We start from the raw sequence: 55403 nt of genomic DNA on the forward strand, positions 1-55403 counted from the left end.
TCGACGATCTCCTGAAGGTCCTCCTTCGCCTCGTCGACGCCGGCGACGTCCTCGAACGTCACGCGGCCCTGCGTCTCGGTGAGAAGCTTCGCCTTGGACTTGCCGAAGCCGAGCGCGCGGCCGCCGGCGCCCTGCATCTGGCGTGACAGGAAGATCCACACGCCGAGGAAGGCGATGAGCGGCAGGCCGTTGATGAGCAGCGTCATCAGCCAGCTGTTGCCGTCGGCCGGCGGGCGGGCGCTGATGGCGACATTCTTCGCGGTCAGGCGCTGCACCAGCGACGGATCATTGGGCGCATAGGTCGAGAACGGCCGATTGTCGGAGAAGTGCCCGGTGATCTCATTGCCGGCGATGGTCACGTCATGGACCCGGCCGGAATCGATCTGCGTGAGCAATTCGCTGAAGCTGATATCGCGGATCGGAGTCCGCTGACCCGGCTGCTGGAACAGCATGACGAGCGCCACGACGAGCAGCCCGATGATCGCCCAGAGAGCGATGTTCCTGAAGTTTGCGTTCATGTCGAACCTTGCGAATGACGACTCCGATCCGGGCCATCCCGGAAAACAGAAGTCGTTTCCAGTAATCTAGGCGCGTCGGAAGCGATTGCCAAGAGATCGCCTCGCGCTATGGCTTCGTCCTGTTCCGATGCGCGGATCGCTTTGGTTTTGCGCGCGCGGGCCTCGGGTTTTGCGCGCGCGGGCCTCGGGCGCCGTTCGTCATACGATCGAAGCGTCGTGGCTTTTTTGCGGCTGTCATCCTTCCGGCTCGCGCGCGGCGCCGCGGCGGCGCGGCGGCTCGGGCGCGATGACGACGGCGCCGCCCCGGAAAAGGATCGTCGCTCCGCCGAGCGTTGTTTTGAAGCGCGCTTCCGTCGCGAGCGCTTCCGCGAGCGCGTCCCCGGCGCGCTCCAGACGCTCGAGCCGCGGCTCGCCGCCGCCGATGCGCGCGACCTCCGTGGCGAGAAGTCGCAGCAGCAGCTCGCGCGGCAGCGCGCGCAAAGACGCGGAGGCGGCGCGAAAGCTGCGCGCGCCGCGCTCCGCCGGCAGCGCCGCCGCGGCCTTTTCCGCGCTCCAGGCGAGCGCCTCCTCGGCGCGGGCGGCGCGGGCGGAGAGGCGCAGCAACGCCTGCGCATCGAGGCCCTGCGCCGCGAGCGTCGCGGCGAGCCGGCGCAGCCGCGCCCGGGCATAGGCCGGGTTCTCATTGGAGGGATCACGGAAATAGGGGTGGCCGGCCTCGGCGCAGACATGTTCGAGCGCCGCCTTGCGGAAGCCGAGCAGCGGCCGCAGCAGAGCGAGGCCGTCGATGCGGGACTCCGCGGCCATCGCCGCGAGACCAGCGACGCCGCTGCCGCGCGTCAGCCGGAAGAGAACGGTCTCCGCCTGGTCGTCGGCGTGATGCGCGGTGACGATCGCGCTCGCGCCGATCCCGCGCGCGAAGGCGCAGAGCAGACGATAGCGCGCCTCCCGCGCCCGCTCCTGTATGCGGGTCTGCGGCTTTTCGCCCTCCCATCGCAGAATATGATGCGCAAAGCCTAATGCGCGCGCCCATTCGCCGACTTGCTCCGCCTCCAGCGCGGATTCCGGGCGAAGCCCGTGGTCCACGGTGGCGATCTCGATGCGTTTTTTCGCCCGCAGCGGCCAGCGCGCGGCGAGCAGCGCCAAAGCGACGGAGTCCGGCCCGCCCGAGACCGCGAGCAGCAGCGCCTCATGGGCGGCGAGCGGCGCGAGCGCGCGGGAGGGGTCGGGCAGGGGCGGCTCAGCGGGCATGAGCGCCCATATGAGCGCCCGTCAGCATCGGACCTTCTTGCTCTCTTGCTGGGCGATCTCCTTCACCCGCGCCGGCGCCCCCGGATATTTCACCGGCAGCTCGCCGAAGGAGGCGCAGGCCTGCTCATTTGCGCCGATCTCATGCAGCGATTGGCCGAGCCTCAGCATGGCCTCGGGCCCCTGGGGCGCGCTCGGATGCTTGGCCGTGATCTCGAGATATTTCTCCGCCGCCTCGCGATAGCGCTTACGCAGAAAGTAGCTCTCGCCGAGGTTGAAGATCGCCTGCGGCGCCAGCCGGCTCTTCGGGTTGCGTGTGAGAAAGCCGGCGAAACCCGTTTCGGCGGCTTCATATTCGCCTTGACGCAATTTGGCGACGGCGAGGTCGAACTCGTCCTTCGGCGTCTGTGGCGGCGTGGCGGCGGGCGAGAGCGCGGCGGAGGGGCCGGGCGCAGGCTCGGCGGGCGGCGTCTCGCCGAGGCGTCCATGGGTCAGATCGAGCGGGGCGCCGGGCGAGCGCAGATCGGCGGCGCCGGCCGTCGCTCCGGCGGCGCCGGCGGCCGGCAGAGGCGCGCTCGGCGGCGTCGCGCCGAGAGGGCGGGGCGCGCCCGGCGCGTTCGGATTGGCGCCGGGATCGAAGGCGTCGCCGCGCCGCAGCCCGCCCGGAGAAATGGCCGCTGGACCGGGCAGGGGCGGCGCCTCGGGCGCGACACGCGGAGCCTGTTGCTGTTGAGCGGCGAGCGGGGGGAGAGCGGCGCTCTCCTGAGCGCGGCGCAGCTGATCCTCGAGCCGTCGCATGTTGTGCTGCAGCTCCTCGACGAGCCCGTTGAGAAGGCGGATCTGGTTCTCGAGCCGGTCGATGCGCACGCTCGCCGCGCTCGCCTCGCGCGCCGCCGCATCCTCCTCGGGGACGCGCTGGCCGAAGAGCTGCGTCACATCGAGCCGGCGGCCGATATTCTGGCCGATGTTCTGAATTCCCTGCCCGATCCTGTCGAGCCGCAGGCCTTCGGTGGATTCGGCGGCGAAGGCCGAGCCGGCGATCATGACGACGCCCAAAAGGGCGCCGGCGAAAATGGGGCGTGACGAAAGGATCATGTCGGAATCGTCTGTAAGATCGGTGCGGGACGAGGGGTAGCATAAGCCGCCTTTCGGCCAAAGTTTGACGAAGCCGCGGCGGGAGCTCCGCTGTTGTGGCGAGGCCGGGGTTTCACCGCTACTCTCCGCACGGGTGTTTCCTCAAGTCTTCGTCGCTCGCGCATGCGGTTGGGTTCCGTTTTCGTCCTTTCGGCGCTGCTCGCGGGCGGCGCATTCTGCATTCGCCTCGCGACGGCGCAGGAGACGGCGAGCCCTTGCGCGCTCGAAACCGCCGTCCCGGTCGAGATCGCGGCGGTCTCGCAAGAGCTCGATCTTACGACCATGGACGGCCGAGGTCTCGCGCTCGCCGGGGTCGAATTCCCTTCGGGCGCGGCGGCCAGCGAGACTGTGCGGCGATTTCTCGCCGAGCGCGTCGGCGCGGGCCGGCTCGTCTTTCTGGCGGCGGTCGCGACGGCGCCGGATCGCTGGGGGCGCATCCCTTCGGGCGTCTTCGTCGAAGGGCGGGGGAGCGAGGCGCCGCTCGTCTCGCTCGCAGAAGAGCTGATCGCCGCCGGACTCGCGCGCTTTCGCCCCGATCCGGCCGCATTCGCCTGTCGCAATGGGCTGCTCGCGGCGGAAGCGCAGGCGCGCGGACGAAAGCTTGGACTTTGGGCGTCGGGCGAGTATCACATCGTCGACGCCGGTCGGCCCGAAGCGCTCTTTGGACAGAAGGGCATGGTTCTCGCGGAGGGCGTCGTCGGCGCGATCGGCGAGGCCGGGGGCTCCCTCTATCTGAACTTCGGGCCGCGCCGTTGGACGGATTTCGCTGTCGTGATCTGGAAACGCAATCTCGAGACATTCGCGCGCGCCGGAACGCCGCCGCGACTGCTCACGGGGCGGCGAGTGCGCGTGCGAGGATTGATTGACACAGTTTCAGGACCGCGCATGGAACTCGTCTCGCCGGCGCAGATCGAGCTCGTCGACGAACCGCTCGGCGAGCCGCGCCGGCCGTGAGGCGCGGCGGAGCGGCGCGCTGCTCGCCGCGCTCGCGGTCCTCCTCGCTTTCGCCCTCGCCGGTTGCGCCCAGCTCGAGCGCCAGGGCGAGATGCTCAACGCCGGCGCCGCGCCGCATGGCCGACTGCCGACCACGGTTCCGCGGACGCTCGGCGGCGAGCAGCCGTCCTCGTCCGAGCACAAGGAGCTCGTCGCGCAATTCGGCGGCGAGTATCGTTTCCCCTCCGCGGAGCGATATCTCGACGAGATTCTGGTCAAGCTCGCGCAGGCGAGCGACACGCCGGGGCAGGCCGCCTATAAGGTGACGATCCTCAACACGCCGGTCGTCAACGCTTTCGCGCTGCCGAGCGGCAATCTCTACATCACGCGCGGCCTTCTCGCGCTCGCCGGCGACGCCTCGGAGGCGGCCGCGGTGATGGCGCATGAGATCTCCCATGTGACGGCGCGGCACAGCGCCCTGCGCGCCGAGCGCGAGCGCGAGGCGGAGGTCATCAGCCAGGCCGCCGCGGTCATTCAGAGCAAGCAGAAGGGCGACGACGTTCGCGCCTCGCAGCGTCTCTCCTTCGCGAGCTTCTCGCGCCAGCAGGAGCTGGAGGCGGATGCGATCGGCGTGCGCGTGGTGGCGCGCGCAGGATTCGATCCCTACGGCGCGTCGCGGTTTCTGGCCGCGCTCGGCAGATCGGCGGAACTGCGCGCCGTTCTCTACGGCAAGAAGAAATCGTCCGATCTCGACATATTGGCGACCCATCCCTCGACGCCCGATCGCGTCGCCAAGGCGGTGGCGGCGGCGCGGCAGATCAGCGCGCCGGGCGTCGGGACGCGCGACCGCGAGGGCTATCTCGCCGCGATCAACGGCCTCGCCTATGGCGACGATCCCAATGACGGCTTCGTGCGCGGCCGCAAATTCACCCATCCGCGGCTGCGCTTCACCTTCGTCGCGCCGGACGGCTTTCTGCTCGAGAATTCCAGCGAGGCCGTTTTCGGCGTGAAGGAGGGCGACGACGAGGCGTTGCGGCTCGACCGCGTGCGCGCGCCGACCGGCAAGACGCTCGAAGCCTATGTCGAATCAGGCTGGGTCGACGGACTGCTGCGCTCGTCGACGAGACGCATCGACGTCAATGGATTGCCCGCCGTCGTCGCCAGCGCGCGCGCCGGCGAATGGAACTTCAAGCTGGCCGTCATCCAGATCGACGACGAGCTCTACCGTCTCATCTATGCGGTGCGCGCGCTCGACGAGGCGACCGAGCGACGATTTGCCGCCTCCGTGGCGACATTCCGTCGCTTGCGCTGGGAAGAGACGCTCGACGTGCGTCCGCTGCGCCTCTCCGTCGTGACCGCAGGCGCGGAGGACACGGTGGAAACTATGGCGCAGCGCATGGTCGTTCCCAATCGCCCGCTCGAATACTTCCAATTGCTGAACGGGCTCGAGCAGGGAAGCCGCCTCACGCCCGGCGAGAGATACAAGCTCGTCGTCGAGTGAGAAACGCTCGCGGCGATGGAACCGTCGCGCTCCGAGAATGTTGTAAGCCTTAGAATTCCCGGGGGGCGGACGGGCAGGCGCCGGTTGCGCCGAGGCCGGTTGCGCCGAGGCTTGGGGATTCTCGTCAATCGAGGCATTGTCGTAGCGCCATTCGTCGATCGATCTTTTTCGATCGAAGCCTTTCGCGCGCTCGGCAGCAGCCACCCCGGAGAGCGAGAATGGCTTATTTGCCCGGAGTCGGACGCGAACTCGTGAAAGCGGCGATGGATGCGCCGTTTCTCGAGCGCGAAGAAGAAAAACGTCTGGCGATCGCGTGGAAGGACAATCGAGACGGAGAGGCGTTGAACAAGCTCGCCTCCGCGCATATGCGGCTGGTGATCGCGCTCGCGGTGCGTTTTCGCCATTACGGCCTTCCCGTGGCCGATCTCGTGCAAGAGGGGCATGTCGGCCTGTTGGAGGCCGCGGCGCGTTTCGCTCCGGAGCGCGACGTGCGCTTCTCCACCTATGCGACCTGGTGGATCCGCGCTTCGATCCAGGATTACGTGCTGCGCAATTGGTCGATCGTGCGCGGCGGCACCAGCTCCTCGCAAAAGGCGCTGTTCTTCAATCTTCGCCGGCTGCGCGCCAAGCTCGCGCATGCGCCGCAGTCGGAGTCGGGCGACGCTTTCCAGGCGATCGCCGGCGCCATCGGCGTCTCGCGCGCCGATGTCGAGCTGATGAATTCGCGCCTCGCCGGTTCGGACGTCTCGCTCAACAGCCAATTGGTCGAGGACGATTCCTCGACCTCGGCCGAGCGCATGGATTTTCTCGTCGACGATCGGCCGCTGCCCGACGAAATCGTCGAGGACAGAGTCGATTCCGATCGTCGCGCGCGCTGGCTCGCCGATGCGCTGAAGCTGCTCTCCGAGCGCGAGCTGCGCATCGTGCAGGAGCGGCGTCTCAGCGAGAGTCTCGTCACGCTGGAATCGCTCGGCGATCGTCTCGGCATCTCGAAGGAGCGCGTGCGGCAGATCGAAAACCGCGCGCTCTGCAAGCTGCGCAAGGCGCTGACCAAGGCGCAGGAGGCGCCGACTCCGGCCGAGTGACACAGTTTCCGCATGAATGCTTCGCATTCCGCAAGGTCGTCTTTGCGAGGAGCGGAGCGACGAAGCAATCCAGAGCCGTCCCACGGCTCTGGATTGCTTCGCTTCGCTCGCAATGACGGCCGTGGCGGTCATCGCTTCTAGTGAAGCAATCATACGGAAACGGTATGGCACGGTTCCGATGCGAGGACCCGGACCGCGAGCCTTCAGCTCGCTCTTATCGAGCGGGACAACGGATGGGAGCTAGCATGAAGGTCAAAAAACGCGGCCCACTGGGCCGCGTTTTTTCTTCGATCCGACAGGGCTCTGGGTCAGGCGGCGCGTTCTTCGACGTCGTCGTCCTCTTCGCCTTCTTCGCTCACATCGTCGCCGGCGTCCGCGTCGCCCTTCGGACCGCCGCGGCGCGGGCCCTTCTGCAGGAAGGACTCGATCAGCTTGAGCGATTCCGAATCGATGAGCTTGCGCACGGCCGCGACCTCGCGCGCCATGCGGTCGAGCGCCGCCTCATAGAGCTGGCGCTCCGAATAGGACTGCTCCGGCTGCGTGTCCGACCGATAGAGATCGCGCACCACCTCGGCGATGGTGACGAGATCGCCGGAATTGATCTTCGCCTCGTATTCCTGGGCGCGCCGCGACCACATGGTGCGCTTCACGCGCGCGCGGCCGCTCAATGTGGCGAGCGCCTTGTCGACGACCTCGGCCTCGGCGAGCTTGCGCATTCCGACGGCGGCGACCTTGCTGGTCGGCACCTTCAGCGTCATCTTGTCCTTGATGAAGCTGACGACGAACAGCTCGAGGCTGAAGCCGGCCACTTCCTGCGTCTCGATGGCGATGATCTGTCCGACGCCATGGGCCGGATAGACGATGAATTCGTTGGTCTTGAATCCGAGCTTCTGCGCCGATGTCTTCGCCTTCACGGCGGGCGTCGGCTTGGCGGGGGCCGCCGACGCGGTGCGCGCCGCGATCAGGGCCTTGGGCGAAAGGGCCGAGCTCGCCGCAGCGCTGGCGGGCGCGGGGGCGGGGGCTCTGGGCGCCGGCGAAGATTTGGCGTTGACCGCCTTTCCTTGTGTCGGTTTTGCCACTGGAATGGTTTCGCTCGAAGCTGGAGGTGAAACGGACGCCGTCGCGCTCGGTTCGCTCGCGCCGCCCGCGGTCGGGGCGACAGTCGGAGACGAGGCGACGTCGGAGTGCTCTATATCGGTGTGGGTGGCGCTCTCGCGCAAGGGCGTTCTGATTCTCGTCTCCCCGGTTACGCCGGCCGTAACGGCGGTTGAAGTCTCATGTCCGGCTCCATGCGAGGCCTCCCGGCGGGCGGCCTCGACTCGCGCCTTTTCGACGGCGCCCGCCGGCGCCGAGGTCGTCACGACCGGCCCGGCGCTCTTTGCGATCGGCTCGGCGATCGGCTGGGCGGCCGCCGACTCGATTCGCCGCTCCGTCGGCGCGCTGCGCTTCGCCGAGCTGGCGCTCGTCGGCGCCTTGGCGGCGGGCTTTGCGGCTGCGCTCTTGGCGGGCGCGGCGTTTCGCGCCGCCGCGGATTTCGACGCGCCGGAGCGGGCCGCGCTGGCCTTGGCCGCGGTCTTGGCGGCGGCGCGCGTCCTCGTGGCGGTCTTGGCCGCGGTCTTGGCGGCGGCGGTCTTGGCCGCGGCGGTCTTGGCGGAGGCGGTCTTGGCGATGGTCTTGGCGGAGCTCCTGGTCGAGGAGTTGGCCCCCGCCGCCCTGCTCGCGCTCGTCCGCACGGAGGATTTGGCGGCCGCCTTGCCCGCGGCGCCGCGCGTCGAGGCCGTTCGCCCGCCGCCGGACTTCGAGGCCCGGCCGGCCGTCGCGGTCTTCGCCGTGGCGGTCGCGGTCTTCGTCGCCGTCTTCGACGGCTTGGCGGCGGCGTTCGCGCTCGCGGCCTTTTTCGTCCGCGTCTCGGCGGAAGCCGTCTTGTCCCCCGCGCCCTTCGTCGCGCCGCGCCGCGTTGCGGCGGCGGACGCCTTGCGGTTCCTTGCGGTCTTCTTGCTGGACGAGGGCATACGCGGATACTCCTTCTATTGTCCCGCTGTGGAGACGGGACGGGAAGCCTCGTGACCGAAGGGGCTGATCGCGCCCCGGCCAGGATAGCGCCAATGACCGCGCATACTGTGGCTGGCGAAAGTCCGACGCTCTACAATATAGGGCCGACGCGACTGCGGGCCGCCATCCTCGCCCGTTCTCGACGTCGGCGGCTGCTCACTCTCTCCGCTGCGGAGAGAGTGACGCTTGCGCCCCTCGCGCCCGAACGCTAATTCTTAATGTTCCGTATATCATGTGGAACGGCAAAAATCAAAGGAAAGGCGCCTGCGCCTTTCCTCATGGTTACGATCGGCCGCGAACCAGCCTTTGAAACCATTTACGATTTCGCGGCCCGGCGGCTGTGGACGGCGGGCGGCGTCAGTCGCCCTGTCCGGGCTCCGGCGAGAAATGCGCCTCGAGCTTGCCGGGTTTTCCGTCCCATTCCTTGGCGTCGGCCGGGGGATCGCGCTTGACCGTGACATTGGGCCAGAGCTGGGCGTATTCGGCGTTCAGCGCCATCCATTTCTCGAGGTCCGGCTCCGTGTCGGGCTTGATCGCCTCGGCCGGACATTCGGGCTCGCACACGCCGCAGTCGATACACTCGTCCGGGTGGATCACCAGCATATTCGCGCCTTCGTAGAAGCAGTCCACGGGACAGACTTCCACGCAGTCCATATATTTGCACTTGATACAGTTTTCTGTGACCACGTAAGGCATGTGCGTCCTCGACCCTGCGCGGGATTGCTAGCGTCTTTGTAATTTTGGCGCAAGCGGCCTCCCGGCTCGCGCGCGCGGCATGATATCCTGCGAGGGCTGGGAAGGGAATCGGTCTATGGCGGAAATCGAATCGGCGCCCCAGGGCGTCGCGGCGCTGCCCGAGCCGCGCTGCGTCACGGCGCGGGCTTTGCTGCTCGGCGAGCGCATCGACACGGGCGGCCTCGAGCGCGCCGATCTCGTCTCGACCTCGCCGCTCGCCTTTCCGGCGGGTCAGTCGGGATTCGTGGTTCTCTACCGATTCGGCGTCGCCGTTCTGTTCGGCCTGTCGCCGCTCGAGGAGGACGAGATTCTGGCCAAGGTCGGCGCGCGCGTCGCCGGCGCCGCCGCGCGCCGCGACGACGAGACCCTGGTGCTGGAGATTTCCCCCGAGAGCGACGACAAGACGCTGGCCAATGGGCGGCTCTCGATCCGCGATTCCTCCGGCGAGCGGTTTCTGGTCGTCGCCGACGCGCTCGCCAAGAGCGTCGCGCTCGCCCGAGACGAGCGTCGCGTCAATGCGGTCTTCGACACGATCGAGCCTTTCGCCACCGAACTCGCGAGCAAGGGGCGCCCGCCTTTCCGCCGCCGCGCCATGCTCGAGCTCATCGGCCAGACGCTTTTGGTGCAGCACCGCGTCTCCGGCCGCGTGGCGGTGGAGGACAAGCCGGACGTGCTGTGGGATCGGCCCGACCTCGAGCGCCTCTATTCGCGGCTCGAGGACGAATATGAGCTCGAGGCGCGCGGCGAGACCTTGAAGGCCAAGGTCGATGTCATCGGCGAGACGGCGCGGGCGCTGACGGAGATCATCGACGTCGACCGCTCGGTGCGCCTCGAGGCGACCGTCGTCGTGCTGATTCTCGCGGAGATTCTGCTCACCCTGTTCCAGATCTTCGTCCAGCGGGCGCATTGATACCGTCTGGCGAAAGCGCGCGCTCGACCTTCTGCCAGCTCTCCATCCTGGCCGCGGCATTGTTTCTCGTCGGCTCGGCGGAGGTCGTCACCGGGCCGCTGATGACCGCCATGGCCCCGGATTTCGGCGTTCCGCCCGCTTCCATCGCCTATCTGCCGGCCGCCTATGGCCTCGCCTATGGCGGCTTCGCCATCATCGCCGGGCCCTTGTCGGACCGATTCGGACGCAAGCGCCCGCTTCAGGCGGGGCTGCTCGGTTTCGCTCTGCTCGGCGCCGCGCTGCCGAGCGCGCCCGATCTCTCCACGGCCATCGCGCTCAGCGCGCTGGCCGGCCTCTGCGGGGCCTTCGTCCAGCCCAATTCGCTGTCCTTCGTGGCCGACTCATCGTCGCCGCAGGAGGTCGACATTCGCACCGCGCGCGTCTTCGTCGGGCTGATGTCGGCCTTTGTCGTCACGCCGTCCATCGCCGGATGGGTCGCCGACCAATTCGGCTGGCGCTGTGCCTATTATCTTCTCTCGCTTTCGTCGGCGCTCGTCTTCCTGGCCGTTTCCGCGGGCTTTCGCGCCGGCCGCTCGCATGGCGGAGGCGTCGTCTCCTTCGTCGCGACCCATAAAGGCGCGCTGGCGACGCCGGGCGTCGTGCGGCGGCTCGCGGCGAGCTATTTCTGGCTCGGCTCGGTCGCGGGTTTCGGCGTGGTCGTCGCCGATGTCGCGGCGCGCAAGCTGTCGCTCTCGCCGACCGACGCAGGACTATTGGCCGGCTTCTTCGGCCTCGTCACCATCGCCGGCAATCTGGCGGGGCCGACGGCTCGCGGCCTTCTCTCGGACAAAGCGCTGCCGCTCGCCTGTTTCGCCGCCTCGATCGGCGTCGTCGCCTTCGCGATCCCGACCGGCTCGGCGCTGCAGCTCGCCCTCGTCGGGCTGCCCTGGGCCTTCGGCTATGGCTGCGGCGGGCCGCTCCATCATGCGCGGCTCAGCGGAATGTCCGCGGAATTTCGCGGCACGATCAATTCCTATCACGCGAGCCTGCTGAATCTCGGGATTTTCTCGACCTCCTATTTGTTCGGCGCGCTCGCGCCGACCGCGCTCGACCTCTTTTATGCGCTCATCGGCGGCCTTTCCCTGATCGGCGCTGTTCTGCTGGCGCTCGCCAATCTCGCGGAGCGGCGCGGCCGGCGGCGGGAGACGGCGACAGCGCCGGGCGCGTGACGGCGTCACTCGCGCCGTCTCGCGCTCGGCGCGCCTTGCCGCGGCGAGACTCGATTGAGCGCGGTGATCGAAAGAAAGCCGCCGATCCAGGCTCCGAGCGCGGCGAACAGGACATAGGCCCAATTCGACGTGTAGCTGATGACGGCGAAGGCGGAGAGCAGATACCAGACGCTGCTCCAGCTCGCCGCCGCCACGCGACGACGCGCGGAGACCGCGGCGTTGAAGAACACATAGACGGCGTCGGTCACGGCGGTCGACAGAGCGACTCCCGCCGCGATCGCCGGATCGAAAGGGGGGATGTCCATTGCTGCGGCTTTCGGTAGGTTGGTCTCGTCCGAAAGGCTCAGATGGCGCGACGAGCCGCCGAGAGCGATGCGCCGCATCCGCGGGCGGCTCCGGCTCGCTTCGCCCGGCCCGCTGCTGGCAATGGCGACCATGCGGAAATGCGAGGCATTCACGCGAAAACCATATCATTCGACCGAAATCATGTTCTGCAAGACGTATCAATTCCAGAATAAGATGGGATGAATCAATATGACTTACGAGGAATTCAACGCATTCTGTCGGTCGCTTCCCGCGACGACGCATGTCGTCCAGTGGGGCGGATCGCAGGTCTGGAAAGTCGGCGAAAAAGTCTTCGCGATCGGAGGTTGGCAGGACGACGAACCGAGTTTCACTTTCAAGGTGAGCGACATTGCGTATGATGTGCTCGTGGAGCAGCCGGGCTTGCGTCCGGCGCCATATCTCGCTTCGCGCGGCTTGAAATGGATCCAGCATTTTGCGAGGCCTGGACTATCGGACGGCGAGCTCCGGGACTACATTCGCCAATCTCACGACATCGTCTCGCAAGGCCTTTCGAAGAAGAAACGGATCGCGCTCGGGCTCGATAGCGGCGGCCCGACGCCCGCGCTCAATAAGCGCGAGCGATCAAAATCTCCTCCACCGCCGGCCGGCCGGTGAAGACGCAAACGCCTTTCGGCGCGCTCTGCTCCAGCGGAATATTGCGCAGCGTCAGCTTCAGCGCCTTCAGCCGCGTCTCCGCCTCCTCGAGCTCCGCGCCCGTCGGCCGCGCCCAGGGCGCGCGCACCCAGCCCTTGAAGGCCGAGGCCTCGTCGTCCTCCGCCGCCTTGCCGAAATAGTCGGCGATCTCGGCGAAGCTCGTGAGATCGGAGCGTATGTTCGCCTCGAGCCGCGCCTTGGCCTCGGCGAAGAGCGCCGCCTGGATTTCCGCGAGCAGGGCAGGGACGTTGGACACAAATTCCGCGCGCGGCGTCGCCGTCGAGACGATCTTGTCGCCCTCGCGCAGCCGATCGCGGCGGATCAGCGTCACGACGTCGTTCGCCGCGTCGCGCGGGCCGATCTCGAGGATGATCGGCGCGCCGCGGCGCACCCAGTCCCAGCGTTTATTGGCGGCGCGCGCCGGCTTCTTGTCGACGATGGCGCGCAGCGGCGCGCCGAGCGCGAAGAGGCCGTCCAGCTCGCCCTTCAGCCTGTCGCAATAGGCGAGCACTTCGGCGTCCTCGGGCTTCTCGCGCAGCATGGGCACGATCACCACTTGGCGCGGCGCGATGCGAGGGGGCAGGCGCAGTCCGTCGTCGTCGCCATGGGTCATGATGACGCCGCCGATGAGCCGCGTCGACACGCCCCAGCTCGTCGTATGGCAATATTCGAGCTCGCCGCTCGCGCCCTGGAAGCGGATATTCTGCGCCTGCGCGAAATTCGTTCCGAGATAATGCGAGGTGCCGGCCTGCAGCGCCTTGCCGTCCTGCATCATGGCTTCGATGGAATAGGTGTTCACGGCGCCGGGAAAACGCTCGTTCTCCGGCTTCTCGCCGGCGACGACCGGCACGGCGAGCACGTCCTCGACGATCTGCCGATAGACCTCGAGCATTTTGCGCGTTTCTTCCCGCGCTTCGGCCTCGTCGGCATGGGCCGTGTGGCCCTCCTGCCAGAGGAATTCGCTGGTGCGCAGAAAGAGCCGCGTGCGCATCTCCCAGCGCACGACATTGGCCCATTGATTGACCAGCACGGGCAGGTCGCGATGCGAGCTCACCCAGCGGCGGAAGGCGTCGCCGATGATCGTCTCCGAGGTCGGCCGCACGATGAGCGGCTCCTCGAGCTTGGAGTCGGGATCGACGACGAGCTTGCCGTCCACCGCCTTCAGGCGATGATGGGTGACGACCGCCATCTCCTTGGCGAAGCCTTCGACATGGCTCGCCTCCTGAGCGATGAAGCTCATCGGGATGAACAGCGGAAAATAGCAATTGTCGTGGCCGGTCTCCTTGATGCGCCGGTCGAGCGCCGCCTGGATCAGCTCCCACACGCCATAGCCCCAAGGCTTGACGATCATGCAGCCGCGCACCGGGCTCGTCTCGGCCATGTCGGCCTCGGCGACGACGGCCTGATACCATTGCGCGAAATTCTCTTCTCTCGTGACCGACAGGGCGCGTTTCATATTTGCCTTCGGGGATTCGAATCCAGTGTCCGAGCGGAGAGATAGCCCAACGCCGCCGTCATGGCGAGCGGGCGACGAATCGAGGCCGCGGCAGCTCGACGCTTTTCCCCGCTCCTACGGTTGTGCAGCGTCGGGCCAGAAATCGCCGGCGATCGCTTTTTCGAACGGCCATGGGCAAGTTGAAGGAAAGACCTCCTCGCCGAGGCCCGTTTCCCTCTGCGCGACGATGACGGCGAGCTCACAGCTTTCGCTCATGGCGGCGCCGAGCATAGCTTTCAAACTCGGATTATCTTCCAAATGGCGTTCGATTCTCAGCCTCTGCTCGCGAATACTGAGACGCCGGCTGTTTCCTCGCAGCGCCGGCTGAAACCGCCATTTCAACAGATGCGCCAGCAGAATGGACAGCCGGCTGATCAGTTCCCGCTTCTCGCTGCGGCCCATGCTGTCGATCTCCTCGGCGATGTTCTCTATGTCCGCGGCCGAGAGCTTGCCGGCGCGCAGCAGGGCGGCCTGTTCCTTCGCCCAGGCGTGGAAATCGGTCTCATAGAGTGGACTCTGCGGCATGGCGGGCTCCCTCGCTGCTGCGCCACGATATATGACATCCCCCATTCGTGCCCCATTCGTGCGATGAATTCGCTGGGCCGAGCCTTTAGGTATATAGTTCCACGAGCGTCCCATTCGGTCCCTCGAGGGCGCGAAGGGAGCCGAGCCTCAAGTGATCGACAAGCTGGAGTTCTTCATCACCGTCGCCAAGGAGCGCAGCTTCTCCCGCGCAGCCGAGCTGTGCGGGGTGACGCAGCCGACGCTCTCGGCCGGGATCAAGCAGCTCGAGGACAGTCTCGGCGTGCTGCTCGTCAATCGCTCCTCGCGCTTCCACAGCCTCACCGCCGAGGGCGAGCGCGTGCTGGAATGGGCCAAGCGCATCGTCGCCGACGCGCGGGCGATGCGCCAGGAGGTCCGCGCGCTGAAGGAGGGGCTCGGCGGGCCGCTCAAGATCGCCGCCATCCCGACGGCGCTGACCATGGTGCCGGCGCTGACGACGCCTTTTCGCGAGAAGCACCCCAATGTGCGCTTCACCATTCTGACGAGCTCGTCGACGGAAATCCTGTCGATGCTGGACAATCTCGAGATCGACGCCGGACTCACCTATCTCGACAACGAGCCCTTGGGGCGTGTGAGGACCGTGCCGCTGTTCTCCGAACGCTATCGGCTGCTCACCGCCGCCGAAAATCCGCTCGGCAACAGAGACAAGGTGACCTGGGCCGACGTCGGCCGCATTCCGCTCTGCCTGCTCACGCCCGACATGCAGAATCGCCGCATCGTCGAGCGGCTGATCCGCGACGCCGGCGGCGAGCCCGAGCCCGCGCTCGAATCCAATTCGGTCATCGTGCTCTTCGCCCATGTGAAGACCGGGCGCTGGGCCACGATCCTACCCGAAAAGCTGGTCGACTCGCTGCGCGTCGCCGCCCCCTTGCGCTCGATCCCGATCGTCGAGCCCGAGGCCGTTCACGAGATCGGCCTCGTGGTTCCGCACCGCGAGCCGACCATTCCGCAGGTCGCCGCGCTCGTCGCGGAGGCGAAGAAGTTCGCGCGAAATCAGGGGATTGGCGATCTATAGGATTCGCCTATGATCTAACCATTCCAGATTATTGATCCCGACGGTTTTTTGCTGCACTGTCCAAGCAATTACCTAAAATGGGCGGCTGTCGCTCAGGAAGGCCCGCTCTGTAAGAACGGGCCGGCTCGATAAGAACGGGGAAGAAATGTCTGGCGCTGTTCCGTGGAACGAGGCGCGGGCGCAGGAGATCATCGACGCCCATCTCGGGCTCGAGGGTCCTGCCCTGCCTATCTTGCATGCCATTCAGGAAGAATTCGGCTATGTGCCGGAGGCGGCGGTGCCGCAGATCGCGCAATCGCTGAACATCTCCCGGGCGGAGATGCACGGCGTCGTCAGCTTCTACCATGATTTCCGCCGCGCGCCGGCCGGGCGCCATGTGCTGAAATTGTGCCGCGCCGAGTCCTGTCAGTCGATGGGATCGGAGAAGATCGCCAGGGAGTTCCTCGAGCGCCTGAAGCTCGAATGGGGCGGGACGACCAATGACGGCTCGCTGACCGTCGAAGCGGTCTATTGCCTCGGTCTGTGCGCCCACAGCCCCGGCGCGCTCTTCGACGGCGAGCCGATCGGCCGCGTCGACGGCGATCTGCTGGACGAATTGGCGTCGGAGGCGCAAAAGGCATGACCAAAGTCTACGTTCCCCGCGACATGGCCGCGCTCGCGGTCGGCGCCAAGCGCGTCCTCGCCGCGATCGAGAAAGAGGCCGCGGCGCGCGGCGAGCAGATCGAGATCATTCGCAACGGCTCGCGCGGCCTGCTGTGGCTCGAGCCTCTGGTCGAGGTCGAGACGCCGGCAGGGCGCGTCGGCTATGGCAATGTGAAGCCCTCCGACGTTCCCTCGCTGTTCGACGCCGGCTTTCTGAAGGGCGGGGCGCATCCGCTCTCCATCGGCAAGGTCGAGGAGCATCCCTATTGGGCCAAGCAGACGCGCGTGACCTTCGAGCGCGTCGGAATCATCGATCCCGTGAACCTCGACGATTATGTCGCTCACGGCGGCGGGCAGGGGCTCGCCAAGGCCTTCGAGATCGGCCCGGCCAAGGTCATCGAGGAAGTGACGAAGTCCGGCCTGCGCGGCCGCGGCGGCGCGGGCTTTCCGGCCGGAATCAAATGGAAGACGGTCGCCGACGCGCCGGCCGACCGCCGCTATGTCGTCACCAACGCCGACGAGGGCGATAGCGGCACTTTCGCCGACCGCATGGTGATGGAGGGCGATCCCTTCGTCCTCATCGAGGGCATGACGATCTGCGGCTACGCCATCGGCGCGAGCAAGGGCTTCATCTATCTGCGCGCCGAATATCCGCAATGCGCCGAGGTGCTGACCGAGGCGCTCACGGCGGCGCGCGCGGCCGGCTGGCTCGGCGAGAATGTGCGCGGCTCCGGCTTTTACTTCGACATAGAGCTGCGCATCGGCGCGGGCGCCTATGTCTGCGGCGAGGAGACCTCGCTGCTGGAGAGCCTCGAGGGTCATCGCGGCATCGTGCGCGCCAAGCCGCCGCTGCCGGCGCATGTCGGCTTCATGGGCCGCCCGACCGTGGTCAACAATGTGCTGACGCTCGCCACCGCTCCGGCCATTCTCGCCAAGGGCGGCGAATATTACGCCTCCTTCGGCGTCGGCCGCTCGCGCGGCACCATGCCGCTGCAGATCGCCGGCAATGTGAAATTCGGCGGCCTCTATGAGACGCCCTTCGGCCTGACGCTCGGCGAGATCGTCAATGACATAGGCGGGGGCACGCTCTCCGGCCGTCCGGCGCGCGCCGTGCAATGCGGCGGCCCGCTCGGCGCCTATGTGCCGCCGTCGCTGTTCGACACGCCTTTCGACTATGAGGCGTTCCAGAAGCACGACAGCCTCATCGGCCATGGCGGCCTCGTCGTTTTCGACGATACGGTCGACATGGCGCAGATGGCGCGCTTCGGCATGGAGTTCTGCGCGATCGAGAGCTGCGGCAAATGCACGCCCTGCCGCATCGGCTCCACGCGCGGCGTCGAGACGATCGACAGAATCGTCGAAGGCGTCGATGTGGAGGCGAATATCGAGCTCCTGTCCGATCTCTGCCACACGATGAAATTCGGGTCCCTCTGCGCGCTCGGAGGTTTCGCCCCATATCCAGTCGAGAGCGCACTTCGTCATTATCCGGAAGATTTCCGCAAAGCGACGCTTCCCGCCGCCGCCGAGTGAGGAGCAAAGCCATGAGCCTCGTCAAAGAAACCGATTATGGCACGCCCGCGTCGAAGTCGGAGAACAAAGTCACTCTGACCATCGACGGCGTATCCGTCACCGTGCCGGAAGGCACGTCCATCATGCGCGCGGCGATGGAGGTCGGGACCGAAATCCCGAAGCTCTGCGCCACCGACAGCCTGAAAGCCTTCGGCTCCTGCCGTCTCTGCGTCGTCGAGATCGATGGCCGCTACGGCACGCCGGCCTCCTGCACGACGCCGGTTCTGCCCGGCATGACCGTCCACACGCAGACGCCGCGCCTCGCGGCGATCCGTCGCGGCGTGATGGAGCTCTATATCTCCGACCATCCGCTCGACTGCCTCACCTGCGCCGCCAATGGCGATTGCGAGCTGCAGACGATGGCGGGCGCGGTCGGCCTGCGCGACGTGCGCTACGGCTATGACGGCGCGAACCATGTGTTCGCCCGCAGCCGAGTCGACGGCAAAGCCAATTTCGAGTGGATGCCGAAGGACGAGTCGAATCCCTATTTCACCTACGACCCGTCGAAATGCATCGTCTGCAATCGTTGCGTTCGCGCCTGCGAGGAGACTCAAGGCACTTTCGCGCTGACGATCGACGGCCGCGGCTTCGACAGCCGCGTCTCCCCCGGCATGGCCGAGGCTTTCATGGAGTCGGAATGCGTCTCCTGCGGCGCCTGCGTGCAGGCCTGCCCGACGGCGACGCTCACCGAGAAGTCGGTCATCGCCATCGGCCAGCCGGAGCATTCGGAAGTCACCACCTGCGCCTATTGCGGCGTCGGCTGCACTTTCAAGGCGGAGATGCGCGGCGAGGAGATCGTCCGCATGGTCCCGTGGAAGGACGGCAAGGCCAATCACGGCCATAGCTGCATCAAGGGCCGCTTCGCCTATGGCTATGCGCTGCACAAGGAGCGCATCACCTCGCCGATGATCCGCGACAAGGCGACCGATCCCTGGCGCGTCGTTTCCTGGGACGAGGCGATCGCCTTCGCCGCCGATCGCTTCAAGACGATCATCGAGACGCACGGCAAGCGCTCGGTCGGCGTGATCACCTCCTCGCGTTGCTCGAACGAGGAGACCTATCTCGTCCAGAAGCTGACCCGCGCCGGCTTCGGCAACAACAACACCGACACTTGCGCGCGCGTCTGCCATTCGCCGACGGGCTATGGCCTCAACCAGGCCTTCGGCACCTCGGCCGGCACGCAGGACTTCGACTCGGTCGACGATTCCGACGTCATTCTCGTCATCGGCGCCAATCCGACCGACGCGCATCCTGTGTTCGGCTCGCGCATGAAGAAGCGCCTGCGGGAGGGCGCCAAGCTCATCGTCGTCGATCCGCGCCGCATCGATCTCGTGCGCTCGCCCCATATCGAGGCGAATTATCATCTGGCGTTGAAGCCCGGAACCAATGTCGCGATCGTCACGGCGCTGGCGCATGTGATCGTGAAGGAAGGCCTCGTGAACGAGGCCTTCGTCCGCGAGCGTTGCGATTGGGACGAGTTCCAGGATTGGGCGGCCTTCGTCTCCGACGAGCGCAACAGCCCCGAGGAGGTCGAGAAGCTCTCCGGCGTGCCGGCGGAAGACATTCGCGCCGCGGCGCGACTCTACGCCACCGGCGGGCGCGCGGCGATCTATTACGGCCTCGGCGTCACCGAGCACAGCCAGGGCTCGACGACGGTGATGGCGATCGCCAATCTCGCCATGGCGACCGGCAATCTCGGCCGTCGCGGCGTGGGCGTCAATCCGCTGCGCGGGCAGAACAATGTGCAGGGCTCCTGCGACATGGGCTCCTTCCCGCACGAGCTGCCGGGCTATCGCCACATCTCCAACGAGGCGGCGCGCAAGAGCTTCGAGGAGGCGTGGGGCGTCACGCTCGACAATGAGCCGGGCCTGCGCATCCCGAACATGTTCGACGCGGCCATCGCGGGCGAGTTCAAGGGCCTCTATTGCCAGGGCGAGGACATTCTCCAGTCCGATCCGGACACCAAGCATGTCAGCCGTGCGCTCGAGGCGATGGAATGCGTCATCGTGCAGGATCTCTTCCTGAACGAGACGGCGCATTACGCCCATGTGTTCCTGCCGGGCGCGAGCTTCCTCGAGAAGGACGGCACTTTCACCAACGCCGAGCGCCGCATCCAGCGCATCCGCAAGGTGATGAGCCCGAAGAACGGCTATGGCGATTGGGAGATCACCCAGATGCTCGCCAAGGCCTTCGGCCTCGACTGGAGCTATTCGCATCCGAGCGAGATCATGGACGAGATCGCGCGGCTGACGCCGACCTTCAAGAACGTCTCTTACGAGAAGCTCGACAAGGACGGCTCGGTGCAATGGCCGTGCAATGATGCGGCGCCGGAAGGCATGCCGATCATGCACATCGACGGCTTCACGCGCGGCAAGGGAAAATTCGTCATCACCGAATATGTCCCGACCGACGAGAAGACCGGACCGCGCTTCCCGCTGCTGCTGACCACCGGCCGCATATTGTCGCAATACAATGTCGGCGCGCAGACCAGGCGCACCGAGAACAGCCAGTGGCATCCGGAAGACGTGCTCGAGATCCATCCGCATGACGCCGAGCTGCGCGGCGTGCGCGACGGCGATTGGGTGCGCATCGCGAGCCGCGCCGGCGAGATCACGCTGCACGCCAAGGTCACCGACCGCGTGGCCGCGGGCGTCGTCTACACCACCTTCCATCACCCGCTCTCGCAGGCGAATGTGGTCACCACCGATAATTCGGATTGGGCGACCAATTGCCCCGAATATAAGGTGACGGCGGTGCAGATATCGCCCTCCAACGGCCCGACCGAATGGCAGGAGCAATATCGCGAGCTCTCCGACAACGCCCGCCGCATCGCGGCGGAGTAAGCGGTATCGATGGGCGTGACCCTTCTCCCGTTCACGGGAGAAGGTGGCCCCGCGAAGCGGGGTCGGATGAGGGCGCTCGCGATATGGCGATCGACTCGACATTGCCGGTATTCGAGATGATTGGTCCGTTCGATGGACCCTCATCCGACCCGGCTGCGCCGGGCCACCTTCTCCCGCAGGCGGGAGAAGGGGCGCGCGCTGGAGGAAGAAACGGCGTTTCGAAATGACAGAGGAGCTTCCCGCCGCCAGTGTCCGCGTTCCGTGCATCGCGCGGCGTAATGACGCTGCGTCGGATAGTTCCCGCATCGTCCCGGAAGAAACGCCCATCGCCTTCACCTATGGCGGCTCGACGCACGCGGTGATGATGGCGACGCCCGCCGATCTCGAAGATTTCTCCATCGGCTTCGCGCTCACCGAGGGCCTCATCGATAGGGTCGACGAGGCCGGCGCGTTCGAGATCGTCTCTTCCGAGGCCGGCATAGAGCTGCGCAGCTGGCTCGCCGGCGGTCGGCAGGAGGCCTATGCGGCGCGCAGGCGCTCCATGGCCGGGCCGACCGGCTGCGGCCTCTGCGGCATAGAGAGCCTCGAAGAGGCGAGCCGTCCGCTGCCCGTGCTCGACAATGCGCTGCGCCTGTCCTCGCAGGCGCTCATCGCCGCCATGGATCGCCTGCCCGGCGCGCAGCCCTTGAACCGCGAGACGCGCGCCGTCCATGCCGCCGCCTTCTGGGCGCCGGAGTCGGATGCGCTGATCGTCCGCGAGGACGTCGGCCGCCACAATGCTCTGGACAAGCTCGCCGGCGCCTTGGCGCGCCAGGGCCTTCCCGCGTCGAGCGGCGTCGTGCTGATGACGAGCCGCATATCCGTCGAGCTCGTGCAGAAGGCCGCCCGCATCGGCGCGCCGATCATCGCGGCCGTTTCCGCGCCCACGGCTCTGGCCGTGCGAATGGCGGAAAAATGTGGCATGACGCTCGTCGCGGTCGTGCGCGGCCGCGACTTCGAAATCTTCACCCACCCCGAACGCATATTGGAACAGGTCTCGACCCATGTCGCATAATCCGGCCGAGAAGCTCGTCAAAATGGCCAATCAGATCGGCAAGTTCTTCGCCGCCCAGCGGCATTCGGACGCCGTCGCCGGCACGGCCGAGCATTTGAAGAAATTCTGGGATCCGCGCATGCGCGCCGGCATCATCGACCATGTCGCCCATGGCGGCGCGGGGCTGGACGAGGTGCCGCTGCAGGCGGTGCAGAAGCTCGCCGGCAAGTGAGCGAAGAGTGAGTAGTGAGTAGCGTTCTCTCTACTCACCACTCGCTACTCACTATTTTCGCAATCTCTCCAAAACCTCTTTCGTCGCGAAGCCGTCCGCCGGCCGCACGCCTTCGCTCAGCTGAAAGGCGTGCACGGCGTTGCGGCTGGTGCGGCCGAGCTTGCCGTCGATCGCGCCGCGATAGAAGCCGCGCTCGGCGAGCAGGCGCTGCATCTCCTTGCAATCAGCGGTCGAGAGCGCTGCGATCTTTTTCGGCCAGGGCGCGATCGGCGTCGGCCGTCCGGCGATTCGGTCGGCGAGCAGGCCGATCGCCAGCGCATAGGCGTCGGACGTGTTGTATTTGCGGATCACCTCGAAATTATCGGTGATGAGAAAGGCCGGCCCGGCCGCGCCGGCGGGCAGATAGAGGCTCGCCGGCCCGCTCGCCGGCAGCGCCGCGTCATCCGCGGGCGCGACGCCGAGCGCCCGCCATTGCGCGAAATCGAGGTCGAATTCGGCGTAGTCGAAGCCTTTCGGCAGGACGACCTCGAGACCCCAAGGCAGGCGCGGGTCCCAGCCCGAGAATTTCAGGAAATTGGCGATGGAGGCGAGCGAATCGAGGCGATTCGTCCAAATGTCCGGCGCGGCGTCGCCGGCATAGCTCGTCGCATATTTCAGATAGGCGGAGGGGAGGAATTGCGGCTGGCCCATCGCGCCAGCCCAGGAGCCGCGCAGCCGCGCGCGCGTCACATCGCCTCTCTGCAGCATGACGAGCGCCGCGACGAATTCATCCGCGAAAATCGCGCCCCTGTGGCCGGCATAGGCCAAAGTCGCCAGCACGCGCAGAGTGTCCGCGCCGCCGGTCGCGGAACCGAAATTGCTTTCCACGCCCAATATGGCGAGCGCGACTTCCGGGGAAACGCCGCTGCGCCCCTCGAGCGTCGCGAGCGGGCCGGCGAGCTCGCCCGCGATCGCGCGGCCGCGCGCGATGCGAGCCGGCGCGACCGCGTCGGCGACATAGGAGGGGATGGAAATCGTGAATTCGGATTGAGCCTGTGGGCGCCGCAGCAATCCTGGCTCCGGCGTCAGGCCGGCGACGGCGGAATCGAAAATCTCGCGCGCGACGCCGGCTTGGCGCGCGGCGGGCCAAAGTCGCTGCAGGAAATGGTCGAGATCAGAACCAACGGCGCTTTCCCGCGCCACCGCGAAAGGACTGGAAAAAGCCGTCAGGACAAAGAGTAGGAAAACGGCCGGCAATGTTCTGCATGCTTCGCGGCGACTGGCGCGGGCGTGAGCGAAACCTTGTCGCAATTTTGTCCCCGAGCTTGGCCATTCTTTGGAATCTTTACACTTTTGGCCATTTTGTTTGACACTTCGCTGCGCTGCGTTTTCAATCGTCATGTCTCGACTTCCACATGGAGCCGCGAACAGGATAGGACTTGAGGCGAACGGAAATGACGCATCAACCCATGATTACGAGTTTTCGTGCGCCGATCCAGCTCGGAAAAAAGCCCGGCCCCATAAAGGACGAGCATGAGCTGAAGGCCAAGCTGAGAGCGGCCGGCCTTCGCCCCACCTCTCAGCGCATCTCGCTCAGCAAGCTGCTCTATGGCAATGGCGACCGCCATGTGAGCGCCGAGGCGCTGCACGCCGAAGCGCGCGAGGCCGGGCTGCAGATGTCGCTCTCGACCGTCTACAACACGCTCAATCAATTCGCCGACGCCGGCCTGTTGCGAGAGATCGCCGTGCAGGGCCCGCGCACCTATTTCCACACGCGCACCGCGCCGCACCATCACTTCATGGACGAGGTGAGCAAGCGCATGTTCGACGTGGCGGACGGCTCCGTCGAATTCGCCAAGCTCCCAGCGCCGCCGGAGGGCATGGAGATCGTCGGCTGCGACGTGATCATCCGCCTGCGGCCCAAGCGGAAGGGGTAAAGCGGCTTTCGGGGCGCCCTCTTTGGCGTGATCGTTTCAGAAAGGCGCCGGCCGGGCGACTTTTCTCACGCCTTCTTTCGCATCGCGGCCTTTGGCGCTCGGCCTTTCCCCGGTTTCGCCCTCGGCTTCGCATGGGCGCCGCCTCCCGCCGATACCTCGACCTTCTGACGCGATAGGCGCTGGCCGTCCGCGTCCAGCGCGCGGGTCGCGAGCGCGACGACGCGAGGAATCGGCTTCTCGCCCTGCTCGTAGTAGGCGACCATCCGCCGGCCGATTCCGAGGGCTCGGGCGGCCGTGTCGAGCGTGTAGGCCCGCCGCTCTCGCCAGCTCTTGAATTCGCCGGCCGACATTGTGGCGCCGGCCTGTTCCTGCGCGAGCCGCCAAAGGGTGTCCGCGCTCATATCGATCTCGTCCGACCAGACGATATCGGTCCCGAGGTCGCCGAGCCGAGCCGACTTGAACAATTCTGGAGCTTGGCGAAGCGGCTGGTAGAGCTTGTAGGCGCCGATGTGGCCCGACACGTCGACTCTGCTCGACTCTCCGTTGTTCCATTCGAGCCGCAGCGTCCACGGCTTGCGGCCATCGACCTTCACGGCCACGATGCGCGGCAAAACCTTCCTCGGCATTTCAACCCCGTTCGTTGAGCCGCGCCCATTCGGCTGCGAGTCTTGTCCCCGTTCCGCTGCGCCCACTCCAAGGCCTCCGCGATCTGCGCGGGCTTCGCCCGGCCGGCGATGACCTCGAGGCCGTCCAGCGCGATCAAAACCTCGAAAGTGGTCGAGACAATGTGAAAATGCGGCGGGCGGTGATCGTCGGCGTACATGCGGATGTAGACGGCGCCGAATTGTTGCAATGTCGGCACGACGCGACCTCGAAATGAGATGCAATAGTTGCACTAGGAAGCGCGGAAATCAAGGCGACAAAGGCAATTCTTCGACAGGAGAGACGACAGCCCCGCCCTCGCGTCGCCTGAGCGACGCCGAGCGGGGAGGGGGCCTACGATCAGCCGAGCAGCTTGGCGATCTCCGACTTGAGCCCATCGGCTATGTCCTGACGCGCCAGGCCGAAGGCGAGATTGGCGGCCAAAAAGCCGAGCTTCGAGCCCGTGTCATAGGTCTTGCCGTCGAAACGCACGCCGTGGAAGGCCTGCGACGCGCTCAGCGCCACCATTCCGTCGGTGAGCTGAATCTCGCCGCCCGCGCCCTTCTCGCCCTTGGCCAGAATGTCGAATATCTCGGGCTGCAGAATATAGCGTCCGGAGATCATCAGATTGCTCGGCGCGGTTCCGCGCGGCGGCTTCTCCACCATGCCGGTGATCTCGAAGCTCGCGCCGAAATCCGCGCCCACCGAGACGACGCCATATTGGTGCGTCTCCTCCGGCGGCACTTCCTCCACCGCTATGATATTGCCGCCGTGCCTCTCATAGGCCTCCACGGCCTGGGCGAGGCAGCGGCTCTTTTTCGGCCCATTGCCGAGCGTCACCATATCCGGCAGCAGCACGGCGAAGGGCTCGTCGCCGACGATCTCGCGCGCGCACCAGACTGCGTGGCCGAGCCCGAGCGGCGCCTGCTGGCGGGTGAAGCTGGTCGCGCCGGCGGCCGGCAGATCGGCGACGAGCGCCTCATATTCCTTCACCTTGCCGCGCTTCTTCAGCGTGTCCTCGAGCTCATAGGCGATGTCGAAATGATCCTCGATGACGCCCTTGTTGCGCCCCGTCACGAAAATGAAATGTTCCACGCCGGCCTCGCGCGCCTCGTCCACCACATGCTGGAGCACGGGGCGATCGACGACGGTGAGCATTTCCTTCGGAACCGCCTTGGTGGCGGGAAGGAAACGCGTGCCGAGACCTGCGACGGGGAAAACAGCCTTGCGAATAGGTTTGCTCATGTTTAGTCCATTCGGAGCGAGTGTGACCCGAGCGCGAGATCGCGACGCCCGAGCCGAATTTCGGAAAAGTCGAAATCGATTTTCCCCGCAATGGCGACGGACGAGCGCCCAGTCCACGCCGGGTCAGAATTCGTCCTTAACCATTGCCCGTTAATTTCCCGTGAGGAAGCTTCGAGCAGGAATTGCGCGGAATGACCATTCTCGTGACCGGCGGCGCCGGCTATATCGGAAGCCATATGACGCTCGATCTGCTCGATTCGGGCGAAGACGTCGTCGTGCTGGACGACCTCTCCACGGGGTTTCGTTGGGCGGTCCCGGAGCAGGTTCCGCTCATTGTCGGCGATTTCGGCGACGAAGCGCTGCTGCGCGACCTCTTCGCCCGCCATGCGATCGAATCGATCATCCATTTCGCCGCCAAGATCGTGGTGCCCGACTCCGTCGCCGATCCGCTCGGCTATTATCTGAACAATACGGCGAAAGCGCGGGCGCTGCTGGCGGGCGCCGTGGCGGCGGGCGTGAAGCGTTTCATCTTCTCCTCGACCGCGGCGGTCTATGGCGATCCGGAGCGCAATCCGGTGACGGAGGACGAGAGCCTGAAGCCGGTCTCGCCCTATGGCCGCTCGAAGCTGATGGTCGAGTGGATGCTCGAGGACGTGTCGCGGGCGCATGACCTCTCCTATGTAGCGCTGCGCTATTTCAACGTCGCGGGCGCCGACCCCGAAGGCCGCTCCGGCCAGTCGACGCCGAGGGCCACCCATCTCATCAAGGTCGCGGTGCAGGCGGCGCTGGGGCTGCGGCCCGGAATACAGGTGTTCGGGACCGATTATCCGACGCCCGACGGCACCTGCCTGCGCGACTATATCCATGTCACCGATCTCGCCCGCGCCCATCTCGACGCGCTGCGCCATCTGCGCGGGGGAGGGGAGAGCCTCGTCTGCAATTGCGGCTATGCGCATGGCTTCTCGGTGCTCGAGGTCATCGATACGGTCAAGCGCGTCTCGGGCGTCGATTTTCCGGTCGAATTCGCCGGGCGCAGGCCGGGCGATCCGGCCGCGATCGTCGCCGCCAACGATCGCATCCGCTCGCGGCTCGGCTGGACGCCCCGCTACGACGATCTCGAGACCATCGTGCGTCAGGCGCTCGACTGGGAGCGCAAGCTCGCCGCGCGCAGCATCTGAATACGACTATTTGTGCAATGAATGAGCTTGCGCCGTGCAGGACGAGGCGCTCATGTCGCGGCGCAGGCCCGCTCTAATCGGAGCGGCGTCGCCGGCGATCCGTCATTCGAGACCGGGCTGCTCCCAGGGCGGAACGGGCGCGAAACGGCGCAGGAGCTCGTCGACCGCCGTTCTGACTTTCGGCGCCATATCCTTGGCGCGCGGCCAGAGAGCGTGGATCGGCGCGGGCTCCGTCGCCTCGGCGAGCAGCGATTCGAGCCGTCCGCTCTTCAAATCTTGGTCGACGAGCCAGAGGGGCAGAAGCGCGAGGCCGGCGCCGGCCAGCGCCGCGTCGCGCAGCGCTTCGCCATGGCCGAGCCTGTGCCGCGGCCGAACATCGATCTCGGTCGCCGCGCCGTCCTCTCCGCGCAGGCGCCAGGGAAACGTCCGGCCGTCGCGCGAAAAGGCGATGCAATCATGTCCGGCGATCTCGGCGGGCGTTTTCGGCCGCCCGCGCGCGTCGAGATAGGCGGGAGCGGCGCAAAGAAGCGCGCGCTGCGTCCCGAGCTTGCGGCCGATGAGGGTCGCGAGATCGCCGGGCTCGCCGAGCCGAACGACGAGATCGACGCCTTCCTCCACCAGCAGCACATTGCGGTCGGTGAAGGAGACGTCGAGGTCGAGCTCGGCATGGCGCCGCGCGAGCTCCAAAAGCGCCGGCATGACCCACAGCCGCCCGAAGGCGATCGGCAGGCTGACGCGCAGCAGGCCGCCGACCGTCTGACGCCGGGACGCCAAAAGCGCCTCTGCGCTCTCGAGCTCGGCCAGGACTTTCAGGCAGCTCTCGTAATAGGCGCGCCCATCCGCGGTCAGTCCGAGGCTGCGCGTCGTGCGGTCGAGGAGGCGCGCGCCGAGTCTCTCCTCGAGCCGGCCGACTGTTTTGGCGACAGCGGATTTCGAGAGGCCCATCTGCGCCGCGGCGGCCGTGAAGCTTCCCGATTGCGCAGAATGGACGAAAGCGGCGACGCCGGAGAGATGCGAACGCGGGTCGAGGCTCATCCCATCGATCCTTTGACGACAATATCGCGGAAATGCTCGTCCAAATGAGCGCCATGCGCGAAGGACGATTGTCAATACAGTCCTCGCCGGATGCGACCGCCGTCCCGGCGGCCGCCCGACGAAAGGAAAAGTCTCATGAGCGGTTCGATGCGCGTCTGGCGTCTGCGCCAATTCGGTGTCGACAATCTCGAACGGGCCGACATCCCGATTCCGCCCGTCGGCGAGGGCGAGCTTCTGATCCGCGTCGCGGCCGTGTCGCTGAACTATCGCGACAGCCTGGTCGCGGAGGGTCGACTCCTCGCCGAGCCGCCCGCCTTGCCGTTCACGCCGGTCTCGGACTTCGCGGGCGCCGTCGTGGAGACGGGCGCGGGCGTGACGCGTTTTCGCGTCGGCGATCGCGTGATGGGGAATTTCTGGACGCGCTGGATCGACGGGGAGCCGCCCGTCTCGCTGTGCCGCTACGGCGAATCGCTCGGCGGTCCGCTGCCCGGCGCGCTCGCCGATTACATCGTGCTGCCCGAGACGGTCGCCGTGCGTTCGCCGTCCTCGCTCTCGGACGAGCAGGCCTCGACGCTGCCCATCGCGGCGCTGACCGCCTGGTTCGCCCTGGTGGAGACAGGACGCCTCGCGGCGGGCGAGAGCGTGCTGATCCAGGGAACGGGCGGCGTCTCGCTGTTCGGCCTGCAGATCGCGCGCGCGCTCGGAGCAAGGACGATCGTCCTCTCGCGAGACGCCGCCAAGCTGCGCCGGGTCGAGGCGCTCGGCGCCGATCATGGCGTCGACACGTCGCAGACGCCCGAATGGTCCGCTGCGGTCCTCGCTTTGACGGACGGACGGGGCGTGAACCATATTCTCGAGACGATCGGCGGCGACAATCTTCGCCGCTCGATGGAAGCCCTGGCGAGCGGAGGCCGCATCTCGCAGATCGGCCTGCTCGCGGGCGAGACGCTCCAATTCCCGGCCCTGCCGTTCATGCTGCGGCGGGCCATATTGCAAGGCGTCGCCGTCGGCCACAGACGCGCCTTCGAGGATCTCGTCGAGGCGATCGACCGCTTGGCCATCGCGCCGGTCGTCGACCACGTCTATGGTTTCGACGAGGCGCCCAAAGCCTTCGCTCATCTCGGGCGAGGCCCATTCGGCAAGGTGATCGTCTCGATGGCGCGCTGACGCGCGCGCGTCACCCCGTATTGCGCAGGCCGGCGGCGACGCCATTGATGGACATCAATATGCCCTGGCGGATGTCGTCGCCGGTCTGGCCGCCGCGCCAGCGGCGAATGAGCTCCACCTGCAGATAGTTGAGCGGCGCTATATAGGGGAAGCGGTGATGCAGCGAGCGGGCGAGCGCCGGATTGTCGGCGAGCCGCTGGCTCGATCCCGTGACGTCGGCGAGCGCGCGATTGGCGCGCGTCCATTCCGCTTCGATCTCGCCATAGATGCGCTCGGCCAGCGTCTGGTCCGGCGCCAGCCCGGCGTAATGACGCGCGATCGAGAGATCCGTCTTGGAGAGGATCATGTCGATATTGGAGAGCAGCGTGCGGAAGAAGGGCCATTCGCGATACATGCGCTTCAACAATTCGAGCCTCACGCCATCGTCGCCGTCGAGGAAGCGCGCGATCGCCGAGCCGAATCCATACCAGCCGGGAAGGGCGAGGCGCGCCTGGCCCCAGGAGAAGCTCCAGGGAATGGCGCGCAGATCCTCGATCTTGCGCGAGGGCTTGCGCGAGGCCGGCCGCGAGCCGATGTTGAGCGAGGCGATCTCGGAGATCGGCGTCGAGGCGAAGAAATAATCGACGAAGCCCGGCGTCTCGTAGACGAGGCCGCGATAGGCGTCCATGCCCCATTGCGCGAGCTTTTCCGCGACCTCGAGGAATTCCGGCGGCGGCGACTTGCTGTGCGAGAGCAAGGTCGCCTCGAGCGTCGCGGCGACGAGCAGCTCGAGATTGATGCGGCCGATCTGCGGATTGGCGTATTTCGCGGCGATCACCTCGCCTTGCTCGGTCAGGCGGATCTGCCCGTTCACCGTGCCCGGCGGCTGCGCGAGAATCGCGTCATAGCTCGGGCCGCCGCCGCGTCCCACAGTGCCGCCGCGTCCATGGAAAAGGCGCATGGCGATGGAGGGCAGGCCCGCGAAGAACTCCGCGAGCGCGGTGGAGGCGCGATAGAGCTCCCATATGCTCGCGAGAATGCCGCCGTCCTTGTTGCTGTCGGAATAGCCCAGCATGATGTCCTGCTGCGCGCCCGAATTGGTGACGAGCTTGACGATTCCCGGCAGCGCATAGAAGTCGCGCATGATGCCGGCGGCGTTGCGCAGATCGCCGATCGTCTCGAACAGCGGCACGATGATGAGTTCGGCGGCGACGAGTCCGGCGTCGCGCGGATCGAGCGTGCCGCGCATCATGCCGCATTCCTTCTGCAGCAGCAGCACTTCCAAGAGATCGCTCACCGTCTCCGTATGGCTGACGATGTAGTGGCGGATCGACTCGTGGCCATAGGTCTTGCGCATTTCGGCGGCGCGCTCGAAGATCGCGAGCTCGCTCGCCGTATCCTCGCTATAGTCGGCGTCGACGAGCCGCACCGGGCGCGGATCGCCGAGGAGGCGCAGCAGCAATTGCCGCTTCTCGTCCTCGGCGAGAGCGGCGTAGTCCGGCGCGACGCGCGCCTCTTTCAGCAGCTCGGCGATCGTCTGCTCGTGACGATCGGAGCTCTGCCGCAAATCCACTGTCGCGAGATGAAAGCCGAAGACTTCCGCCGCGCGGATCAAGGGCTCGAGGCGCTGCGTCGCGATCACCTCGCTGTGATGGCAGCGCAGCGAATCGTCGACGATCTCGAGATCGGCGAGGAAGGCGCGCGGATTGGGATAGGGATTCGCCGGCGTCACGGCGTGGCGCTGCGCCTGCTGGCCGGTCAGCTCCTCGAGCGTCGCGGCGAGGCGCGCGTAGACGCCGATCAGCGCGCGGCGATAGGGCTCGTCGTCGCGATGCGGATTGTCGTCGCCAGAGCGCGCCGCGAGCTGCTCCAGCGCCTGGCTGCAGCCGGCGTAGCGGCGCGAGATCGAGAGCTCGGCGCCGAGCTCATGCACTTCGTTGAGATAGAAGCGCAGCGCCGTCTCGCTCTGCATGCGCAGCGCATTGGCGAGAGAATCGGCGCGCACATTGGGATTGCCGTCGCGGTCGCCGCCGACCCAGGTGCCCATGCGCAGGAAGGGCGGAATGCGCAAGCCGTCGAGCCGCTCCTCTATCTCGGCGTAGAGCAGAGGAATCTGGCGCAGGAAGGTGCTGCGGTAGTAGCTCAGCGTGTTGGCGATCTCGTCGCGCACGGTGAGCCGCGCCTGCCGCAACAGCTCGGTCTGCCAGAGCTGCGAGACGCGGGCGCGGAGTTGCAGCTCGTTGCGGGCGAGCTCCGTCTTGTCGCGCGCGTGCTGGCGCGCGATCAGCAGCGCGGAGATGGCGTGCTCGGCGTCGAGCAGGCTTTTCCGCCGCACTTCCGTCGGATGGGCGGTGAGCACCGGCGACACCCAGCCGTTGGAGAGCACCTGAGCCACCTTGCCGGGGCCGATCGACGCCTTGCGCAGATGCGCGAAAGTATTGGCGAGGCTCGGCTCGGCGGAGCCTTCTTCGCCGAGCAGCGGATGCAGGTCCTCGGCGATATTGGCGAGATGGGAGAAATAGCTGAAGGCGCGGATGACGGTGACGGCCTCGCTCGCCGAGAGCGAGCGCAAGAGCGCCTCGAGCTTGTGGTCGGCCTCGAGGTCGCCATTGCGGCTCACCGCGACGGAGAGGCGGCGGATCGTCTCTATGCGCTCGAAGGCGGCGACGCCCTCCTGCTCGCGCACCGTATCGCCGAGCAGGCGGCCGAGCAGGCGAATGTCGGCGAGCAGCGACTGGTCGTCGAGCTGGGCGGAGGAGCTGAAATTGGCGGCGTCTGTTTCGACTTGCATATGGGGCGTCGATCCTCGGGCGGGGGCGCCGATAGGCGCGGTAAGTGAAGGCAGCTATAGCAGATTTTGGAGGGGGGCGGTGTGGGCGAGGATGGGCGCCCTAGGCTCGGCTTTCGATACGAAGGCGACATTCGGGACCACATGCGCCGATCATCGAGCCGAAAATCCCCCATGCTCCGCGATTGCGGCAGCGTCCCGCGCGCCATGCAGCACACGCACGATAATGACCTCGGTCGCGGTGACGGCATAGTAGATCGCGTAACTGCGGTGAAACGTCACGCGCAGGCCGCGCGCCAGTCGATCGCGCGAAGTCCCTGCCGAGGGAAAGTCGAGCAAGACCGCGCAAGTGGTCTCGATCTTGTCGAGCAACCGCGTCGCGGCCGCCTCCGAGTCTGCGGCGACATAAGCCCAGATTTCGGCGAGATCGGCTTCCGCCGCATCGGTCAGGCGGAGAAACAGCGGCTCGCCAATAGTTTCCTCCCTCGCGCGATGATGCTGTCGGCGTCGAATTTCTTCACGCGGCCTGCGGCGACGTCGGCGAGCCCTTTGTCGATGTCGGCCTTCAGCGCGGCCAGCTCCTGAAGCTGTAAGGCGCGCTTGATTTTCCAATCACGGATGGCTTCGCGGATGACTTCGCTGGTCGAGGCGTAGTCGCCATCGGCGACGGCGCTTTTGACTACGGCGGCCATGTCGGTCGGCAGCGTGATGGTGAGCCGTTCGATCTCGGCCATGGGCGGCCTCCTGTCAAATGAGCGATCATACTTTATCATACTATTGACAGATTGCGAGGGCGAAACGGCCGTGGCAGTCGCAAAGGTCTTCTGAATTCCGCGGCAAGCATTTTATGCAAAGCGTGTTTTTCTCCCCCGCTGGCGGAAGCTTCCCCATGCGCGCCGCATCCTCGCCGACCCGCTCCCTCCCTTGTCCGCCCCGCCCGTCCGACTTATAGACCTCGCTGCGGCCGTAACCTCACGAGTTCACGAGAATGGAAGACGCGTCCTCGATTCTGATCCCCGCCGCCGTCGGCGCGCTGCTCGGCGCGGCTTTCGCCTTTCTCGCCCGCTGGTCGGAGCGTTATCCGCGGGCCGGCTCCCGCCGCGCGCTCGCCTATGGGCTCGTCGCTTGCGCCGCGCTCTATGTCGGCCTCTCCTTCGCCTCGGACGATCCCAAGGCCTGGTTCGGCATAGAGATGACCGGCTTCGCCATCTTCGGCTCCTTCGCGCTGCTCGGCCTCATCGGCTCGCCCTGGTGGCTGGCGGTCGGCTTCGCGCTGCATCCGCTCTGGCATCTGCAGTTCCATTATCTGGGCACGGGCGCGGCGTTCGCGCCGGCCTGGTTCACGCTCGGCCTCACCGGTTTCGATCTGGCCGTCGTCGCCTATGTCGTCTATGCCATTCTGCGCGGGACCGACCCCGCGCTCCAGCGCAAGGCGCGGCCCTCGGCCCTCGGCGGCGGCGACGAGCCGGATCGTCCGCTGACGCGCAACGAGCGCCGCCTCGCCAAAAAACCCCGCTGAACCGCAACGCTCGAGGAAGGCGCCGCCCGATGAACGCTCCCGCCGATTTCACTCTCCGTCACGACTGGACGCTGGAGGAGATCGTCGCCATCCATGATTCGCCTCTGCTCGAGCTCGTCGCGCGGGCGAGCGCGCTGCACAGCCGCTTCTTCGATCCCAATGACGTGCAGAAGGCGGCGCTGCTCAGCATCAAGACCGGCGGCTGTCCGGAGAATTGCTCCTATTGCTCGCAATCGGCGCATCACCGCGAGGTCAAGCTCGACCGCGTCGAGCTGATGCAGGTGGACGAGGTGCTCGGCGCCGCCGCGCGCGCGCGGGAGGCGGGGGCCGATCGCTTCTGCATGGGCGCGGCCTGGCGGCAGGCGCCCAGGGGCGAGCGTTTCGAGGCCGTGCTCCAAATGGTGCGCGGCGTGCGCGCGCTCGGCATGGAGGCCTGCGTCACCCTCGGAATGCTCGACGACGGGCAGGCGAAGTCGCTCGTGGAGGCGGGTCTCACCGCCTATAATCACAATCTCGACACCGGGCCGGAATTCTACGGCGAGATCGTCACCACCCGCACTTATGAGGATCGCCTGCAGACGCTCGCCGCCGTGCGGCGCGCCGGCATCGAAATGTGCTGCGGCGGCATCATCGGCATGGGCGAGAGCGTGCGCGACCGCGCCCATATGCTGCAAGTGCTGGCCTCCTTCGATCCGCATCCCGAGAGCGTGCCGATCAACGCGCTCGCCGCGATCGAAGGCACGCCGCTCGCCGGCCGGCCGCCCGTCGATTCGCTGGAGCTCGTGCGCATGATCGCGACGACGCGCATCCTCATGCCCAAGTCGCGGGTGCGCCTGTCGGCGGGCCGCTCGAGCCTTTCGCGCGAGGCGCAGATCCTGTGTCTCGTGGCCGGCGCCAACTCGATTTTCTACGGCGAGAAGCTGCTGACGGCCGATAATGCGGGCGTCGACTCCGACGCGGCCTTGTTCTCTGCGCTAGCGGCTCGAGGCGAGGGCGCCTGCGCGGCGAAGCGATAGGGGCCTGGCGCTACCTCGCCCTCATGCCGAGGAGGCTCCGCAGGAGCCGTCTTAAAAGCACGAGGGCGAGCTCCAGGACGCGGAATGAAGGTTTCCTCGTCCTTCGAGACGCCGATTCGCGGCTCCTCAGGATGAGGAAACCTTCACCCCAACCATCCCGTAGCGGATGGGGTATATGCGGGGAACGAAAACATGCATGGGCAGGACCGCTTTCTCCTCGCCGGCGTGATGGGCTGGCCCATCTCCCATTCGCGCTCGCCGAAAATCCACAGCTACTGGCTCGCCCGCTACGGCCTCGCCGGCGCCTATGCGCCGCTCGCCATAGAGCCCGGCCGGCTCGAGGCGGCGCTGCGCGCTCTGCCGTCGTTGAATTTCTCGGGCTGCAATCTCACCATCCCGCATAAGGAGAGGGCGCTGTCCATCGTCGACAGCCTCGACGCGAGCGCCAGGCGCATAGGCGCGGTCAATTGCGTGGTGGTGGAGGAGGACGGGACGCTCTCGGGCCGCAATTACGACGGCTTCGGCTTCACCGCCTCACTGCACGCCGCCGCCCCCATGTGGCGGGCGGACGCCGGGCCGGCCGTGGTCATCGGCGCGGGCGGGGCCGCGCGCGCCGTCATCGCCGGCCTCATCGACGCCGGCGCGGCGGAGGTGCGGCTGTTCAACCGCACGCTCGAGCGCGCGCAGAAGATCGCCGCCGATTTCGGGCCGCCGGTCGCCGCCTTCCGTTGGGAGGAGCGCGCCGAGGGTCTCGCCGGCGCGGGCCTTCTCGTCAATACGACGAATCAGGGCATGGTCGGCGAATCGCCGCTCGATCTGTCGCTCGATCGCCTGCCGACCGCCGCCCTCGTCTCCGACATCGTCTATGCGCCGCTGGAGACGCCGCTGCTGGCGGCGGCGCGCGCGCGCGGCAATGTCGCTGTGGATGGGCTCGGAATGCTCATCCATCAGGCGCGGCCGGCCTTCCGCGACTGGTTCGGCGTCATGCCGGAGGCGACGCCGGAACTGCGCGCGCTGATCGAAGCGACGCTCTGAACCGTTACGCCACGAAGGCCGAAACGGCGAAGCGGAAGGGCGACCAGAGGCTCGACAGCTCGACGAGCTCGTTGGCGCGCTTCACGAAATTCGAGTAGCGCTCGCTCGCGAAGCGCGACTGCGCCTCGACCGCCTCCCCGACCGATTTCGCCTGACCGAGCGCCAGCGCCAGATCGAGGACCGCGGCGGCGTTCTCGCTTACGAGATCGAGCGCCTTCAGCGACCAGACGCTCGGGTCGAGCGGGATCGACTCGGGCTTCGGCGCCGATGTCTCGAGCGTGGCGGCGACAATGGACAGGGTCGGGGTGAAGGTTTCGACGACGGGCGCGGCGGCCAGGGTCTCGAAAATCGGCTTCGCCGTGGTCTCGACGGCGGGCTCGGCCGTCGCCAGCGCCACTTCGACGGGCTCCAGCGCGGCGGAGACCGCTTCGATCTCGGCGGCGGGCGGCGCGGGCGCGGCGGCCGCCGGCTCCTCGTCGTCCAGCGCGTCCTTGAGGGTGATCGGCGGCTCTTTCGGCGGCGCCGGGCGTTTGGAAGGACCTCTCGTAGGGATGGCCATAGCTTCGGGCTCCTGTGCTCTGGTTCCGGCGCGCCGACCGTAATCGCGTCGGCGCGATGCTCGAGGAAAAAGCCGCCAAACTCACGCCGCAACGCGTCTCGTCGAGGCGCCGCGCGTCGCCGCCGCGGCGCCGTCGCAACTCACTCGCAGGTCACTTGCCGGTCGTCGCCTTCTGCAGCGCGGCGCCGAGCTCCTTCGCCTGGGTCTGGATCGTCTCGACCTGGCTCTTCACATACTCCGCCTGGAGCTGGAGAACCTCCTGCGGGTCTTTCGCACGCAGCAGCTTCTGAGCGAGGTCGAAGGCGGCGTTGACATTGGCTTCGGCGTAGCCGAGCGCCTTGGCGCTCACGTCCTTGGCTCCGACCTGGAAGGTGGCGGTCGTCGTCTCGACGGAGCCGATCGCTTTCTGCGCCGCTCCGGCGAATCCCTCGAAAGCCTTGCGCGCCTGCTCGACGCTCTTCTCGGCGAAGTCGCGGACTTCGTTCGGTATCTGATAAATCGGTTCGCTCACGAATGCTTCCTTCTCGTCGGGTCGGCCGCCGGCCGGATGCGCGGCCGCTCTCGGCCGACCGTCTGCGGAGCCGTTCGCGCGCGCCGCGCGGCAGGAACGTGAACCGCCCGGCCGAATATGGCTCAACTCATGCTGCAATGCAACATGCTTATGATCGGCGAAGACGGTCACAGAGCTGTGAGGCTGAGCCAATAGGCGGCGACGCCGGCGAGAACGGCGAGGCCAGCGTCTGGACGCGAGCGGAGGACGAGCAGAGTGGCGAAAAGGGCCGACAGATAGACGGGGAGGCGATTCGCCTCGCAGGCGTGGGCGACGCTCGGCGTCACCGTGACCGCGGCCAGGCCGGCCAGCAAGGCGGGCCCCAGCATTTTGAGCGGACCGGCGCCGCTCGCGAGGAGGGACAAGGCCCGGCTGTCGCGATCGGCGAGGAATGGCAGGCCGCGCGTCGCATAGGTCGACGCCGCCATCGCGACGATCGCGGCCCATAAATGACCAGCGTCAGAGCTCATCGGCGCATTCCGTGAATGAGACAGGCGAGCGCCGCGCCGGCGAAGAGGCCGACAGTCGTATATCCCAGCCAGGCGCAAACGGCGGCGACCGCAGCCGACGCCGCCATGGGGATGGCCGTTTCGCGGGACAGATTGAGCCAGGTGATCGCGACGAAGAGAGCCGGCAGGGCGAAACCAGTCGCCTCCGCCGCCATGGGGGCGTCTCTTTCGAGGGCCTCTCCGAGGAGCCCGCCGAGAGCGGTTCCGGCGACCCAGCTCGCATAGGCCCCGAATCCGAGGCCGAGGAGCCATGCGGTCCCGAATTTTTCCGGGACGGTGGAACGGCGCGCGAGGGTCGCGGCGAAGACCTCGTCGGTCAGGGCGAATGCGAAGAGGAATCGCGCATATCCGCTCTGCGGCAGCCTGTCCAGGAGGATCGGGCCGTAGAGGAGATGGCGCAGATTGACGAGACCCGACAAGACGACGACGATCGGGAGCGCATTTCCCGAAGCCAGGGCCGTCAACAAGAGAAACTGGCTGGCGCCCGCGAAGACGAGCGCCGAGACCGCGATGGCCTGAGCAGGCTCGAGGCCGAGCTTCACCGCCGCGGCGCCGAAGGCCATCGCGACGGGAAAATAGCCGATGGCGATCGGAGCCGCGGCGCGCAGCCCCGCGGCTCCGTTGGACAGCCGCGCCGTCACAGCCGCCTCAGAACGAAGAAATGCGTTCCCCCGTCCCATTCGCTCTCTCCATGTGTGGCGAAAATGCGCTGGTGATCGATGCATTCGAACCCGGCATGGTCCGCGAGCTCGAGAAGCCGACGCGCGTGAGTCTTCTGCTCGACTTCATAATCGAGACCGGCGACGAGCGCCTGAAGTTCGAGAACATGAAAGCGATAGAAGGCCATGAACGGATGCGAAGCGGGCTCCGGCAAATTCAGCGAAGCTATCTCCTGGAGAAAGCCGCGCAAGCGGCTCGTCGCCATGTCGCCGAACCCTGCGCGCGCGAACAAAAGGCACGCCGGCGCCTCCTGGCGCATCCGATCCGCGAGAATTCTGTCCGCGGGATCGAGGCTTTCGTCCGGAACGGAAATCAACGTGTCGACGATATATTGCAGGTGATGAGCGATGAGATTCGACCGACGTTCCGACGCGCTCGCGAAGGGCGAGATCATTTCGTCGCTCAAGACGAAGGTCGCTCCGGGTCGGAGGCAGCGGCCCACGCCGCGAAAAAACGACGAAGTATCGAGATGATGCGACGCCCCGATCGACAAAGCGGCGTCGAACAGCATGTTTTCGGGGTCGTAGCTGTCGATTCCCGCCATCACGGGGGTCACGCGGGCGTTTCCCGCGAATCTTTGCGAGAGATGCCTAAAAGCGGTTTCGCTCGGATCGACGGCCGTGATCATCAAATCCGACCGCGCCTCCAGCAGCATTTGCAGCGGAAGCCCGGGGCCGGAGCCGGCGTCGATCACGTTCAGCGGCTGATAGGGCTTTCGCGTGGGTAGCGCTCGGGCCGCCAGAAGCGACTGGCGGGCATAGGCGGGATGGACGAGTTCATAGGCCTCGTACGCGTCCACGTCGATGCGGTCCTCGAAGAGGACGATGTCGTCTCCTCTCTCCGGCTCGCCGATCGTGGTCTGCGTCTTGTGAGCGACGCCGGTCGGAATGGTCGGCAGTCCGAACGCCGTCAACGCTTCGGCCGCGAGGGCCGCATTCAGGAGCGACGAGGATCGCGCGACGATCCGCAACCGTTCGATTTCCTCGAGATCGATTATTTGCGGGCGGCGCGCCATATCGGCAAGTCGCCAAGCCTCCGCCGCGATCGCCGGTTGCGACGGCGCAGGATCCCTCAGACGCGCGAAACGCGACGGCCGCGCAAAGACGACCAGACTCGGCGAGGCGTTGTCCAGTATGAAAAAGCGCAGCGGCTGCTCGCTCTTTCGATTCGCGAGCAATTCACTGTCGAGCCGCGCTCGCGCCTCTGGCCTGCTCAGGGGACACTCGCCGAAAATGATCCGGTATAATTCGACTCCATTCTGCACTTCTATGCACACGCGCTCCACTACCCGCCGTATGCCCTCCCAATCGTCTCGATGCTCCGGCCATTTGAAATGGAGATCGAAGGGCGTGGCCGCGTCGTCGTGGACGAGCGGATACACGATCGTGACGAGCAGCCGCGCTGGGTCCTGCCCCGCTCGATAGAAATGGGGAGAGTCGGCTCGGAAGCGTCGACTTTCTCCAGCCGGAAGGCATAGCGGAGCTTCCTGCGGCCCAACGACCACGGAGCCGCTCAGAACGGTGACGTGCTCCTCGACGAGCTCGTTGTGAGCCTGAGAGTTTCGCGTCGCCCCCTCGGACAGATCCATGATGTAGGATTCGACCACGCGCGGAAACGTCTGACGATCGATCAGGGTAACCGCGATCCCCTCCTGCGATATCGTATGCCCTCGGTCGCCCTCGATGAGGCTTCCGAACGAGACGCCCAGCGATGTCGCGAGACGCCATATCGTTTCGATCGTCGGATTGCCATCGCCCCGCTCGATCCCCGAAAGCGTCGCCTTTCCGACGCCGCTGGCTTCGGAAAGTCCGACGATTGTGAGACCTCGCCGCTTTCGCGCGGAAGATAGATTGTGTCCCAAAATCTGTCGAATCTCGGACGCTACAGAGTCCACGAACATCCCACTCTCCAATTGTTCGGTAAAATATGTAGGAGACGGTAAACCGTACTTTTATGGACAACAAGCTCGATTTACCGAAATTGAGAGGGAGCAGGCGGCGCGGGACCTTTTCAGAGCATTCGGGCGCTCGGGCCGCGCCGCCTCTTCAGAGCGCCCGTTCATCATGAATCGTCGAAGCTTGTTAAAATGTCCTGCGCCGCATAGACCAAGCCGTGTCGAGCCTTTAAGTTTCTCTTAACCGATCGCTCAGCTTCGATCGGCCGCGTCGCGTCTTCCCGCGCCGCCGTTTTGCGCCGGGAAGCCGGCGCTTGTCGCGTCCGAAGAGGCGCTGTCGATATGAGCGAGCACGACAGGCGGGGGATCGAAAGCGAAACGGTCGCCGCGCGGATTCGCGCCGATGCCGCCTTCGCCGCGCTCGAGGCGTCCGGCGCGCCCATCGTCGCGGCCGCGGGCGAGCCGCTCGCGGTCGTCCACGCCAATGAATCCGCCCTTTCCGTCTTCGGCGCCGATCTCGCGGCGCTGGGCGAGCGGCTGTTCCGGGGCGAGGAGCAGGGCGCGCGCCGCCTGCGCGAGCTCTCCTGCGCCCAGAGCCACGCCGCGGCGCCGCGCCTCGAGCGCCTGCGTTTTTCCTTCGGGCCGATCGCGCAGACGGCGACCGTGCTGTGCCGCGGCCTGGCCGCAGAGGCGGGCGGGCGGCCTCTTTTCCTCGTCGCCATGCTCGGCATGCGCTCGGCGAAATCCGAAAACGCGTCGGCCGCGGCCGTCGCCCGAGAGCTCGCTTCCGAACCCGATCCGGTCTCCGCGCCGGCGCGCCCGGCGCGGCCGGAGCGTTTCCTCTGGCGCAGCGACGCGGAGGGGCGCGTTCTCGACGTCACCCACGCGCTCGCCGACGTCGTCGGGCGCGAGAATGGCGACATAGCCGGGCGCTCCTTTCTCGAGCTGGCGAGCCGGCTGCGCCTTGCGCCCGACGACCGCCTCGCCGCCGCTTTCGCATCCCGCCGCTCCTGGAGCGGGGTAGAGCTCGATTGGCCGCTCGACGGCGGCTCGGCGCGGGTTCCGGTCACGCTCGGCGCTCTGCCGGCGTTCGACGACGCGCGGCGATTCGGCGGTTATCAGGGCTATGGGGTGCTGCATCTCGACCGGCTGCGCAGCGAGCCCGAGGCGCCTTTCGCGAATCTGGCCGTCGCGACGGCCGAGCCGAATGTCCCGGCTGTCGAGCCGCCTGTCGAGGCGGAGCCCGCGCCGGCGCTCGTGGGCGGCGCGAAAATCGTGCCGCTGAGGCCGACGCCGCGGCTCGAGGAAGCCGCCGCCTCCATCGGCGAGGCGCTGTCGCCGAATGAGCAGACGGCTTTCGACGAAATCGCGCGCGCGCTCGCCTCCGCGGCTCACAAGCCCGCCAAAGGCTCGGTGCGCGATCTATTCGAGACGATCGAGCAGGCGACCGGACAGGTCGCGGCGACCTCGGCCGAGCCGGCGCCTCCCCAGACGGAGCCCGCGCCTTGCAATGAGAACGCCGCCTTTCCCGGCGATCCGGGCCGCGCCGCGGCGCTGCTCGATCGCTTGCCGATCGGCGTGCTGGTGGCGCGCGGGGCGCAGGCGCTCTACGCCAATCGAACCCTGCTCGATTATCTCGGCTATTCCGACGCCGCCGCGCTCGCCGCGGCCGGCGGCGCCGCGCGACTCTTTTCCGGCCGCCGTCCGCCGACTGCGGCGGATGGAGCCGCGGGCGGCGTCGTCGAGGTGCTCGACTGCGACGGCGAGCCGCTCGAGGCCGACGCGCGCCTCGAGCCGATCGAATGGGAGGGCGTTCCCGCCACGCTGGTGACGTTGCGCGGCGCGCGTCCGGCCTCGGCCGCGCCGGAATCCGCCCGCGCCGGCGCCCTGCGCCAGGAGCTCGAGGCTCGCCGCCGGGAGCTCGAGGCTCGCCGACAGGAGCTCGAGGCTCGCCGCCAGGAGGCGGAGGAGCTGCGCGCCGTCCTCGACGCGATGAGCGACGCCGTCGCGGTCCTCGACGCCGACGGGCGGCTGCGCAGCGTCAACGCCGCTCTCGTCCGCCTCGTCGGCGGCGAGGCGCGCGCTCTCATCGGCTGCGGCCTCGCTTCGCTGTTCAGCGACGCGGATCAGGGCGCCGTCGCCGATTTTCTGCGCCGATCCATCCTTCGTGAGTCCAGGGAGGGCCTCAAGGTCTCGGCGCGCATCCGCAACGGCCGATCGATCGCGGCGCAGTTGACGCTTCTTCCGCTCGACGCGCCGTCGGAGCAGAGGCGTTGCGTCATTCTGCGCGACATTGGCCGGCGCGACTCCGACGACGGGCTCGAGGCCGCCCGCCTCGAGGCCGAGCGCGCCAGCGCCGCCAAGACGGATTTTCTGGCCAAGGTCAGCCATGAGATCCGCACGCCGCTCAACGCCATCATCGGCTTCGCCGAGGTGATGATGGAGGAGCGCTTCGGCCCGATGGGCAATGAGCGCTACAAGGAATATCTCAAGGACATTCACACCTCGGGCGAGCATGTGCTGAGCCTCGTCAATGATCTGCTCGACCTCTCCAAGATCGAGGCGGGAAAATTCGAGCTCGACGTCGAGCGTATCGACGCCAACGCCGTCATCTCGGAATGCGTGTCGATCATGCAGCCGCAGGCCAATCGCAGCCGTGTGGTGATCCGACTGTCGCTGTGGCCGCGCCTGCCGCGCATCCTTGCCGACGGCAGGTCGCTGCGGCAGATATTGCTCAACCTTCTGTCCAATGCGGTGAAGTTCAACGAGGCCGGCGGACAGGTGATCGTGTCGAGCGCCTTGACCGACGCCGGATATGTGGTGATCCGCGTCAAGGATACGGGCGTCGGCATGTCGGAGAGCGAGATCGAGACGGCGCTCGAGCCCTTCCGCCAGCTGGGCGCGTCGCGCGGCGGCACCGGGCTCGGCCTGCCGGTGACAAAGGCGCTGATCGAGGCCAATCGCGCGTCCTTCTCGATCAAGAGCCGCAAGAATCAGGGCACTCTGATCGAGGTCGCCTTTCCGCCGCCGCAAGTGCTCGCGGCCGAATAGCCGGGTCTTTCGGCGCAGAGGGCGTGGGGGCGATTGCCGCTCGATGATGCGAGCGTGGATGTGGGACGATATAGCGCCCGAGCCGTCGATCCCGAGCGAGAAGCTCGCCGAGGACGGCGGGCGGGCGGGGAGCTGAAACGAGGTGTCGACCGTCGATCTCAACGCCGATCTCGGAGAAGGATACGGAGCCTGGCGCATGGGCGACGACGAGGCCATGCTCGGCCTCGTCACCTCCGCCAATGTCGCCTGCGGCTATCACGCCGGCGACCCGGATATAATGGCGCGCTGCTTTTCGCTCGCCAAACGCCGCGGCGTCGCGATCGGCGCGCATGTGTCCTTTCCCGATCTCGCGGGTTTCGGGCGCCGGCGCATTCCCTATTCGGCGGCCGAGGTCGAGCGTCTCGTCGCCTATCAGATCGGCGCGGCGCAGGGGCTCGCGCGCTATAGCGGCCACCGCCTCACCTATGTGAAATGCCATGGCGCGCTCGCCAATGTGGCGGAAGTCGAGCCGGAAATCGCGCTGGCCGTCGCCCGGGCGACGCACGCCGTCGACGCGGGCCTCACTCTGCTCGCCATCGCGCGCAGCGAGCAGGTGGCGGCCGCCGAACATGCGGGCGTTCCCATCGCCCATGAAGTTTTCGCCGATCGCGCCTATCTCGACGACGGACGGCTGAAGCCGCGCAGCCAGAAGGGCGCCGTGATCGAAGATGCGGATTGGGCCGCCGCGCGCGCGCTCGCCATGCTGCAAGACGGGGCGATCGTCACCGAAAGCGGCAAGCGCCTGCCGACGCAGATCGATTCCATCTGCGTGCATGGCGACACGCCGCACGCCGTCGAGATGACGCGGCGCCTGCGCAAGGCGCTGGAGCGCGCCGGCTACGAGCTCTTTCCCTTCGCGCCGTCGGAGGCGTGAGGCGATGCGCTATCCTGCGCCGCGCTGTCTCGACGCCGGCGAGGCGGCGCTCGTCGTCGAATTCGGCGACAGCGTCGATCCCGCGATCAACGCCGGCGTGCTGGCGCTCGACGCCGCTCTGCGCGCCGCGCCGCTCGTCGGAATTGTCGAGACGGTTCCGACCTATCGCTCCTTGATGATCCACTACGATCCGCTCGCGCTCGGCCGCGCGGCGCTCGTCGCTCATATCGAAGCGATGGAGACGCGGGGCGTGGCGGAGCGCCCGCCTCGCGTCCGCTGGATCATTCCCTGCTGCTATGATCCGCCCCATGGCGAGGATCTGGCGGCGGCGGGCGAATCTTTGTCGCTGTCGCCCGAGCGCGTCGCCGCGCTCCATGCGGGCGGCGATTATCGCGCCTATATGTATGGCTTCGCGCCGGGCTGGTGCTATCTCGGCGGCCTGCCGCCGGCGCTCGCCGTTCCGCGCCGCGCCGCGCCGCGCGCCCCGACGCCGAAAGGCGCCGTGCTCATCGGCGGCGGCCTCTCGCTCATCGGCGCCGATCCCATGCCGACGGGCTGGTATGTCGTCGGCCGCACGCCCGAGCGGCTCATCGCGCTCGAACGCGATCCGCCCTTCTTCGTGAATGTCGGCGACGCGCTGCGCTTCGAGCCCGTCGACGACGCGCGTTTTCGCGCGCTCGCCGAGAGAAGCGCGGGCGGCGAGATCGTCGCGCGGCGCGAGATGCTGGACGCTCGCCCATGAGCACGCAGACGAGCGGGCGGCTCCTCGTTCGTGCGGCGGGGCCGGGCGTCACTATTCAGGACGCTGGACGATGCGGGAGCCTGCGCTTCGGCGTGACGCCGGCGGGGCCGATGGACGAGCGCGCCTTCATCGCCGCCAATCAGGCGGTGGGCGCGCCGCGGGGCGCTGCGGCGATCGAGGTCTCGCTCGGCGGCGTCGAGCTCGTCACCTCGGGCGAAACGATCGGCCTCGCCATCGCCGGCGGCGATTTCGATATTCGTCTCGATGGCGCGCGGCTGCCCTGCGCTTGCGCGCTCCCGCTGGAGCCGGGCGCTTCGCTCACGATCCGCGCGGGGCGGAGCGGCTCATGGTGCTATGTGGCCGTCGCGGGGCGCATCGATCTGCCGCCGGCGCTCGGCTCCCTCGCCACGCACACGCGATCTGGAATGGGCGGTCTCGAGGGACGGGGATTGCGCGCCGGCGATGCGCTGCCGCTCGCGGGTCTCGCGCCGCCGCGCGGGCCGCTCGCGATCGACGCCCCTTGGCTCGCCGCGAGCGGCGCGCCGATCCGCGTTCTGCTCGGCCCGCAGGCCGATTATTTCACCCATGAGGCGATCGACGAATTTTTGTCGGCGCGCTGGCGCCTCTCGCCGCGCAGCGACCGCATGGCCTATCGGCTGGAAGGGCCGCGCCTCTCCCATGCGAAGGGCCATGACATCGTTTCCGACGGCGTCGCGCTCGGCGCGATACAGGTTCCGGGCGACGGCGCGCCGCTCGTCTTGATGGCCGATCGCCAGCCGACCGGCGGCTATCCGAAGATCGCCAATGTCATCGGCGCCGACATCGGGCGCCTGGCGCAGACGCGGCCGGGCGAGGAGATTTCGTTCGTCGCCGTCTCGATCGAGGAGGCGGTCGCGGCGCGGCGCGCGCTCGCCGAGGCGATCGCCGCAGGCGTGCGGCTGCGTCCGCAGGGCGGCGAGCTCTCGACGGAATTGCTGCTCTCGGCCAATCTCATCGGCGGCGTCGCCGATGCGTATGGGTCTTTGGAACCGGAATAGGGGAGGAACCTCCCGTACCCTTCCCCGCTACGCGGGAGAGAGGGCCTATCGAGCGCCGTGAGAATCAGTCCTGCAGCGGCCCCCAAGACGGATCGGAGGCGTAGGACGGCGTCGGCACCGGGAATTCCGAGCGGCCGAAAATATCCACCATGTAGATTTTCGCGCCCGAGCCGCCGCCCGGATCGCGGAAGAACATCAGGAACAGCCCGTTGGGCGCAAAGGTCGGGCCCTCATTGTGGAAGCCCTCGGTGAGAATGCGCTCGCCGGAGCCGTCCGGCTTCATCACGCCTATGCCGAAGGAGCCGCTCGACTGCTTGGTGAAGGCGATGTAATCGCCCTTGGGCGACCAGACCGGCGTCGAATAATGGCCCGAGCCGAAGGAGATGCGCCGCGCGCCGCCGCCATTCGCGCCCATCACGTAAATCTGCTGCGAGCCGCCGCGGTCGGATTCGAAGACGATCTCGCCGCCGGTCGGCGAATAGGAGGGCGAGGTGTCGATGGCGTTGGTGTCGGTGAGGCGCGTCGTCGTGCGCGAGCGCAGATCCATGGCGTAGAGATTGGTGGCCGCGCCCTGCGAGAGCGACATCACGATCTTCTGCCCGTCCGGCGAGAAGCGCGGCGAGAAGGTCATGCCCGGAAAATTGCCGACCACCTCGCGCTGGCCGCTCTCTATGTTCAGCAGCAGCACCTTCGGATCGGCGGAGCCGAAGGACATATAGGTGACGTCCTGCGACGAGGGCGAGAAGCGCGGCGTGACCACGAGCTCCTCGCCGCGGGTCAGATAGCGCACATTGGCGCCGTCCTGATCCATGATGGCGAGGCGCTTGCGGCGATGCTCCTTCGGCCCGCTCTCGTCGACGAAGACGACGCGCGTGTCGAAGAAGCCCTTCTCGCCGGTGATGCGCGTGAACACGGCGTCCGAGACGAGATGGGCGACGCGGCGCATATTGGCGGCGTCGGTGACATATTGCTGGCCCGCCGCCTGCTCGCCCGTCGAGACGTCGAACAGGCGGAACTCGGTCTTGAGCCGCCCGTCCGGGCTGCGCTGCGAGCGGCCGGTCACGACGAATTGCGCATTGACCGTGCGGAAGAGATCGAGATTGGGCGCGGCTTCGGAGCCGGCGGACTCCGGAAAGCCGCCCGGCTCGATCGGCCGCAGGAAGACGGAGCGCTTGAAATTATTGACGATGACGCTCGTCACTATGCGCGCCGCCTCGTCGCCGGAAAAATTCGTGACCGCCACGGAGACGGGCTGGAAGCCGCCGCCCGCGCGCAGATCGAGCACGCGCGCCGCGCGCGAGGGCGCGGCGAAGAGCGGCGAGAGGGTCGCGCCGGCGATGAGGCCGGCGGCGGAGCGGCGGGAGAGGTGGAGCGTCATGCGATGCGGGTCCTGGGCGTTTCTCAAATCGGGGCGGAGGGGCGAGGCCGCCGCTACATATCTTCTCTCATGTCCAATTCCGTGACGCGCCAATAATCGTAATAGGATGCGAAGGCGGGGGGAATCGGCATGGGGCTGCAGCGCCGCACGGCGCCGAGCGCCTGCTCGCCGCGACTGCGCTCGACGGGATCGGAAGAAGGGTTGAGCAGGCGCGGGGCGCCCTCGAGCGCGCCCTCCCGCGTCAGGCGAAACTCCACGCGCGGCACATAGGTCTGAGCGTTGATCGACAGCGCCGCCTGCCAGCACCGGCGATAATGCTCGACCGTATAGGCGTCGATCTGCGCCTGCATCGTCGGCGACATGCGCGGCGCGCTCGCCGTGGGCGCGCCGAGCGAGGCTGTCTTGGTCAGCTCCGCGCCGGTCGCGGCGCGACGCTGCGGCGCCTCGCGGCTCAACAGATTGGCGATACTGGCCGCGTCGAATTTCGATTTGGGCGCGGTCTCGTCGCCGGATTTCGGTTTTGCCGGCGGCTTGTCGGATTTCTTGGCCTCGTCAGCCTCGCCCGGCGCGCCCTTTTCGGCGGTTTTCTTCTTCTCGAGGAGCTTCGCCACCTCGTCGACCTTCAGCCGCGGCTCGTCCTTTTGCTTGCCCTGCTCCTTCGGCTTGGCCTCTTGCTTTTTGACCTCTTGCTTTTTGGCCTCTTCCGGGGGCTTCGGCTCGTCCTTCGGCTTGGGCTTTTGCGGCGGCTGCGGCGTCTCCTTCGCCTCCTTCTCGGGCTTGGGCCGCGAGGGAGGCTTCGGCTTCACTGCCTCGGCCTCTTCGGGCTCCTCGCGTTCGGGCGGCGGCGCGGGCTTGGCGCGCTCCGGCTTCGGCGGCTCCGCCTTGGCCGGCTGCGGCTTGGGCGGCTCGGGCTTGGGCGGCTCGGGCTTCGGCGGTGTGGGGCGGACGGGCGGCTCCGGCGTCGGCGGCAAAGCGGCGACGCGCTTTGGCGGCGGCGGGGCCTCGGGCCTGTCTTCCGGCTCTTCGAGCCGCCGCTCGAGCGGCGGGGGCGGGGCGGCGACGTCCTTCGTCGCCTCGGCGAGCGGCGGCAGCGGCTTCGTCTCGCGCTGCTCGGCGATCTTGTCGGCGCGCTGGACGGGCTTGACCTCTTTCGCGGTCTTCTCGCCCTTCATCACCTGATTGAGCTGCGCATCCGTGACGATGTCGATCGGCACGGTCTCCTGCGCGTCATCGAATTTCCTCGCGTCCGAAAAGGCGACGAGCGTCGCCAGCAGCAGCCCGGCATGGGCGGCCGCCGAGACGAGGAGGCCGGGTTCGTGGCGCGAGGGCTTCAATTCTCGCCCTCACTTCTTGTCCACTTCGGTCACCAGCGCGACCTTCTTGTAGCCGGCCGTCGTCACCAGCGACATGATCTCGGCGACGCGGCCGTAATTCACCGTTTTGGAGGCGCGCATATAGATGCGCTCGTCGAAGCCCGCCTTGGCGGTCTCCTTCAGCCGGTCGAGGAGCTGGCCGATCTCGATCGGCTGATCCATGAGGAAGACCTGCCCCTTGTCGTCGATGGCGATGGCGAGCGGCTTCTGATCGACATTGAGCGGGCCGGCCTTGGTCTGCGGCAGATCGACGGCGACGCCGGTCGCGAGCAGCGGCGCCGCCACCATGAAGATGATGAGCAGCACCAGCATCACATCGATGAAGGGCGTCATATTGATGTCGGCCATGGCGCCGTAGCGCGGCGTTCCGCGCCGCCGGCGTCCCGAGCCCTTGCGTCCCGCGGCGATCGAGGCTCCCATGCGCGTCTCCCGCTCTCAAGCCGCGCGGTCGCGGCCGGACTGGCCGGCGTGCTGATCGATCTGGCGCGACAGAATGGCGGAGAATTCGTCGGCGAAGCTCTCGAGCCGCGCCTGCGTGCGGGCGACGTCGCCTTGCAGCTTGTTATAGGCGACGAGCGCCGGAATGGCGGCGAAGAGGCCGATGGCGGTGGCGAGCAGCGCCTCCGCTATGCCCGGCGCGACGACGGCGAGCGAGGTGTTCTTGGAGGCGGCGATCGAGCGGAAGGAGGTCATGATGCCCCAGACCGTGCCGAACAGGCCGACGAAGGGGCCGGCCGAGGCGACCGTCGCCAGCACCAGAAGATTGGACTCGAGCTTCTCGATCTCGCGGGCGATGGAGACGTCCAGCACTTTGTCGATGCGCGCCTGCAATCCCATGAAGGAGGCGCCGGCGTTCTGGAAGGAGCGCTTCCACTCGCGCATGGCGGCGATGAAGAGGCTCCCCATGCCCGCGGTCGGACGCTCCTGCAGCTTGGCGTAGAGATCCTCGAGCGAGGAGCCGGACCAGAACACTTCCTCGAAACGATCCATGGCGCGGCGCGTGCGGGAGAACAAAATCGCCTTGTCGACGATGATCGCCCAGCACCAGACCGAGGCGAGCAGCAGGCCGACCATCACCAGCTTCACGACGATATGGGCGCCCCAGAACATGCCCCAGATGGAGATTTCTGCGGCGCCGGAGAGCGGGGCGGCGATTTCGGCTGGATTCATGAAAGTCGTCCTCGGAAGTCGCGGGGTCGGCGGCGAAACTCTCGGCGTGGCGGAATCGTCGGCTCGTGCTCGCGCCGAGACCGGGCGGCGAACATTTTAGGAAAATCGAGTCGCGCTCGCTCCCGCAGCGCCGCGCCAAATGCTGCGGAGCCAAAGCGGTATGGAGCGCGAATCCGCCGAGATTTTGTCCAGGATGCGCCGCACAAAGAGAAATATGAGCGGAAGGCTTAAGGGACCGTAAAGGTCAAGAGCCGCGAGGATCGGCGACGGAGGCGAATTTCGCGCGCACGTCGGAGGGCAGGCGGCGCGGCCGGCCGCCTTCCACCGCGGCGATCTTCACCTGCGCGGAAACCAGCGTCTCGTCGCCGCGCGTCACGCGTTGATCGAGATCGAAGGAGGCGCCGGACACCTCCCGGACGATCGTCTCGACGCAGAGCGAATCGTCCATCTGCGCGGGCTTGCGGAAGTCGATCGTCATCGCCCGCACGACGAAAAACAGGCCTCCGCCCGCGCCCTGCAGCAGCGCGCGCTGGCCGAGGCCGAGATCGCGCAGCAGCTCGGTGCGCCCGCGCTCCATGAAGCGCAGATAGGAGGCGTGATAGACGAGGCCGGAGAAATCCGTGTCCTCGTAATAGACGCGGACTGTGAGGCGGTGCGGATGGGTCATTTGGCGCGCGCAGGATCGCTGGGAGGTCTGCTATACAGCAGGCGCCGGCGTCCCGCATCCCTTTCGATCTCGGCGGGACGCGGGTGGCGGGCGGTCGCGCGCTGCGCTGCAGCAGGCGGGATTGCGCCGCAATATATAATTCTGATACACAACGATTGTCGCGCGCGTATCGAGGCTGAGAAGGGTCGATGAACAAAGAGCAATGCGTCCTCGTCTGCGGCGTCGGGGAAAGAGCCTCGGCGGTGGCGAGGCGGCTGATCGGCGAAGGCTATGCGACGGTGCTCCATCAGGAGCGGCCGCCGCGCGCTCTGCGCCGGCGCATGTGCTATGCGGACGCCTGGTTCGACGGGATCGCCGCCGTGGCGGGGGTCGAGGCCCGCCGCGCCGACCGGCCTTCCGAATTTCTCTGCGGCATGCAGACGCGGCAATTTCTTCCCCTGCTGCTGCGGCCTTTCGAGGAGGTCGTGGAGCGCTGGCCATGGGATGTCGTCATCGCAGCGCCGGATCATGACGGGCGGCCGGCGCGCTCGCTCGCCGATCTGGCCGAGCTGACGATCGGCGTCGGCTCCGGCTTCGTGGCCGGCGTGGACTGCGATCTCGCCATCGCGACGGAGGGGCTCGATCCGGGCGCGGTGCTGCGGGCGGGCGATCCGCCCCCGAGCCGCCGCGCCTGCGACCGCCTCGCGCTCGATTATTGGGACGTGATCGCTCCGCGGGAGGGCGCGCTCGCCTGGCGCATGAACATCGGCGATCGGGTCGAGGCGGAGGAGATATTGGGCTTTCTCGCCGAGGAGCCGGTTCGCGCGCCTGTGGCGGGGCGCGTCAGCGGACTGGCGCGGCCGGAGCTGCCGGCGCTTCCCGGCGCCCCGATCGCGGAGATCGCGACCTCCGATCGCGCGCCCATCGCCGGCGTCTCCGATCGCAACAAGCTCGTCGCCCGCGGCGTCTCCTTCGCCGTGGAGATGGAGACGGGCGGATGGACCCCGGTCTCGATCGGCTCGCGCTGACCGGGCCGCCCAATCGCCGCCGGCGTTTTGCGATCGCCCGGCGCGGCGGCAGACTCGACAATCCACGGCGCTCACGCTTGCATCACAGACCAGAGCCACCTAATCTATGAGCAAGCCGAAGGTTTCCCGGAACCGGACGCAACAGCGAAGCGCCCCGACGCCGGATGTAAGCGCGGGGCGTTTTTTGTGCTTCGACGCCGCAAAATGTTCGATCCCGATTTGACCATACGGGCGCTTGCCGGGATCGCGCTGGCGCTGTTTCTGACGCCGGCTCTTCGCCCTCTCGGCCTGCCGGAAGGAGCGGCGCGTTTCTGTCGTCTCGCGGGCGGCGTGACGCTCGCCATCGGCATCGGCGTGGCGCTCGGCGCGACGGTCGATTGGTTTTTTCGCCCGCGCTAGAGCCTTTTCGCTTATGAAGCTGTTTGGTCGGAGTGAGAGGATTCGAACCTCCGACCCCCTCGTCCCGAACGAGGTGCGCTACCAGGCTGCGCTACACTCCGATCTGGCGTCCGCGAAGCGGCCGCCGCTGGTCGAGGCGGTTTATAGCTTCAGGCTCTTCGACCTGCAACAGCTGTTTGCGCCTTCGCGGCGCTCATCGTCGCTCGAGCCGCAGATAGTGGAAATCCGCCTCGTCCTCGTCCGTTCGACGCGGCGTTTCGCGCCAGGTCTCGCGCCATTCCCCGGGGTCGAGCGCGGGAAACCGGGCGTCGCCCGCGACGTTGAGCGCGACCTCGGTCAGATGAATCACATCGGCCCGCGCGAGAAAGGCGGAATAGATCTGCGCGCCGCCGGCGACGATGATCTCCGACGCTCCCATCGATTCGGCGAGCCGCGCGGCGGCGTCGAGAGCTTCTTCCGGGCTGCGCGCGAGATGCTCCCCCTGGGCGCGAAATTCCGCATCGCGCGACAAGACGACGGTCTTACGGCCGGGCAGGGGGCGCCCGATCGATTCGAATGTGCGCCGCCCCATGAGCAGCGGCTTGCCCCAGGTGAGCTCGCGAAAACGTCGAAGATCGCTCTTCAGGCGCCAGGGCGTCCGCTCTTGCGCGCCGATCACGCCATTGCGCGCGACGGCGGCGACGAAGACCAGTTTCGGCGTCAAGCGAGCCTCCCGAAGCCTTCTCGCGTCCCGCCGCACGGCCCTTTGCCGCAAGGTCGGGTCCTTCCTATATAGATGACGCCCGAGTGATTCCCTTTTTCTTCGGGCGAACCGCTCGAGGATAGTCATGTCGACTTGGACATCGTACTCCAGATCTCTGCCGGCGCTCGCGCTCGCCGCGCTCATCGCCTTCGCCCCGGCGCTCGCCGAGGCCAAAATGGGCGGCGGCGCGAGCTCGGGAAGCCGCGGCACGCGAACCCACACGCCGCCGCCCGCGACGACGACCGCGCCGCGTCCGGCCGCGCCAGTGGAGCGCAGCATCGCGCCGCAGCCGGCGCCGCAGCCGCAACCCGCCCCGGCCGCGCCGACCCGTCCGGCCGCCGCTCCCGCCGCCAATCCGGCCGGCGGCGCCTTCGGCCGCGGCCTGCTCGGCGGCCTCGCCGGCGGCCTGCTCGGCGCCGGCCTCTTCGGCCTGCTTTCCGGCCATGGCCTCTTGGGCGGGCTCGGCGGCTTCGCCTCCATCATCGGCCTTCTGGTCCAGATCGCGATCATCGTCCTTCTGGCGCGGCTCGCCTTCAACTGGTTCGCCGGCCGCCGCTTGGCCGGCGCTATGGGCGGGGCGGGCGGCGGCGCGCGTCCGGGCGCCTTCGCCTTTACGGGCGGCGGAACGGGCCTCGGTGGCGCCACGCCGCGCACTCCGGCCAGCGAGCCGCTCACTCTGCGCCCGGAGGATTTCTCCGCCTTCGAGCGCGTGCTCGCCGAATCGCAGTCCGCCTATAGCCAGGAGGACATCGCCCGGCTGCACGAGCTCGCGACGCCGGAAATGGTCTCCTATTTCTCCGACGACATTCGCGCCAATGCGCGCGAGGGCGTCGTCAACCGCATCTCCGGCGTGAAGCTGCTGCAGGGCGATCTCTCGGAGGCCTGGCGCGACGGCACGGACGAATATGCGACCGTGGCCATGCGCTTCTCGCTGATCGACCTCTTCATCGATCGGGCGACCGGCAAGGTCGTCTCCGGCGACGCCTCGCAGCCGACGCAATCGACCGAGGTGTGGACGTTCCGCCGTCCGGCCGGCGAAGGGCCTTTGGCCTGGAAGCTCTCGGCGATCCAGCAGACGGCGTGACGCGATCTCTCGGCCGAACAGAAAGCGCCCCTTTCGAGGGGCGCTTTTTTTAGGGCTTATGAATTATCGACCCGCGCATGTCGCCCGTCAGGCGTTCGAATTCCGTTATATGGGCATCGGCGCAGCGCGCCCAGGAGAAGTCCTGCGCGCGGCGTCGGGCTTCCGCGCTCGAGCGCTTCCGCTCATTGGCGTCGTTCGCGAGGCGCAGAATCGCCGCGGCGATCTCATGCGGATCGAGAGGATCGACCAGCAAGGCGGCGTCGGCGCCGATTTCTTCCGTGCTCGATCCACGCGACGTGACGACCGGAACGCCACAGGCGAAGGATTCCAGGATCGGCAACCCGAAGCCTTCGGCGAGTGACGGAAAAACAGTGCAGACCGCCCCTTCATAAAGCGTCCAGAGGTCCTCGTCCCTCAGCCGGCCGAGGAAGTGAATCCTTTTCATCATGTCGGTGGCGGTCTGATGGAGCTCGTCGAGATCGACGTTCCATCCTTCCTGGCCGACGACCAGCATGTGCAGATCACGAACGTCGGGCCGATCCACGATCCGCGCGAAAGCGGCGATCGCGGTGAGGAGGTTCTTGCGCGGCTCGATCGTGCCGACGCACAATATGTAGCGCGAGCGCCATGGGAGCGCGACGATCTTGCGCAAATCGCGCCGCTGCGACCGAGCGCCATCGCCATCGGCTGCGAGATAGGCGACGGAGGTCGATGCGCGCAAAGTCGGCAGCGCGTCGAGCAGCTGCCGCCGGGTCGCTTCCGAATTGCAGAAGATATGGTCCATCGTCAGCAACTGACGGAGCTGGCGCTGGAACGTCGCCGAAGCTTCGGCGCTGAACCATTCCGGTCGCTCCAGCGGAAAAAGGTCATGCACCATCATGCTCTGCGGCAGAGCGGCGAGGCGCGCCGGCGCGGCGTCGATCGGGAAATAAGGGAACAGCACGACCGCCCGCGCCGGGATCGGCTCATCGGAACGCGCCTCGTGCTCGAGCCACACGGGTTCGGCTTGCGTCAGTCTGCTCCAATTTTGTCGCAGCCCCTGCGAATAGAAGACGCGCAAGGTCACGCGCGAATCGCGCAGGAGCTGGCTCAGGAGATTTGTCGAATAACGATAGATTCCGGTGCGCGCTTTCGGATCGACGGCCGCCATGCAGAGAACATCGATATTGACATAGACGGCGACGGCGTCGCCGCAGGCGGCCTGCGCCGCCGGGAGCATCGCCGCTTCCTCGGCGAGAGCCTCGAAGGCTTTGGACGCCCCGCGCTCGAGACGCTGCTTCGATTGCTCGACGAGCGCGCCTCGTCCGCGCGTTTCGACGAGGCGTCGCCCTTCGAAAAACTCGTCGCGCGAGGGAAGGCGTTCATCCGTCGCGATCAGGCAGGCCAGAGTGAATTGCGAAGCCGTCAAATTCCGCTTGGCGTCGACGCTCGCTCCGCCGAAGCTCGGAGCCGAAAGCGCAATGTCCAACTCTGCGAGGAGAGGACGATCCGGACGACTGCGATATTCGCCCGACTCGGTGAACTCTCGAATTACGACCTCACGCGCCTTGCCGGTCGTGACCGCATGCGCGTAGCCGCGCAGCTCGCTGTCCGTGCAGCCGCGCTGAAGCAGATAGGCGTAGGCGAGCAAGACGAATTCGAAGTCGGGCAGAGAAAGCAGAATGTCGATGTCGTCGCAGGCGAGAAACGCCGGATCGGCGGGCGGAATGAGGCGAGGAACAAAGCCGCGGCGCTCCTTCGGCGAGAGCGTCATGAATTTGACGCAGCGCAGAAGCTTCGAGCGCGCGCGCGCGTCGAGCAGCGAAAGATAACGGCCATAGTATAAGACGAAAGCGCGCGTGCGATGCTCGGCTGGACAATATTCGTTCAGAATATATAGAATCGGGCGCACGAAATTGGCCGAGCGCAGCGAGAAGAACTTCATGTTCTTTTTCGAGAAGGGGCCATCGGCGTCGAGCGTGAAGCGATTATAGAGTCGCGCGCGAAGAGCGATCATGCGCCGGAGGCCGGCCTTTTCGGCGCGCATCGTGAATTCGCTGTCCGCGTGATAATGCGGCGCGTTGCGCTGCTGGTAGAGGCCGATCGTCTCGAAAACGGATTTGTGAACGAGCGTGCCATTGCCGCATAGATAGTCGACCTCGATCATGTCGGCGCCGCGTCGCTCTTTCGCGTCGAGCGCATCCTCGAAGACATTGGCGAAGCTCGTTTGCACGAATGCGCCGCTCTCCCAATCATTATAGGCGCCGACCGCCCAGAGCCGGCCGGGCTCATTGGCGTAGGAGATCACGCCGCCGACGATGGGCGCATTGCTGTCGAGCGCGCCTTCGACGATGTTGGTGATGAAGTCCTTTGGAAGGATAGCGTCGTCATTGAGC

At 67.0% G+C, this 55403-nt stretch carries 54 protein-coding genes, 2 tRNA genes and 1 pseudogene (1 of these 57 running past the window's edge); 26 read left to right on the forward strand and 31 right to left on the reverse strand.

Features of this window, described 5'->3' with window-relative positions:
* The 3 genes from Mspo_RS09635 to ybgF form a co-directional block, all read right to left on the reverse strand.
* A partial coding sequence (locus Mspo_RS09635) for an ATP-dependent metallopeptidase FtsH/Yme1/Tma family protein (protein ID WP_201281667.1) occupies positions 1-518 on the reverse strand: 518 nt, incomplete at its 3' end.
* Between the two features lie 234 nt (positions 519-752).
* A complete protein-coding gene (gene tilS / locus Mspo_RS09640) occupies positions 753-1766 on the reverse strand; it encodes a tRNA lysidine(34) synthetase TilS (RefSeq protein ID WP_159729180.1) in 1014 nt (337 codons plus the stop codon).
* A 21-nt stretch (positions 1767-1787) separates the two neighbouring features.
* Positions 1788-2858, reverse strand: a complete 1071-nt coding sequence (gene ybgF, locus Mspo_RS09645; RefSeq protein ID WP_159729182.1) for a tol-pal system protein YbgF — start codon at positions 2856-2858, stop codon at positions 1788-1790.
* Positions 2859-3020: 162 nt separating this feature from the next.
* On the opposite strand from ybgF, the gene Mspo_RS09650 reads away from it, so the two are divergent.
* Positions 3021-3851 carry a thermonuclease family protein gene (locus Mspo_RS09650; RefSeq protein WP_159729184.1) on the forward strand — a complete coding sequence of 277 codons (831 nt, stop codon included), beginning with the start codon at positions 3021-3023 and terminating at the stop codon, positions 3849-3851.
* A gap of 617 nt (positions 3852-4468) precedes the next feature.
* Here the strand turns inward: Mspo_RS09650 and Mspo_RS09655 are convergent.
* Positions 4469-4548: transfer RNA gene (locus Mspo_RS09655), tRNA-Ser, on the reverse strand.
* A 39-nt stretch (positions 4549-4587) separates the two neighbouring features.
* Between Mspo_RS09655 and Mspo_RS09660 the strand changes: the two genes are divergently transcribed.
* The gene (locus Mspo_RS09660; protein ID WP_159729186.1) at positions 4588-5331 is read left to right on the forward strand and encodes a hypothetical protein; all 744 of its coding nucleotides are present in this window, start codon (positions 4588-4590) and stop codon (positions 5329-5331) included.
* Between the two features lie 218 nt (positions 5332-5549).
* On the forward strand, positions 5550-6416 hold the full coding sequence (locus tag Mspo_RS09665; RefSeq protein WP_159729188.1) for an RNA polymerase factor sigma-32: 867 nt from the start codon (positions 5550-5552) through the stop codon (positions 6414-6416).
* A gap of 308 nt (positions 6417-6724) precedes the next feature.
* Here Mspo_RS09665 and Mspo_RS09670 read toward each other — a convergent pair whose 3' ends face one another.
* The gene (locus Mspo_RS09670; RefSeq protein WP_159729190.1) at positions 6725-7330 is read right to left on the reverse strand and encodes a CarD family transcriptional regulator; all 606 of its coding nucleotides are present in this window, start codon (positions 7328-7330) and stop codon (positions 6725-6727) included.
* Between Mspo_RS09670 and Mspo_RS09675 the strand changes: the two genes are divergently transcribed.
* Complete coding sequence (locus tag Mspo_RS09675) at positions 7287-8483, forward strand: hypothetical protein (RefSeq protein ID WP_159729192.1); 1197 nt, start codon at positions 7287-7289, stop codon at positions 8481-8483. The genes Mspo_RS09670 and Mspo_RS09675 overlap by 44 nt on opposite strands.
* A 342-nt stretch (positions 8484-8825) precedes the next feature.
* Here the strand turns inward: Mspo_RS09675 and fdxA are convergent, their stop codons facing one another.
* A complete protein-coding gene (fdxA, locus tag Mspo_RS09680) occupies positions 8826-9164 on the reverse strand; it encodes a ferredoxin FdxA (RefSeq protein ID WP_159729194.1) in 339 nt (112 codons plus the stop codon).
* Between the two features lie 115 nt (positions 9165-9279).
* Here fdxA and Mspo_RS09685 point away from each other — a divergent pair, with 115 nt between their 5' ends.
* Together Mspo_RS09685 and Mspo_RS09690 are read left to right on the forward strand one after the other, a co-directional pair.
* A complete protein-coding gene (locus Mspo_RS09685) occupies positions 9280-10113 on the forward strand; it encodes an RMD1 family protein (protein WP_159729196.1) in 834 nt (277 codons plus the stop codon).
* Positions 10110-11321, forward strand: coding sequence for an MFS transporter (locus Mspo_RS09690; protein ID WP_244613291.1), 1212 nt, complete (start codon positions 10110-10112; stop codon positions 11319-11321). The genes Mspo_RS09685 and Mspo_RS09690 overlap by 4 nt, the downstream gene beginning before the upstream one ends.
* A 5-nt stretch (positions 11322-11326) precedes the next feature.
* Here the strand turns inward: Mspo_RS09690 and Mspo_RS09695 are convergent, their stop codons facing one another.
* Positions 11327-11626 carry a hypothetical protein gene (locus Mspo_RS09695; RefSeq protein WP_159729348.1) on the reverse strand — a complete coding sequence of 100 codons (300 nt, stop codon included), beginning with the start codon at positions 11624-11626 and terminating at the stop codon, positions 11327-11329.
* Positions 11627-11855: 229 nt separating this feature from the next.
* On the opposite strand from Mspo_RS09695, the gene Mspo_RS09700 reads away from it, so the two are divergent.
* A complete protein-coding gene (locus Mspo_RS09700; protein ID WP_159729198.1) occupies positions 11856-12281 on the forward strand; it encodes an MmcQ/YjbR family DNA-binding protein in 426 nt (141 codons plus the stop codon).
* Here the strand turns inward: Mspo_RS09700 and proS are convergent.
* Positions 12232-13776 carry a proline--tRNA ligase gene (proS, locus tag Mspo_RS09705; RefSeq protein ID WP_159729200.1) on the reverse strand — a complete coding sequence of 515 codons (1545 nt, stop codon included), beginning with the start codon at positions 13774-13776 and terminating at the stop codon, positions 12232-12234. The genes Mspo_RS09700 and proS overlap by 50 nt on opposite strands.
* Before the next feature lie 114 nt (positions 13777-13890).
* Positions 13891-14454, reverse strand: a complete 564-nt coding sequence (locus tag Mspo_RS09710; protein WP_244613293.1) for a DUF29 domain-containing protein — start codon at positions 14452-14454, stop codon at positions 13891-13893.
* 37 nt (positions 14455-14491) lie between these two features.
* Here Mspo_RS09710 and Mspo_RS09715 point away from each other — a divergent pair, with 37 nt between their 5' ends.
* The 6 genes from Mspo_RS09715 to Mspo_RS09740 all read left to right on the forward strand — a co-directional run bounded on the left by Mspo_RS09715 (position 14492) and on the right by Mspo_RS09740 (position 21713).
* Positions 14492-15394 carry a LysR family transcriptional regulator gene (locus Mspo_RS09715; RefSeq protein WP_159729202.1) on the forward strand — a complete coding sequence of 301 codons (903 nt, stop codon included), beginning with the start codon at positions 14492-14494 and terminating at the stop codon, positions 15392-15394.
* A gap of 145 nt (positions 15395-15539) precedes the next feature.
* Positions 15540-16016: a formate dehydrogenase subunit gamma gene (locus Mspo_RS09720; RefSeq protein ID WP_159729204.1), complete on the forward strand. Its 477-nt coding sequence runs from the start codon at positions 15540-15542 to the stop codon at positions 16014-16016.
* Positions 16013-17566 carry an NADH-quinone oxidoreductase subunit NuoF gene (locus Mspo_RS09725; protein WP_159729206.1) on the forward strand — a complete coding sequence of 518 codons (1554 nt, stop codon included), beginning with the start codon at positions 16013-16015 and terminating at the stop codon, positions 17564-17566. The genes Mspo_RS09720 and Mspo_RS09725 overlap by 4 nt, the downstream gene beginning before the upstream one ends.
* Positions 17567-17577: 11 nt before the next feature.
* Positions 17578-20448: a formate dehydrogenase subunit alpha gene (gene fdhF, locus Mspo_RS09730; protein WP_159729208.1), complete on the forward strand. Its 2871-nt coding sequence runs from the start codon at positions 17578-17580 to the stop codon at positions 20446-20448.
* 223 nt (positions 20449-20671) lie between these two features.
* Entirely contained in the window at positions 20672-21502 is an 831-nt protein-coding gene (fdhD, locus tag Mspo_RS09735; RefSeq protein ID WP_159729210.1) for a formate dehydrogenase accessory sulfurtransferase FdhD, read from the forward strand.
* The gene (locus Mspo_RS09740; protein ID WP_159729212.1) at positions 21492-21713 is read left to right on the forward strand and encodes a formate dehydrogenase subunit delta; all 222 of its coding nucleotides are present in this window, start codon (positions 21492-21494) and stop codon (positions 21711-21713) included. The genes fdhD and Mspo_RS09740 overlap by 11 nt, the downstream gene beginning before the upstream one ends.
* Positions 21714-21764: 51 nt before the next feature.
* On the opposite strand, the gene Mspo_RS09745 is transcribed toward Mspo_RS09740, so the two are convergent.
* Positions 21765-22949 carry a lytic murein transglycosylase gene (locus Mspo_RS09745; RefSeq protein ID WP_244613295.1) on the reverse strand — a complete coding sequence of 395 codons (1185 nt, stop codon included), beginning with the start codon at positions 22947-22949 and terminating at the stop codon, positions 21765-21767.
* A 197-nt stretch (positions 22950-23146) separates the two neighbouring features.
* Here Mspo_RS09745 and irrA point away from each other — a divergent pair, with 197 nt between their 5' ends.
* Positions 23147-23629: an iron response transcriptional regulator IrrA gene (irrA, locus tag Mspo_RS09750; RefSeq protein ID WP_159729216.1), complete on the forward strand. Its 483-nt coding sequence runs from the start codon at positions 23147-23149 to the stop codon at positions 23627-23629.
* Between the two features lie 65 nt (positions 23630-23694).
* Here irrA and Mspo_RS09755 read toward each other — a convergent pair whose 3' ends face one another.
* From Mspo_RS09755 to Mspo_RS09765, 3 genes are all read right to left on the reverse strand, one after another.
* The gene (locus Mspo_RS09755) at positions 23695-24255 is read right to left on the reverse strand and encodes a DUF2442 domain-containing protein (protein WP_159729218.1); all 561 of its coding nucleotides are present in this window, start codon (positions 24253-24255) and stop codon (positions 23695-23697) included.
* Complete coding sequence (locus tag Mspo_RS20270) at positions 24219-24452, reverse strand: DUF4160 domain-containing protein (protein WP_368854806.1); 234 nt, start codon at positions 24450-24452, stop codon at positions 24219-24221. Before Mspo_RS20270 ends, Mspo_RS09755 begins: the two co-directional genes overlap by 37 nt.
* Positions 24453-24631: 179 nt before the next feature.
* Complete coding sequence (locus Mspo_RS09765) at positions 24632-25516, reverse strand: UTP--glucose-1-phosphate uridylyltransferase (RefSeq protein ID WP_159729222.1); 885 nt, start codon at positions 25514-25516, stop codon at positions 24632-24634.
* A gap of 191 nt (positions 25517-25707) precedes the next feature.
* Between Mspo_RS09765 and galE the strand changes: the two genes are divergently transcribed.
* Positions 25708-26694, forward strand: a complete 987-nt coding sequence (galE, locus tag Mspo_RS09770) for a UDP-glucose 4-epimerase GalE (protein WP_159729224.1) — start codon at positions 25708-25710, stop codon at positions 26692-26694.
* Positions 26695-26796: 102 nt separating this feature from the next.
* Here galE and Mspo_RS09775 read toward each other — a convergent pair whose 3' ends face one another.
* Positions 26797-27729, reverse strand: a complete 933-nt coding sequence (locus Mspo_RS09775) for a LysR family transcriptional regulator (protein ID WP_159729226.1) — start codon at positions 27727-27729, stop codon at positions 26797-26799.
* Between the two features lie 135 nt (positions 27730-27864).
* On the opposite strand from Mspo_RS09775, the gene Mspo_RS09780 reads away from it, so the two are divergent.
* Positions 27865-28896, forward strand: coding sequence for an NAD(P)-dependent alcohol dehydrogenase (locus Mspo_RS09780; protein WP_159729228.1), 1032 nt, complete (start codon positions 27865-27867; stop codon positions 28894-28896).
* Positions 28897-28906: 10 nt separating this feature from the next.
* On the opposite strand, the gene ppc is transcribed toward Mspo_RS09780, so the two are convergent.
* The 3 genes from ppc to Mspo_RS09795 form a co-directional block, all read right to left on the reverse strand.
* The gene (gene ppc, locus Mspo_RS09785) at positions 28907-31666 is read right to left on the reverse strand and encodes a phosphoenolpyruvate carboxylase (RefSeq protein WP_159729230.1); all 2760 of its coding nucleotides are present in this window, start codon (positions 31664-31666) and stop codon (positions 28907-28909) included.
* 150 nt (positions 31667-31816) lie between these two features.
* Entirely contained in the window at positions 31817-32176 is a 360-nt protein-coding gene (locus Mspo_RS19885; protein ID WP_244613306.1) for a type II toxin-antitoxin system RelE/ParE family toxin, read from the reverse strand.
* A complete protein-coding gene (locus Mspo_RS09795; protein ID WP_159729234.1) occupies positions 32110-32397 on the reverse strand; it encodes a type II toxin-antitoxin system ParD family antitoxin in 288 nt (95 codons plus the stop codon). The genes Mspo_RS19885 and Mspo_RS09795 overlap by 67 nt, the downstream gene beginning before the upstream one ends.
* Positions 32398-32651: 254 nt before the next feature.
* Here Mspo_RS09795 and Mspo_RS09800 point away from each other — a divergent pair, with 254 nt between their 5' ends.
* The 3 genes from Mspo_RS09800 to Mspo_RS09810 all read left to right on the forward strand — a co-directional run bounded on the left by Mspo_RS09800 (position 32652) and on the right by Mspo_RS09810 (position 35233).
* Complete coding sequence (locus tag Mspo_RS09800; protein ID WP_159729236.1) at positions 32652-33182, forward strand: hypothetical protein; 531 nt, start codon at positions 32652-32654, stop codon at positions 33180-33182.
* 29 nt (positions 33183-33211) lie between these two features.
* Entirely contained in the window at positions 33212-34198 is a 987-nt protein-coding gene (gene bioB, locus Mspo_RS09805; protein ID WP_159729238.1) for a biotin synthase BioB, read from the forward strand.
* Positions 34199-34390: 192 nt separating this feature from the next.
* On the forward strand, positions 34391-35233 hold the full coding sequence (locus tag Mspo_RS09810; RefSeq protein WP_159729240.1) for a shikimate dehydrogenase: 843 nt from the start codon (positions 34391-34393) through the stop codon (positions 35231-35233).
* A 4-nt stretch (positions 35234-35237) separates the two neighbouring features.
* Here the strand turns inward: Mspo_RS09810 and Mspo_RS09815 are convergent, their stop codons facing one another.
* From Mspo_RS09815 to Mspo_RS20275, 6 genes and pseudogenes are all read right to left on the reverse strand, one after another.
* Positions 35238-35792, reverse strand: coding sequence for a phasin family protein (locus tag Mspo_RS09815; protein WP_159729242.1), 555 nt, complete (start codon positions 35790-35792; stop codon positions 35238-35240).
* A 151-nt stretch (positions 35793-35943) separates the two neighbouring features.
* Positions 35944-36303 carry a phasin gene (locus Mspo_RS09820; protein WP_159729244.1) on the reverse strand — a complete coding sequence of 120 codons (360 nt, stop codon included), beginning with the start codon at positions 36301-36303 and terminating at the stop codon, positions 35944-35946.
* A gap of 167 nt (positions 36304-36470) precedes the next feature.
* Positions 36471-36812: an AzlD domain-containing protein gene (locus Mspo_RS09825; protein ID WP_159729246.1), complete on the reverse strand. Its 342-nt coding sequence runs from the start codon at positions 36810-36812 to the stop codon at positions 36471-36473.
* Positions 36809-37492: an AzlC family ABC transporter permease gene (locus tag Mspo_RS09830; protein WP_159729248.1), complete on the reverse strand. Its 684-nt coding sequence runs from the start codon at positions 37490-37492 to the stop codon at positions 36809-36811. The genes Mspo_RS09825 and Mspo_RS09830 overlap by 4 nt, the downstream gene beginning before the upstream one ends.
* Positions 37489-39159, reverse strand: a complete 1671-nt coding sequence (locus Mspo_RS09835) for a methyltransferase (RefSeq protein ID WP_244613297.1) — start codon at positions 39157-39159, stop codon at positions 37489-37491. Before Mspo_RS09835 ends, Mspo_RS09830 begins: the two co-directional genes overlap by 4 nt.
* A gap of 114 nt (positions 39160-39273) precedes the next feature.
* A pseudogene (locus tag Mspo_RS20275) lies at positions 39274-39471 on the reverse strand (helix-turn-helix domain-containing protein); the annotation flags it as partial.
* Positions 39472-39807: 336 nt separating this feature from the next.
* On the opposite strand from Mspo_RS20275, the gene Mspo_RS09840 reads away from it, so the two are divergent.
* The 4 genes from Mspo_RS09840 (at position 39808) to Mspo_RS09855 (ending at position 45208) form a co-directional block, all read left to right on the forward strand.
* Entirely contained in the window at positions 39808-42516 is a 2709-nt protein-coding gene (locus tag Mspo_RS09840) for a histidine kinase dimerization/phospho-acceptor domain-containing protein (protein ID WP_159729252.1), read from the forward strand.
* 142 nt (positions 42517-42658) lie between these two features.
* A complete protein-coding gene (locus tag Mspo_RS09845) occupies positions 42659-43429 on the forward strand; it encodes a 5-oxoprolinase subunit PxpA (RefSeq protein WP_159729254.1) in 771 nt (256 codons plus the stop codon).
* 4 nt (positions 43430-43433) lie between these two features.
* Positions 43434-44171 (forward strand): allophanate hydrolase subunit 1, encoded by a 738-nt coding sequence (locus tag Mspo_RS09850; protein ID WP_159729256.1) that lies wholly within the window; start codon positions 43434-43436, stop codon positions 44169-44171.
* Positions 44168-45208: a biotin-dependent carboxyltransferase family protein gene (locus tag Mspo_RS09855; RefSeq protein ID WP_159729258.1), complete on the forward strand. Its 1041-nt coding sequence runs from the start codon at positions 44168-44170 to the stop codon at positions 45206-45208. The genes Mspo_RS09850 and Mspo_RS09855 overlap by 4 nt, the downstream gene beginning before the upstream one ends.
* A gap of 64 nt (positions 45209-45272) precedes the next feature.
* On the opposite strand, the gene tolB is transcribed toward Mspo_RS09855, so the two are convergent.
* The 5 genes from tolB to ybgC all read right to left on the reverse strand — a co-directional run bounded on the left by tolB (position 45273) and on the right by ybgC (position 49796).
* Positions 45273-46586 carry a Tol-Pal system beta propeller repeat protein TolB gene (gene tolB, locus Mspo_RS09860; RefSeq protein WP_159729260.1) on the reverse strand — a complete coding sequence of 438 codons (1314 nt, stop codon included), beginning with the start codon at positions 46584-46586 and terminating at the stop codon, positions 45273-45275.
* A 53-nt stretch (positions 46587-46639) separates the two neighbouring features.
* On the reverse strand, positions 46640-47920 hold the full coding sequence (locus Mspo_RS09865) for a cell envelope biogenesis protein TolA (protein WP_159729262.1): 1281 nt from the start codon (positions 47918-47920) through the stop codon (positions 46640-46642).
* Positions 47921-47929: 9 nt separating this feature from the next.
* Entirely contained in the window at positions 47930-48379 is a 450-nt protein-coding gene (locus tag Mspo_RS09870) for a biopolymer transporter ExbD (RefSeq protein WP_159729264.1), read from the reverse strand.
* A gap of 15 nt (positions 48380-48394) precedes the next feature.
* A complete protein-coding gene (gene tolQ, locus Mspo_RS09875; RefSeq protein WP_159729266.1) occupies positions 48395-49129 on the reverse strand; it encodes a protein TolQ in 735 nt (244 codons plus the stop codon).
* A 244-nt stretch (positions 49130-49373) separates the two neighbouring features.
* On the reverse strand, positions 49374-49796 hold the full coding sequence (ybgC, locus tag Mspo_RS09880; protein ID WP_159729268.1) for a tol-pal system-associated acyl-CoA thioesterase: 423 nt from the start codon (positions 49794-49796) through the stop codon (positions 49374-49376).
* Between the two features lie 188 nt (positions 49797-49984).
* Between ybgC and Mspo_RS09885 the strand changes: the two genes are divergently transcribed.
* Together Mspo_RS09885 and Mspo_RS09890 are read left to right on the forward strand one after the other, a co-directional pair.
* Entirely contained in the window at positions 49985-50803 is an 819-nt protein-coding gene (locus tag Mspo_RS09885) for a hypothetical protein (RefSeq protein ID WP_159729270.1), read from the forward strand.
* A 204-nt stretch (positions 50804-51007) separates the two neighbouring features.
* The gene (locus Mspo_RS09890; protein ID WP_159729272.1) at positions 51008-51202 is read left to right on the forward strand and encodes a hypothetical protein; all 195 of its coding nucleotides are present in this window, start codon (positions 51008-51010) and stop codon (positions 51200-51202) included.
* 24 nt (positions 51203-51226) lie between these two features.
* Here the strand turns inward: Mspo_RS09890 and Mspo_RS09895 are convergent.
* Both Mspo_RS09895 and Mspo_RS09900 read right to left on the reverse strand, forming a co-directional pair.
* Positions 51227-51303 (reverse strand) — tRNA-Pro (locus Mspo_RS09895).
* Between the two features lie 92 nt (positions 51304-51395).
* On the reverse strand, positions 51396-51905 hold the full coding sequence (locus Mspo_RS09900) for a dihydrofolate reductase (protein WP_201281668.1): 510 nt from the start codon (positions 51903-51905) through the stop codon (positions 51396-51398).
* A 124-nt stretch (positions 51906-52029) separates the two neighbouring features.
* Between Mspo_RS09900 and Mspo_RS09905 the strand changes: the two genes are divergently transcribed.
* Positions 52030-53028: a Tim44 domain-containing protein gene (locus Mspo_RS09905; RefSeq protein WP_159729276.1), complete on the forward strand. Its 999-nt coding sequence runs from the start codon at positions 52030-52032 to the stop codon at positions 53026-53028.
* A gap of 49 nt (positions 53029-53077) precedes the next feature.
* Here the strand turns inward: Mspo_RS09905 and Mspo_RS09910 are convergent, their stop codons facing one another.
* Positions 53078-55403: the 3' portion of a glycosyltransferase gene (locus Mspo_RS09910; protein ID WP_159729278.1), read on the reverse strand. 401 nt of this gene lie beyond the right edge of the window; only the last 2326 of its 2727 coding nucleotides appear in the window; its start codon lies off the right edge, out of view; it ends in the stop codon at positions 53078-53080.

It is taken from the genome of Methylosinus sp. Ce-a6 (assembly GCF_009811655.1).
Taxonomy (GTDB): domain Bacteria; phylum Pseudomonadota; class Alphaproteobacteria; order Rhizobiales; family Beijerinckiaceae; genus Methylosinus.

What these genes read in the sequence shown, in the direction of transcription:
- tilS (WP_159729180.1), bottom strand. Translation starts at nt 1,766, where the DNA reads ATGCCCGCTGAGCCGCCCCTGCCCGACCCCTCCCGCGCGCTCGCGCCG.
- ybgF (WP_159729182.1), bottom strand. Translation starts at nt 2,858, where the DNA reads ATGATCCTTTCGTCACGCCCCATTTTCGCCGGCGCCCTTTTGGGCGTC.
- Mspo_RS09650 (WP_159729184.1), top strand. Translation starts at nt 3,021, where the DNA reads ATGCGGTTGGGTTCCGTTTTCGTCCTTTCGGCGCTGCTCGCGGGCGGC.
- Mspo_RS09665 (WP_159729188.1), top strand. Translation starts at nt 5,550, where the DNA reads ATGGCTTATTTGCCCGGAGTCGGACGCGAACTCGTGAAAGCGGCGATG.
- fdxA (WP_159729194.1), bottom strand. Translation starts at nt 9,164, where the DNA reads ATGCCTTACGTGGTCACAGAAAACTGTATCAAGTGCAAATATATGGAC.
- Mspo_RS09685 (WP_159729196.1), top strand. Translation starts at nt 9,280, where the DNA reads ATGGCGGAAATCGAATCGGCGCCCCAGGGCGTCGCGGCGCTGCCCGAG.
- Mspo_RS09695 (WP_159729348.1), bottom strand. Translation starts at nt 11,626, where the DNA reads ATGGACATCCCCCCTTTCGATCCGGCGATCGCGGCGGGAGTCGCTCTG.
- Mspo_RS09700 (WP_159729198.1), top strand. Translation starts at nt 11,856, where the DNA reads ATGACTTACGAGGAATTCAACGCATTCTGTCGGTCGCTTCCCGCGACG.
- proS (WP_159729200.1), bottom strand. Translation starts at nt 13,776, where the DNA reads ATGAAACGCGCCCTGTCGGTCACGAGAGAAGAGAATTTCGCGCAATGG.
- Mspo_RS09710 (WP_244613293.1), bottom strand. Translation starts at nt 14,454, where the DNA reads ATGGGACGCTCGTGGAACTATATACCTAAAGGCTCGGCCCAGCGAATT.
- Mspo_RS09720 (WP_159729204.1), top strand. Translation starts at nt 15,540, where the DNA reads ATGTCTGGCGCTGTTCCGTGGAACGAGGCGCGGGCGCAGGAGATCATC.
- Mspo_RS09725 (WP_159729206.1), top strand. Translation starts at nt 16,013, where the DNA reads ATGACCAAAGTCTACGTTCCCCGCGACATGGCCGCGCTCGCGGTCGGC.
- fdhF (WP_159729208.1), top strand. Translation starts at nt 17,578, where the DNA reads ATGAGCCTCGTCAAAGAAACCGATTATGGCACGCCCGCGTCGAAGTCG.
- fdhD (WP_159729210.1), top strand. Translation starts at nt 20,672, where the DNA reads ATGACAGAGGAGCTTCCCGCCGCCAGTGTCCGCGTTCCGTGCATCGCG.
- Mspo_RS09740 (WP_159729212.1), top strand. Translation starts at nt 21,492, where the DNA reads ATGTCGCATAATCCGGCCGAGAAGCTCGTCAAAATGGCCAATCAGATC.
- irrA (WP_159729216.1), top strand. Translation starts at nt 23,147, where the DNA reads ATGACGCATCAACCCATGATTACGAGTTTTCGTGCGCCGATCCAGCTC.
- Mspo_RS09755 (WP_159729218.1), bottom strand. Translation starts at nt 24,255, where the DNA reads ATGCCGAGGAAGGTTTTGCCGCGCATCGTGGCCGTGAAGGTCGATGGC.
- Mspo_RS20270 (WP_368854806.1), bottom strand. Translation starts at nt 24,452, where the DNA reads ATGTACGCCGACGATCACCGCCCGCCGCATTTTCACATTGTCTCGACC.
- Mspo_RS09765 (WP_159729222.1), bottom strand. Translation starts at nt 25,516, where the DNA reads ATGAGCAAACCTATTCGCAAGGCTGTTTTCCCCGTCGCAGGTCTCGGC.
- galE (WP_159729224.1), top strand. Translation starts at nt 25,708, where the DNA reads ATGACCATTCTCGTGACCGGCGGCGCCGGCTATATCGGAAGCCATATG.
- Mspo_RS09775 (WP_159729226.1), bottom strand. Translation starts at nt 27,729, where the DNA reads ATGAGCCTCGACCCGCGTTCGCATCTCTCCGGCGTCGCCGCTTTCGTC.
- Mspo_RS09780 (WP_159729228.1), top strand. Translation starts at nt 27,865, where the DNA reads ATGAGCGGTTCGATGCGCGTCTGGCGTCTGCGCCAATTCGGTGTCGAC.
- ppc (WP_159729230.1), bottom strand. Translation starts at nt 31,666, where the DNA reads ATGCAAGTCGAAACAGACGCCGCCAATTTCAGCTCCTCCGCCCAGCTC.
- Mspo_RS09795 (WP_159729234.1), bottom strand. Translation starts at nt 32,397, where the DNA reads ATGGCCGAGATCGAACGGCTCACCATCACGCTGCCGACCGACATGGCC.
- Mspo_RS09800 (WP_159729236.1), top strand. Translation starts at nt 32,652, where the DNA reads ATGGAAGACGCGTCCTCGATTCTGATCCCCGCCGCCGTCGGCGCGCTG.
- bioB (WP_159729238.1), top strand. Translation starts at nt 33,212, where the DNA reads ATGAACGCTCCCGCCGATTTCACTCTCCGTCACGACTGGACGCTGGAG.
- Mspo_RS09810 (WP_159729240.1), top strand. Translation starts at nt 34,391, where the DNA reads ATGCATGGGCAGGACCGCTTTCTCCTCGCCGGCGTGATGGGCTGGCCC.
- Mspo_RS09815 (WP_159729242.1), bottom strand. Translation starts at nt 35,792, where the DNA reads ATGGCCATCCCTACGAGAGGTCCTTCCAAACGCCCGGCGCCGCCGAAA.
- Mspo_RS09825 (WP_159729246.1), bottom strand. Translation starts at nt 36,812, where the DNA reads ATGAGCTCTGACGCTGGTCATTTATGGGCCGCGATCGTCGCGATGGCG.
- Mspo_RS09835 (WP_244613297.1), bottom strand. Translation starts at nt 39,159, where the DNA reads ATGGATCTGTCCGAGGGGGCGACGCGAAACTCTCAGGCTCACAACGAG.
- Mspo_RS09840 (WP_159729252.1), top strand. Translation starts at nt 39,808, where the DNA reads ATGAGCGAGCACGACAGGCGGGGGATCGAAAGCGAAACGGTCGCCGCG.
- Mspo_RS09850 (WP_159729256.1), top strand. Translation starts at nt 43,434, where the DNA reads ATGCGCTATCCTGCGCCGCGCTGTCTCGACGCCGGCGAGGCGGCGCTC.
- Mspo_RS09855 (WP_159729258.1), top strand. Translation starts at nt 44,168, where the DNA reads ATGAGCACGCAGACGAGCGGGCGGCTCCTCGTTCGTGCGGCGGGGCCG.
- tolB (WP_159729260.1), bottom strand. Translation starts at nt 46,586, where the DNA reads ATGACGCTCCACCTCTCCCGCCGCTCCGCCGCCGGCCTCATCGCCGGC.
- Mspo_RS09870 (WP_159729264.1), bottom strand. Translation starts at nt 48,379, where the DNA reads ATGGGAGCCTCGATCGCCGCGGGACGCAAGGGCTCGGGACGCCGGCGG.
- tolQ (WP_159729266.1), bottom strand. Translation starts at nt 49,129, where the DNA reads ATGAATCCAGCCGAAATCGCCGCCCCGCTCTCCGGCGCCGCAGAAATC.
- ybgC (WP_159729268.1), bottom strand. Translation starts at nt 49,796, where the DNA reads ATGACCCATCCGCACCGCCTCACAGTCCGCGTCTATTACGAGGACACG.
- Mspo_RS09885 (WP_159729270.1), top strand. Translation starts at nt 49,985, where the DNA reads ATGAACAAAGAGCAATGCGTCCTCGTCTGCGGCGTCGGGGAAAGAGCC.
- Mspo_RS09890 (WP_159729272.1), top strand. Translation starts at nt 51,008, where the DNA reads ATGTTCGATCCCGATTTGACCATACGGGCGCTTGCCGGGATCGCGCTG.
- Mspo_RS09905 (WP_159729276.1), top strand. Translation starts at nt 52,030, where the DNA reads ATGTCGACTTGGACATCGTACTCCAGATCTCTGCCGGCGCTCGCGCTC.